Annotated in this window: 35 protein-coding genes and 1 pseudogene; 11 read left to right on the forward strand and 25 right to left on the reverse strand. The window is 66.4% G+C overall.

What is annotated here, in order from left to right; genetic code table 11:
• Positions 1-132: 132 nt before the first annotated feature.
• Entirely contained in the window at positions 133-669 is a 537-nt protein-coding gene (locus D7W79_RS03570) for a hypothetical protein (RefSeq protein WP_120523916.1), read from the forward strand.
• Positions 670-878: 209 nt separating this feature from the next.
• On the forward strand, positions 879-2,033 hold the full coding sequence (locus tag D7W79_RS03575; RefSeq protein ID WP_120523917.1) for a serine/threonine protein kinase: 1,155 nt from the start codon (positions 879-881) through the stop codon (positions 2,031-2,033).
• A gap of 224 nt (positions 2,034-2,257) precedes the next feature.
• Here the strand turns inward: D7W79_RS03575 and D7W79_RS43130 are convergent, their stop codons facing one another.
• Positions 2,258-2,935 carry a hypothetical protein gene (locus D7W79_RS43130; RefSeq protein WP_147441784.1) on the reverse strand — a complete coding sequence of 226 codons (678 nt, stop codon included), beginning with the start codon at positions 2,933-2,935 and terminating at the stop codon, positions 2,258-2,260.
• Between the two features lie 59 nt (positions 2,936-2,994).
• Positions 2,995-3,174, reverse strand: a complete 180-nt coding sequence (locus tag D7W79_RS46060) for a transposase (RefSeq protein ID WP_120523918.1) — start codon at positions 3,172-3,174, stop codon at positions 2,995-2,997.
• A 663-nt stretch (positions 3,175-3,837) separates the two neighbouring features.
• On the opposite strand from D7W79_RS46060, the gene D7W79_RS03590 reads away from it, so the two are divergent.
• The 6 genes and pseudogenes from D7W79_RS03590 (at position 3,838) to D7W79_RS03615 (ending at position 14,528) form a co-directional block, all read left to right on the forward strand.
• Positions 3,838-5,187, forward strand: coding sequence for an AHH domain-containing protein (locus tag D7W79_RS03590; protein WP_120523920.1), 1,350 nt, complete (start codon positions 3,838-3,840; stop codon positions 5,185-5,187).
• 19 nt (positions 5,188-5,206) lie between these two features.
• Positions 5,207-5,776 (forward strand): hypothetical protein, encoded by a 570-nt coding sequence (locus tag D7W79_RS03595; protein WP_120523946.1) that lies wholly within the window; start codon positions 5,207-5,209, stop codon positions 5,774-5,776.
• Between the two features lie 278 nt (positions 5,777-6,054).
• A complete protein-coding gene (locus D7W79_RS03600; protein WP_120523921.1) occupies positions 6,055-8,598 on the forward strand; it encodes a DEAD/DEAH box helicase in 2,544 nt (847 codons plus the stop codon).
• Between the two features lie 767 nt (positions 8,599-9,365).
• Complete coding sequence (locus tag D7W79_RS03605) at positions 9,366-12,503, forward strand: toll/interleukin-1 receptor domain-containing protein (RefSeq protein ID WP_120523922.1); 3,138 nt, start codon at positions 9,366-9,368, stop codon at positions 12,501-12,503.
• A 139-nt stretch (positions 12,504-12,642) separates the two neighbouring features.
• Positions 12,643-13,227 carry a PM1201 family protein gene (locus D7W79_RS03610; RefSeq protein WP_120523923.1) on the forward strand — a complete coding sequence of 195 codons (585 nt, stop codon included), beginning with the start codon at positions 12,643-12,645 and terminating at the stop codon, positions 13,225-13,227.
• A 78-nt stretch (positions 13,228-13,305) separates the two neighbouring features.
• A pseudogene (locus tag D7W79_RS03615) lies at positions 13,306-14,528 on the forward strand (IS701 family transposase).
• A gap of 302 nt (positions 14,529-14,830) precedes the next feature.
• On the opposite strand, the gene D7W79_RS03620 reads toward D7W79_RS03615, so the two are convergent.
• The 5 genes from D7W79_RS03620 to D7W79_RS03640 form a co-directional block, all read right to left on the reverse strand.
• Complete coding sequence (locus D7W79_RS03620; protein WP_120523924.1) at positions 14,831-15,496, reverse strand: Kelch repeat-containing protein; 666 nt, start codon at positions 15,494-15,496, stop codon at positions 14,831-14,833.
• Complete coding sequence (locus tag D7W79_RS03625) at positions 15,487-15,879, reverse strand: Kelch repeat-containing protein (RefSeq protein ID WP_147441785.1); 393 nt, start codon at positions 15,877-15,879, stop codon at positions 15,487-15,489. The genes D7W79_RS03620 and D7W79_RS03625 overlap by 10 nt, the downstream gene beginning before the upstream one ends.
• A 125-nt stretch (positions 15,880-16,004) precedes the next feature.
• Complete coding sequence (locus D7W79_RS03630; protein ID WP_120523926.1) at positions 16,005-17,297, reverse strand: OprO/OprP family phosphate-selective porin; 1,293 nt, start codon at positions 17,295-17,297, stop codon at positions 16,005-16,007.
• 52 nt (positions 17,298-17,349) lie between these two features.
• Positions 17,350-18,813, reverse strand: a complete 1,464-nt coding sequence (locus D7W79_RS03635; RefSeq protein ID WP_120523947.1) for a sigma-54-dependent transcriptional regulator — start codon at positions 18,811-18,813, stop codon at positions 17,350-17,352.
• On the reverse strand, positions 18,803-20,299 hold the full coding sequence (locus D7W79_RS03640) for a HAMP domain-containing sensor histidine kinase (RefSeq protein ID WP_120523927.1): 1,497 nt from the start codon (positions 20,297-20,299) through the stop codon (positions 18,803-18,805). The genes D7W79_RS03635 and D7W79_RS03640 overlap by 11 nt, the downstream gene beginning before the upstream one ends.
• Positions 20,300-20,472: 173 nt before the next feature.
• Here D7W79_RS03640 and D7W79_RS03645 point away from each other — a divergent pair, with 173 nt between their 5' ends.
• On the forward strand, positions 20,473-22,230 hold the full coding sequence (locus D7W79_RS03645) for a SulP family inorganic anion transporter (RefSeq protein WP_120523928.1): 1,758 nt from the start codon (positions 20,473-20,475) through the stop codon (positions 22,228-22,230).
• A 29-nt stretch (positions 22,231-22,259) separates the two neighbouring features.
• Here the strand turns inward: D7W79_RS03645 and D7W79_RS03650 are convergent, their stop codons facing one another.
• From D7W79_RS03650 to D7W79_RS03665, 3 genes are all read right to left on the reverse strand, one after another.
• Positions 22,260-24,494, reverse strand: a complete 2,235-nt coding sequence (locus D7W79_RS03650) for a GNAT family N-acetyltransferase (protein WP_244221572.1) — start codon at positions 24,492-24,494, stop codon at positions 22,260-22,262.
• 158 nt (positions 24,495-24,652) lie between these two features.
• The gene (locus D7W79_RS03660) at positions 24,653-26,179 is read right to left on the reverse strand and encodes an aldo/keto reductase (RefSeq protein ID WP_158616880.1); all 1,527 of its coding nucleotides are present in this window, start codon (positions 26,177-26,179) and stop codon (positions 24,653-24,655) included.
• 195 nt (positions 26,180-26,374) lie between these two features.
• Complete coding sequence (locus D7W79_RS03665) at positions 26,375-27,142, reverse strand: hypothetical protein (protein ID WP_120523930.1); 768 nt, start codon at positions 27,140-27,142, stop codon at positions 26,375-26,377.
• 194 nt (positions 27,143-27,336) lie between these two features.
• On the opposite strand from D7W79_RS03665, the gene D7W79_RS43505 reads away from it, so the two are divergent.
• A complete protein-coding gene (locus tag D7W79_RS43505) occupies positions 27,337-27,573 on the forward strand; it encodes a SelT/SelW/SelH family protein (protein WP_014396254.1) in 237 nt (78 codons plus the stop codon).
• A 130-nt stretch (positions 27,574-27,703) separates the two neighbouring features.
• On the opposite strand, the gene D7W79_RS03670 is transcribed toward D7W79_RS43505, so the two are convergent.
• Positions 27,704-29,362 (reverse strand): amidase, encoded by a 1,659-nt coding sequence (locus D7W79_RS03670; protein WP_244221573.1) that lies wholly within the window; start codon positions 29,360-29,362, stop codon positions 27,704-27,706.
• Positions 29,363-29,579: 217 nt separating this feature from the next.
• Here D7W79_RS03670 and D7W79_RS03675 point away from each other — a divergent pair, with 217 nt between their 5' ends.
• Positions 29,580-30,470, forward strand: a complete 891-nt coding sequence (locus D7W79_RS03675; protein ID WP_147441786.1) for a hypothetical protein — start codon at positions 29,580-29,582, stop codon at positions 30,468-30,470.
• A gap of 16 nt (positions 30,471-30,486) precedes the next feature.
• Here D7W79_RS03675 and D7W79_RS03680 read toward each other — a convergent pair whose 3' ends face one another.
• The 14 genes from D7W79_RS03680 to D7W79_RS03745 form a co-directional block, all read right to left on the reverse strand.
• Positions 30,487-31,596 carry a serine hydrolase domain-containing protein gene (locus D7W79_RS03680; protein WP_120523933.1) on the reverse strand — a complete coding sequence of 370 codons (1,110 nt, stop codon included), beginning with the start codon at positions 31,594-31,596 and terminating at the stop codon, positions 30,487-30,489.
• A 203-nt stretch (positions 31,597-31,799) separates the two neighbouring features.
• The gene (locus tag D7W79_RS03685) at positions 31,800-32,792 is read right to left on the reverse strand and encodes an LLM class flavin-dependent oxidoreductase (RefSeq protein ID WP_120523934.1); all 993 of its coding nucleotides are present in this window, start codon (positions 32,790-32,792) and stop codon (positions 31,800-31,802) included.
• Between the two features lie 50 nt (positions 32,793-32,842).
• Entirely contained in the window at positions 32,843-33,190 is a 348-nt protein-coding gene (locus D7W79_RS03690; RefSeq protein WP_120523935.1) for a DUF3088 domain-containing protein, read from the reverse strand.
• 73 nt (positions 33,191-33,263) lie between these two features.
• Entirely contained in the window at positions 33,264-34,022 is a 759-nt protein-coding gene (locus D7W79_RS03695) for a ferritin-like domain-containing protein (RefSeq protein ID WP_147441787.1), read from the reverse strand.
• Positions 34,023-34,065: 43 nt separating this feature from the next.
• Positions 34,066-34,245, reverse strand: coding sequence for a hypothetical protein (locus D7W79_RS03700; RefSeq protein WP_120523937.1), 180 nt, complete (start codon positions 34,243-34,245; stop codon positions 34,066-34,068).
• Positions 34,246-34,395: 150 nt separating this feature from the next.
• Positions 34,396-35,679, reverse strand: coding sequence for an enterochelin esterase (fes, locus tag D7W79_RS03705; protein ID WP_120523938.1), 1,284 nt, complete (start codon positions 35,677-35,679; stop codon positions 34,396-34,398).
• The gene (locus D7W79_RS03710) at positions 35,676-37,802 is read right to left on the reverse strand and encodes an ATP-binding cassette domain-containing protein (protein WP_120523939.1); all 2,127 of its coding nucleotides are present in this window, start codon (positions 37,800-37,802) and stop codon (positions 35,676-35,678) included. Before D7W79_RS03710 ends, fes begins: the two co-directional genes overlap by 4 nt.
• Positions 37,799-40,489, reverse strand: a complete 2,691-nt coding sequence (locus D7W79_RS03715) for an ATP-binding cassette domain-containing protein (RefSeq protein ID WP_120523940.1) — start codon at positions 40,487-40,489, stop codon at positions 37,799-37,801. The genes D7W79_RS03710 and D7W79_RS03715 overlap by 4 nt, the downstream gene beginning before the upstream one ends.
• 1 nt (position 40,490) lies before the next feature.
• The gene (locus tag D7W79_RS03720; RefSeq protein ID WP_120523941.1) at positions 40,491-41,678 is read right to left on the reverse strand and encodes an HlyD family secretion protein; all 1,188 of its coding nucleotides are present in this window, start codon (positions 41,676-41,678) and stop codon (positions 40,491-40,493) included.
• A gap of 299 nt (positions 41,679-41,977) precedes the next feature.
• Entirely contained in the window at positions 41,978-42,511 is a 534-nt protein-coding gene (locus D7W79_RS03725) for a hypothetical protein (RefSeq protein WP_120523942.1), read from the reverse strand.
• A gap of 40 nt (positions 42,512-42,551) precedes the next feature.
• On the reverse strand, positions 42,552-42,944 hold the full coding sequence (locus D7W79_RS03730) for a hypothetical protein (protein WP_120523943.1): 393 nt from the start codon (positions 42,942-42,944) through the stop codon (positions 42,552-42,554).
• Positions 42,945-43,102: 158 nt separating this feature from the next.
• On the reverse strand, positions 43,103-43,561 hold the full coding sequence (locus tag D7W79_RS03735; protein ID WP_147441788.1) for a hypothetical protein: 459 nt from the start codon (positions 43,559-43,561) through the stop codon (positions 43,103-43,105).
• A 238-nt stretch (positions 43,562-43,799) separates the two neighbouring features.
• Entirely contained in the window at positions 43,800-45,731 is a 1,932-nt protein-coding gene (locus D7W79_RS03740) for a M4 family metallopeptidase (protein WP_120523945.1), read from the reverse strand.
• A complete protein-coding gene (locus D7W79_RS03745; RefSeq protein ID WP_276375040.1) occupies positions 45,731-46,036 on the reverse strand; it encodes a DNA/RNA non-specific endonuclease in 306 nt (101 codons plus the stop codon). Before D7W79_RS03745 ends, D7W79_RS03740 begins: the two co-directional genes overlap by 1 nt.
• Positions 46,037-46,053: the final 17 nt, after the last annotated feature.

Below are 46,053 nucleotides of genomic sequence, written 5' to 3' on the forward strand. Positions count from 1 at the left end.
CTCCCTTCGCCGCCCGCACCGTCCGCCAGTGCAGTACCGTCTCCGTCCGAGGTGCCCCCCGCCGTGAAGGAAAGTCCCTCTGTGCCTGCCCCCAAGAATCCGTCCTCGAATCCGCCCGCTGCGAAGCCGCCCATGAAGTCCGTGCCCGCTTTCAGTCGTGGATTCCTCAAGAAGTGCGCGGAGGCGGGGGCTTTGGCCGCCGCGCTGTTGGGCTGTCCCGCGCAGCAGGTGCAGCCCACGCAGCAGAGTTGCACCACGGAGTCAGTGCGAAGCATGAAGAGGCTCGGCCTAATTGACGGCATGAGTCCCAACATCCTCGTTGATGCGAAGCAGCCCGACTTGGAATCGCCCGACGAATGCGAGGCCGCTGGCCGCGTGTGGCGAGACGGTGAGTGCCTGACCCTGCTGGGCGATGGGAAGATCGAGTCCGAAGTGCGGCGCACAATCGGCAGGTTGCCCGAGGGCTCGCGGCTCTACGGCCGAGTGTGGACGGAAGGGGCGACGGTGGTGGGCCGCTACACCCGGGCCCGTCTGCCCAATGGCGCGGAACACGACGTCTGCGTGTCACTCTCGCTCAATGGAGGCTTGGACAAGCTGCCCGGCTCCAAGCCCGGTGCTGCGCTCGTGCGTCCGGCAGACGGTGCGATCATCCTCGGAGGGGCGCAATAGGCTTTAAGCGCGAGGCTTTGAGCGCGGGGCGTAATGGCGCGTTACAGAAAGTCGCCTGAAAAAATGCCCCCAATGGCTTCAGCCACGGTGTTGCAATAATGCCGAGTCTTCAACCCGTGGCGTCCTTCTCTTTCGGGCCTACCTGCCAGTAATTTCCTTCCTGCGTGGGCGCGGCGTTCGCTCCCGCTCACCCGCAAGGAGATTGCCCTATGCCGTACTCTGGTACTTCCCTGTTTCCCGAAGGACTGGTGCTCTTTTCGCTCAAGGGTGCCACTTACGAAATGCTGGAAGACCTGGGCCCCGGTCATCATGGCGAGCGCGTCCTATCGGCCCTCCAGCGCGTCAAGGACAAGGTGGTCCGCCGAGTCATCCTCAAAGCGCTGCCGCTGTCTGACTCTGCGGCAGTGTGGAAGGAGGCACGCAAGCGACTGGAGGAAGAGATCCAGTTGGCCACCTTCCTCCGACACCCGAACATCGCCTGCGTCCATGGAGCGCACAAAGCCAAGGGCACCCTGTTTGTCATTACGGAAGCTGTCGCCGGCTTCTCGCTGAATACACTCCTTGACGTCTCGGCAGCGCGGGGGAGCTACTTCCCCGAATCCTTCATGCTGTATGTCGGGGCCAGGATTGCGGGGGCCCTGGCGCACGCGCACACCTGCCGGAGTGCGCAAGGGGAGCCACTGAAAATCGTCCACCGGGCGATTGACCCGACACGCATCCGAGTCACCTTCGATGGACAGGTCAAATTGACGGACTTTGGCGTGGCGTCCGCACGACTTCCCGGCCAGCGCACCACGCGTCGTCCCGGCACCCGGGGCGAAGTCTTTTGGGCTTCTCCGGAGGCATTGCTAGGCCAGCCCGAGGACGCGCGTTCGGATTTGTTCATGCTGGGAATGGTGCTGCTGGAGTTCGCCACCGGCAAACACCTGCTCAGTGCCTACAACCTGCTGCCAAAGGATTTATGGGTGTTGGTCCCGGAAGGGGAAACGGAACCGCTGCGCAGTGCCATCGCACGGATGAGGAACGCATGGCGCGGGGTCGATCCGGAGGAGACGATATTGCGTGCGGCCACCTTCACCCCGGCCGATGTAGAAGCGGCAACACAAACGCTTTCAGAGCCCACGCGGGCTGTCTTTCGCAAGCTGCTGCGGCGTAAACCAGCAGAGCGGCACATGTCCGCGCTGACGCTGCAAGACGATTTGGCGAAGGTGCTGCGCGCGCGCGGGAGCTTCACCGCCAGGATGGCTTCGCAGGAGATTCAAGCGGCACTGCGAGGAGCTGGCCAAGCGATGGCCGAGGATGAGGAAGGCCCAAAGAGTTTGAGGCATCAAGACTTCATCACGACGGAACCAAGCCCGGCATGAGCCTGCCTCTCAACGGACAGCGCCATGGGGTGGACGCCACGTCGCTTTGAATTCGTGGAGCCCCCGCCCGGCGCTCAGGAGTGGCAAGCGCTAGGGGCTGTCCCTGATCTCCGGTCCGGAAATTCAACCTGCCGGATCGAACATCGGGGTTGGACCCAGCTTCGGGGTTGGACCCAGCTTCGAGGTGCATCAGGAGCTACCCGTTACGACAAGACAGCGACCTGCTACCTCGGTTTGGGAGTCTCTTTGCGAAAAGGGTGCGGTAATTTCAATGCATTCCGAGCGAAGTTGCACTCTGCGTAATCTTTGCCAATGCGCTTTATCATCGCGGGCTGGTCACCTTCAAAATTCTCTTGTTGGAGAAGATAAAATGCAAACCGATCTCCTTGAGCTAAAAGGCAGTCAGCCTCAGCATAGCCCGACGTTTGTGCCGAGAAACCCCAAGTAGCAACACCGGAAAACTGCTTGCCCTCGGCGTCCTCTAAAATTACCTCTTGAACAGGCACCTTCTTCTCAACAAGAGCGCCGGGCTCTCTCCAATTTCGATACTTGCCATCAGCTCCTTTTTGGAGGACCAACTCGCTTCCCCAACTCCGGGGGGCATTGGCTCCAATCACCGTCAAAAATCGGAAACGAGGCCCGACGCAGATAGCACCAGTTCTGCGGTGGATGAATTTGAGACCTGTGGCATGGAAGTCGGCTTTTCCTAGCTCGTCGTCTTTCTTGACCGTCTGCGTGCAGTTCGAGTCGTCAGGGCCATAACGGAAAAGATGCACGTGGTGCAGCTCTTCGTCCTGATCTCTAAGCGTGACATAAATCGAGCCTTCGCCTCCAGGTTCAATGGCTACAACTACGTAGTCTGTGGTCGATGCTCTGGCATGCCGACGAGTAGTAGTCGTCACTTGGGGGGTGCAAGCCAGGATAAAGATCGCGAGTAAGGAACATGATTTCATCCGCCAGATTAGAGTCTAGTCGCCTGTGCTGACGCAACTGAGAATGGCTGAAGCATCAACCGCCACTGCACGCCCGTCTTCACGCGCCAGATGACGGCGTTGATGAAGTCGCGTTCCCCACGCTTCGAGGGAGGACCGCTGCGCGAGCCCAGCAAGGGCTCGATGCGGCTCCACTCGGCATCGCTCAGTTCATGTCAGCGCACAGCCAGCGTTGAACATGCCTGACGCTGGCTGGCAACCTCCTGATGCCTCTCGAAGCCGGGTCCAACTCCAATGTTCGATCCGGCAGGTTGAATTTTCGGACCGGAGATCAGGGACAGCCCCTAGCTCGCCCGTGGGGCACTTGTCTCCCATCCGGCCCTCCGCCGGATGCGTTGAATGTCTTTGAGAGGTGAAGCCTCCCACTCTCCAGTGCGCCAACGGGCTCGCGCTCTGTCTTCTTCGCCTGACGGTGGTACATCCCCTTGGATACCTCTTCCCATTGGCCGAGTAGCGCCGAAAAACCTCTGCGCATGCGGTGTTCATTGCGAGCTTTGCATTGTTCGGCCTGCCTCATAGGCCGCTTCGGCGCAGCGCTTCGCGTCCGAGGTGGTCCGGGGCTTGGGTCTGGCCACCCTTGCGCACCGGATGGACACCACGGGGGCCGAGGTGACGCTCGGCGCGAGTGTCCACCGCGCACCGGGCAAGCTCCACGGCCCCGAGGTAGTTCTCTACACGGGCCCTGGCCGCCACTGCGCACCGGGCAGGCTCCACGGCGCCCGGGTGGTGCTCGGGGAGGCCCGATCCGCTGGGTTCTGGTCGTGGCCCTGCCTCGCCCTGGAGGATGAAGCTCTTTCCCGCTGGGGGGCTTGATGAGGGTACATCGCGCTATCGCGCTACTCCTGCTGGTTTGGCTGACAGGCTGTGCCTCAGGGCGCGTGGTGCGCTTGGAAACGGGCCAGGGGCCGCCCATCGTCTTCACGCCTCACAGCGGCGATGCCGGGTCGGTGGAGGTGGAGCGGCGCGAGTTCAAAGCGGCCGTGGCGAGGCTGGCGCGGGGCGTGAGGCTCCCGGCCAATCCCGAGCAGGCCGCGCGGCGCCTGATGGGCGTGGACGCCCGAGGCGGCACGTACCTCTTCGATCCGCGCACCCGGCGGATGACGCCATTGGAGGGGGCGGCACTGGCCTCCGACATGCCGCCAGCGGAGGTGGAGCTGACGCGGGCATATCTGCGTTGGTGCGAGCGCACCGGGCGCAAGGGCGACTGTCTGCGCTTGCTGGCGGACAGTCCCACCGTCACCGGAGACGGGCGCTATGCGCTGGCCATGGCCATGGCTCAAGGTGTGGTCCTGGAAGAGATGCTAGATGCCTTCAAAGACATGGCTGACCCGCACGCGGCGCTCTCGGCGGCACTGTGGACCATGACCTTCTATCTAGTCCTCTGGTCGGTGCCCGAGCCCGTGTCCAAGGGCCTGGCTGCCGTGATGACGGCGACAGCCATTGTCTACCTCGGGGTGGACACCTTCTGGACGCTGATCGCGGGCTTCAAACGGCTGGTGGAAGAGGCGGACCGGGCCACCACGTTTGACGAACTCCGCGATGCGGGTGAGGGCTACGGCAAGGTGATGGGCCGGAACGCGGCGCGGGCCTTCGCGCTGCTGGCGACGGTGGCCGTCGGTAACACGGCTGCGGGCTTCGCCTCGAAGGTGCCGACGCTGCCCGGTTCAGCCCAGGCGGCAGCGCTGGCCGGGGGCCGCGCGGGTATCCGCCTTGCCGCCGTGGGCGAAGTGGGAGCGGTGGCGGTGACGGGCGAGGCTGTCACCGTGGCGCTGGCCCCCAACGCGGTGGCCATGACGGCACGGGCCATGGGGGGCGCGGCTGCCGCACCGGTAGACGCGAAGGGCCATGACCACCACATCGCTACGAACAAGTGGTGGAAGTCCACGAACAATGACGGCCCGTGGTCGCCTGAGTTTCAGAAGATTTTCGACAAGGCGGGCATGTCGCTGGACGACCCGGCCAACATCGTCCACGTCAAGGGCCACAAGGGGCCGCACCCGCTGGCGTACCACGAGCGAATTTTCGAGCGGCTGACTGGTGCGACAAGAGGGTGCCGCACCATGCAGCAATGCCGCGAGGCGCTGACAGAGGAACTCCGCAAGTTGGGGCAGGAAATAGCCACTCCAGGCACCAAGCTCAACAGGCTGGTGACGGGCACCTAGTAGGGCCAGAATGGTCAACATGCCGAAGCGGTACTTCAAGCTTGCCGTCGATATGTCCGTCAAGGGCCGTTGGTCGCTCGGAATGCTCGCGGATCTTCAGGGCCGGGAGTTGGACGACCCGTGGGCGTTCACGGATGGAAGGCCCCTTCCCGACCCGGGACGCTTGACGCTTCCCGTTACCAACCCGGGAAGGGCGGTGGACTTCAGTTATGGGGGCATCGCTACCCCGGTGGTACATCCCAGGGTCGCGTCCGTCTTCGCCCAGCTCGCTCCCGAGGACGTACAGCTCTTCCCTGTGTGGATTGAGGGTCAACCTGAGCCGTTCTGCGTCCTCGTAGCCAACAAGTTGATTCGCTGCATTGACAACGAGGCTTGCGAAGAGGTCCAGATATGGACGCCAGAGGATGGGCGACCTGAGAAGGTCGGACAGTACCGGGATATATGGGGCTTGCGCATTGCCCCCTCGAAGGTGGCCGACTTCAAGGTGTTCCGTACCTGGGGATGGCCCATCGTCCTAATCGTCCGCGAGGAAGTCCGCGACGCACTTGAGCGCATGGGCGCCACGGGAACGAAGTTTGAAGAAGTTTGAGGGCAGGTGCCACGGCTCTGAGGTGGTTCTCGGTGCCAGTGCTGGTCGCCGCTGCGCACCGGGTGGGCTCCACGGCCCAGGGAGCGTCGCGTACCCTCCGGGAGAGCAGCCTACCTGTGGCGGACACTCGCGTAGGTGCTAGGATAAAACGTGACTGTGCCGTTCATTCGTCCGAATTACTGCTCGGCTGCATTAAGTTCATCAGCGCAACGGCCCACCAGTCGCCCGAAGCTGCTTTAAGCACGCGAATCAAAACCTGACGGAGGCAAGCCCAAACCATGGTGGACTTCAAGAAGCGGCTAGGCAAGCAACTTGGCGCCAAGAGCACAGACCCATTCAAGATCTACTCCACTCTAGATCGCGCAAGCGATAAGGGCCCTCTTCGGCCTGTCCAAGAGGCGGTCCTCAAGGAGTGGCACGACTCAAGAAGAACCGATCGCAACTTGATTCTCAAGCTACATACAGGGCAAGGGAAAACCCTCATTGGGCTCTTGATGCTTCAATCCAAACTCAATGAGGGAAAAGGCCCCGCGCTCTACCTCTGCCCCAACTACTTTCTTGTCAATCAAACGGTCGAGCAAGCAGCACAATTTGGCATTAAAGTTGTTACATCGCCACGCAAAGGAGGACTGCCCGACGAGTTTCTGCAAGGGCAGGCAATTTACGTCACAGTCCCCCACAAGCTATTCCATGGCGAAACACAGTTTGGACTAGGCCCTAAATCGAGCCCCGTTCCGACTCTCCTGATGGACGATGCACACGCCTGCATCGACACCATAAAAAACCAATGCACAATCAAGCTTGACCGCGAGAAAAACAGCACTGCATACCACGAAATCCAACGACTCTTTGAAGCTGAACTGCGCGACCAAGGCGAAGGGACGTTTGCAGACCTACAAAACAAGGCATACAGCGCTTATTTGCCGGTTCCGTATTGGGACTGGAACGAAAAAGCCAACGAGGTTGCACAGATTCTATCAAAAAGCAAAGATCAGAACGCCATTAGATATCCGTGGCCGCTGCTGCGCGACAATTTGCGGAATTGTCTGTGCCTGATCTCAGGTTCGGAGTTGGTAATTAGTCCTTATCTTGTTCCGCTGGACATGTTCGGCAGCTACTCCAATGCTCAGCATCGCATATTCATGTCCGCCACCGTAACCGATGACTCCTTCCTCATAAAGGGACTCGGCCTCGACCCAGCAACAATTGAGAATCCTCTCGTTGATAAGAACGAGACTTGGTCAGGCGAAAAGATGATTTTGGTACCGTCCCTCATTCACGAGAGACTTGGGCGAACAGAAATAGTTGAAGCCTTTGGCAAACCCGTCGTCAACCGAAAACATGGGGTCGTAGTACTGTCCCCCAGTGCTCGCAAGTGCGCCGACTGGGAAAAATATGGTTCAACCATCACAACCCTTGAGACAATCGAGACGGCGGTTGAATCGCTCAAAAAGAAGAATTACGATAAGGCCCTCGTAATCGTAAACAGATATGACGGAATAGATCTTCCTGATGAGAGTTGCCGAGTTCTCATCATGGATTCAAAGCCGTTCTCAGAAGAACTCCTCGACCGATACGTCGAAGATCGGAGAACTGGCAGCGACCTTGTCGTCAGTCGAACGGCGCGTGTAATCGAGCAAGGACTAGGCAGAGCAGTCAGAGGAGAAAAGGATTACTGCGTAATTGTTTTGACTGGCCCAGATCTTGTCCAAATACTTCGCAGTACCAGTACACGCGGATTCTTCTCAAGGCAGACTCAGACTCAGATAGAAATAGGTCTTGAGATCGCAGACATGGCGCGCGAAGAGATTGAGGGGGGCAAAAAACCGATTGAAGCGTTTTTCGGAATCATCGGCCAATGCCTGAGCCGCGACGAGAACTGGAAAGAGTTCTACATAGAGAAAATGGACAGGGTGCATGAAGCCGCCATTGCACCACGCAAGGCCATTCTCGACGTGTTGCAATCCGAACTCCAAGCAGAACAAGCCTTCCAAGATCGAAACTACGACGAAGCCATACTTGTCATCCAAAGCATCATCGACAAATACGCAAAAGACGATGCCGAGCGTGGATGGTATCTACAGACTATTGCCCGATATTACTACGCGCGAAACAAGATTGAAGCCAACAAGCGTCAGATTGCAGCGCACAAACGAAATCGTTCGCTCCTAAAGCCCAAAGAGGGAATGGAATTCTCCAAACTTGTTCCCCTACCACAGAAACGGGTGGAGAATGTCATCGAATGGATCCGTGCTCTCGGATCAAAAGAAGCTCTCAAGGTAAAGATCGAAGGAATTCTCTCGCGCCTGAGCTTCGGAGTAGAAGCTGACCGGTTTGAAGAAGCGCTTGATGATCTGGCGCGTGCTCTCGGCTTCAATGCAGACAGGCCGGACAAAGACTGGAAGCAGGGCCCAGATAACCTTTGGGTACTGAGAGACAACGAGTACCTTCTGATTGAATGCAAGAATCAAGTAGAGGTTACGCGCGCAGAGATAAACAAGGATGAAACCGAGCAAATGAACCGTTCCATTGCTTGGTTCGAGCGCCACTATTCGGGAGCGAGCGTAAAGCGCATCATGATCCATCCAGCGAAGAAGGGCTCGTCTGCGGCAGCTTTTCTTAGCGAGGTCGAGATCATGCGCGCACAGAAACTCGACAAACTCCTCAAGAACGTAAGATCTTTCTTTCAAGAGTTTGGCAATCTGGACTTGAAAGATATTTCCGATCTCAAGGTGCAACAGCTCTTGGAAGTCCATCACCTCTCAATCGAGGAACTCGCTTCCAATTACTCCGAGAAGCCCTATATGGCACCAAAGACATAGAGAATTTTCTTGGGCCGAAGAAGTACGGAGCGTGGAGCAACTGCTCGATCCCCTCCTCAAGCACCGGTCGCTAGGTGTGGTTCTCACGCTGAGCACGCCCCCCCCGGAGGGAACTTCGAGCACCCTCCGGGAGAGCAGCCTACTTGCCCTTCAAACAAGCTTTGGGTAAGTGCCTGGAATCACGCCGGAACCGTAAGAGTCCAGCCTGTGCTCAGTAGGAGAACCACACCCCGGTCGCGGTGGGCGGGCGGGCCGGTAACCCGGATGCGACGGGGCTAGACCCAGGCTCAAACCGCGCGGCATGCTCGGGTCCTGGCTGTCGTGCGTTGCCGCTACTCTGTCCGAGGTGCCACGGGTGCCGGGCACTCACAGCGCGCAGCAGCGCCCCGCAGCGCTGGTTCTATGCGTAGAGCGGCTATCCCGAGGGACCAAAAAAGAACCAAATCCAATGGACGGTCCTGGACTCGCCCGGACAGGAGGTCGCCCCCATTTTCAGAGGGAGAACCGAGTGGGCGGCCGGATTCCCGAGTAGGGACCAAATCCGCCTACGAGGCTTCGATTCCCTCCGCCTCCACAGTGAGAAGCCTGGCAATCCAGTACGGATTGCCAGGCTTTTTCTTTGCCAGCGGTCGCGGCAGCGCCCTTCCAGCATCGTTAACAGGTCGCCGTCTCTCCTTGTCCGACAAGCACGCACGAGTCGAGCCGCTCCCAGGGCGCGTAGAATTTCACGCGCTTGAAGCCCGGTCCGCCTGGAGGCTGATCTGCACATGGGACGGTATCAACTCGCGCGGTCGCAGGAGCACCAGAGCCTTGGTCAGTTGCCGTTGGACGCCGCAGCGACGGACGCTCTGCCCACGGCTTTCGACTATTTTCTAAGTCACAACAGTCGCGAGAAGCAGGCCATTGAGCAGATCGCCGAGCGACTCCTGGATGATCACAGCCTGCGTGCGTGGATTGATGTTTGGGCCATCCCAGCGGCGTCGGACTGGAATATGGAAATCCAGCGCGCCCTGCACTCCTGCAAAGCTTGCCTCGTGTTCCTTGGCCCGCACGGCTGGGGCCCCTTTCACGAAGCGGAAACCAAGGCGGCACTCGCGCGGCGCCTCGCCGAACCGAGCTACCTCGTCCTTCCCGTGCTGCTGCCCGGCGCGACCGCCGAAGATATCGACAGACTTGATGTGATGGCGGGAGAACTCCACCGTGTGGATATGCGGGCCACCGGATTGGAGGACTCCGAACCCTACCAGCGCATCTCTTCGGCACTGGGCCGCGGTGAGCCGGGAGCCCCGTTCCCTCTGGGACGCCCTCGACTCTCACCTTACATCATCCGCCGGGATGCACGTCGCTGGGCCGCCCCGGGCGGGCGCAAACGCAATGACGACCTGCTCTACCGGGGCCGCGAGCTGGCCGAGGCGCTTGAGTTGTCCCGGGCCTATCCGGGACAGCTGGACGCCCAGGCACTTGAGTTCCTTCAAGCGTCCGAACATGCGGCCTTGATACGGCGCAACACCCTCATTGGGTTGCTGGCGTTGGTCATCCTGTTGCTCGGTGGCGCGAGCGTCTGGGCCGAACTCAACCGACGCGAGGCGCAGCATCAGCTCGCCAACCTCTTCCTTGAGCAAGGACGCCAGGCGCTGACAGGGGGGAGCGAGACGGCGGCGCTGTACCTTACACGAGCCATTGCGCTTGGGGCTGACAGCCCTGTTTCGCGGAGAATGCTGTCGGTGGCGACATCCGAGCTGAAAGGGCGTGAAGCTCTCCTGGTCGCTCACGACAACCGGCTCGTCAGCCTGGACACAGACAAATCTGGAACAAGGCTCGTCACTGCGGGGCACGACGGCAGGATTCAGCTCTGGTCCTTTCCAGAGGGTCGACTTCTCCGCACGTTGGCCGAGGAGCCCGTCCCAATCGGAGTTGTTCAATTCGACCCGGAGGGACGCCGCATCCTCTCTGCCACACATGACGGACGACTGATTCTCTTCGATGCCGCCACGGGAAGAGAGCTGTTCAACATCCAGGCTCACACCTCCGTCATCTCAGGCGCCGCTTGGAGCCCGGATGGAAGCGTCATCGCCACGGCATCATATGACAACGCTGTTGGACTCTGGCGTTCCACGGATGGAAAGTCATTGATGAGCGGGACACATGAGCAATCCGTTGACGCCCTGCGCTTCGCTCCGGATGGCCGCTGGTTCGCGACAGGAGGGGGCGAAGGACAGGTGCTGCTCTGGAAGGTGTCCCAACCCGGGCTGCAGCGTCGACTGGACACCAAGGCAGGAATGGTCTGCGACATCGCCTTCACCCGGGACGGCAATACAGTCGCGGCCGGCACTGGAGAGGGGGCCCTCATCATTTGGGACATCGCGAGCGGCACCGAGCGCTGGCGGTTCAAGACCCGAGATGGCTCGTCCATGGTCTCTGTCGACATTTCGCCAGACAGCAAGTGGGTAGCAGCATCCACTTCGAACGGCAAAACGTACCTGAAGAGGCTGGGCAACCAGAACGACCACGTCGATGAGTTCGAATCCGGAGACTACGCAAGCGTGGTGAGGTTCGACGCTGGCAGCAGGCGTCTGCTCACTGCGGATTGGGGCGGCCATGTCCGAGTCAGGGACCTCGCTAGCGGGAGTACGCTGTTGCTGACAGCAGGGCCGCTCGGTGCCGTTTACTCGGCTGCCTTTGACGTGACGGGGAAATGGATCGTGGCGGGTGGAACGCGAGGGCATGCCGTCATCTGGGACCTGGAACAACGCTTCCAGACGGGCCCCTGGGTGCTCCAATCGCATGCGCTGGAAGTCAATCAAGTGGTCTTCACTTCGGATGGCAAGCACCTCCTTTCGGCCGGAGACGACGGGAGAGCGGTTGATTGGAGAATGAGTGCATTGAATCCTGCGGTCCAGTTGGGGCCTCGGCGGAGCGTGGCGATTCAATCTATTCACAGCTCACCCTTGAAGGACTGGGTCCTGACCACCTCAAAGCAGGGATTGTGGCTTTCACAGCTGTCGAAACCCGAGGCCGCTCCGTTGGCTTTGGAAGGGTGTGCGTTGTCTAGGGATGGCTTCTTCACACCGCATGCGGTGTTTTCTCCAGATGGGCTGCATGTAGCCTCCACTTGCGTGGACGGCAAAGTCGTACTGTGGCGCGTTGGCACGGCGCAACCCACTCGGCGGATACCCACGCAATCGTCCCGACTGATGGACCTGGTATTCGATACAACCGGGGACACACTGGCCACCGCCGGAGAAGAGGCAACGGTACAGCGGTGGTCAGCTCAGGACGGTCGCTTGCTGGGAACGTATACGGGAGCTACTCAGGCTTTTCGCGGTGTGAGGTACTCACCCTCGGGGAAGCGGCTGGTGGCATGCCAGCTTTCTGGTTCTTGCCTGTCCTGGCTATTGGAGGAGCCCCAGAAGCCGACGAGATTTTCAGGACACGGAGGATACATCGAGGCGATGGATATGCATCCCAGCCAGGAACTGCTTGTGACGGCGGGGGATGACCATTCGGTGCGTCTCTGGGACCTGACTCGCGGCACACAGGTGGCCTTGCTTACAGGTCATGGCGCGACGGTCAAGAGTGTCCGGTTCTTCCCTGCTGGAGACCTGCTCGCGAGCGCTGGTGCGGATGGGGCCGTGCAGCTGTGGTCAGTCAATGAGCGGATTCATCTCGCCACTTTCTCCCTGGGAAAGGCCGTTCTCGACTTCGTCGAGCCCTCAACGGACGGCCATTTGCTGGCGGTGGGAAGCGGCCCAGCTGCGGAACTCTGGCTCATTCCTCTGATACCCGAGACGCGCGACCCAGTGGAGCTGACGGCATGGCTCTCGCTGCGCTTGGCCGATACGCTGACGGATTCCAGGCTTGCCCCTCGTCTCAAGCCCGTAGCCACCCAGCCTCCACCGCACTAAAGAGGTTTCCGGCTCGCTGTCCTTGAGTTGCCTGTGCGTCGCCGCCCGGTTGACGAAGCTGAGGCGTGCAGCATGGGGGGGTTAGTGGCACATGCTGTCCCCGTAAACGTCAATGGTGGGATCTGAATTGGAGAGGGTCATGGACGTTCCGCAGCTCCTCGTGGCGTCGCCGCTGGAGGTCTTCGAATGGGTCACTGGGAAAAAGGACGCTGAAGTCGTGCAGCTCGTCCTCAAGGCCTCGCTCTTCATCCCTCCAGGCAAGGTGCGCCGGAAGCCAGTCATGCTCCCCGACTGTGTGCGCACGTCGAATGCGCATCACCCGGGAAAGAGGAAGGGCGACACTTCCGACTGGAAGGGGAGAACGGTCAAGGTCTGCGACAACACGACCGCGCGGAATGCGTTCGGCCGGTACATTGGCCGTTCGATGAACGGAGAAAGTCGCGAGGTTGCGGTGGGTTGGGAGGTGGCACACATCTGGGGCACGGTGCACGACCCTGAATACTTCACCGCTGGATGGAACATGTACCTGATTCCCGGCTTCCTCCGAGTCCTCACGGAGGAGCAGGCCCAGATTCCACTCTTCGCGAGGTGCCTTCACTTCGTCGCGTGGAATTTGTTCTTCAAGGACCCGGTGGCCGTGCCGGCGATACTGCCCCCGCCGCCATCAACGGACGTTCCTGAGTGGCTCCTCACGTTCGAACCGCGCTTCGCGAGCGCAAGCTAACTCCTACAGCTGTAGTTCGGAAGACTCCGCAGTCCTCCCCCTGTTGAAGAAACAAGAGGGGGAGGAGCGAGACTTCCCATGCAGCAGCCATCAGCCACAGAAGAGCAGGCACCGGAAGTCCGGCTGGTTGGCCGTCTCGTGGCGGAGCTGGAGGCGGTAGGCGTCTGGCTGCAGCCGCACTTCCGCAGGCGCGAGGCCCATGCCACTGCGGTCGAGTACGTGAAGGCCCTCCTGGGACGGGCACAGCGCAAGAATCTGTGGGGCCTTTCGGAGGATGCGGGGCATCGAGCGCCCTATGCCTTCCAGCACCTGCTGCTGCGAGCGAAGTGGGATGCGGATGCCGTACGCGACGACGTGCTGGAGTACGCTCGCAGGGCATTGGGCGAAGACGGCATCCTGGCAGTGGACGAGACGGGCTTCCTGAAGAAGGGAGAGAAGTCCGTGGGCGTGGCGCGCCAGTTCACGGGCACCGCGGGAAGGTGGAGAACGCGCAAGTGGGCGTCTTCCTCTCGTACGTGACGCCTCGCGGGCATGCGCTGGTGGATCGGGAGCTGTACCTGCCGGAGCCCTGGACGGAGGACGCAGCCCGCCGCCAGGCGGGAGGCATTCCGGACGAGGTGGGCTTCGAGTCCAAGCCGGCCCTCGCACAGGGAATGCTGCAACGGGCGCTGGGCGCAGGACTGAAGCCGGCGTGGGTGGTGGGGGACGAAGTCTATGGACGCGACAGCACACTGCGCCGCTTCCTCGAAGACTTACGCCAACCCTATGTGCTGGCCGTGGCCTCCAATACGCACGTCTGGCGCGGCTTCTACCAGGTGAAGCCGGGCGACATGGTGCAGGAGGTCCCTCCTGAGGCCTGGGTGCGCCTGTCCGCGGGGGCGGGCACCAAGGGCCCGCGCCTCTATGATTGGGCACGCATGCGTCTCAACCGGCACCTGGGCCTGTCGCGGTGGCTGCTCTTTCGCAGAGGCCTCGCGGACGGGAAGGTCGCCTTCTACGTCGCCCATGCCCGGCGCAATGCCTCACTGGAGTCGATGGTGCGCGCGGCGGGCAGTCGGTGGGCCGTGGAGGAGGACTTCGAATCCGCCAAGAACGAGGTGGGCCTCGCCGACTATGAGGTGCGCACCTGGACGGCCTGGCATCGGCACATGACATTGTGCCTGGTGGCCCACGTCTTTCTCGCCGCCGCGCGTGCCGTGGCCAATCAGCAACTCCAGGAGGGACTGCCCCCAAAAGCGCTCGGCCTGCCGAGGCGCAGCAACCCCATGCGCGCGTTTCTCGCCCGGCGCGGCCTTCACTGACTGCCTTCGTCCGCTACTCCGTACAGGAAGTGCGAGTGCTTCTGGTATCGCTTCTGCGGCTTGTGGTGACTCCGCTTGCGCACGTCCTCGCGTGGAGTCGCTGGCGACGCCACCACCAAGCCGTGGCCATGCAGTGCCACTATCGGACCCGAAAGGCGCGGTTCAAACTGCAGCTGTAGGAGTAACGGAGAAGGAGCTGAAGAAGGGGCGCAAGCTTCAGCTGGACTTTCGCAGAGGTGCACCGCCAGGTCGGAATGCCCGGGACGGGCTTGCGTGGAGTCCCGGGCGCTCCTGCCCCCGGACTACATCGGGGTCACACATCCCGGCTGGGCAATGGCACACCACTGGCTGGCTTCATTGACACAGACGCTGTCCCAGGCCGTGGTGCAGCAATACGAATCCCGCGTGCACACGGTGTTGACGCAGCTGCTGCACGTCTTGACCAGCGCGGTGCCCGCAGTGCACACGTTGTGCGAACAGGCCGGAGCGTTCGGCGTGCAGACGTTGTTGCTGCCGCAGGTCTGTCCTGAACCACAGGTGCCGCAGCTCAGCGTTCCACCACAGCCGTCGGAGAGGGTGCCGCAGTTCTTGCCCTGGGCCGTGCAGGTCGTGGGCGCGCAGGTGGCCGTCGGATCGAAGACCTCCACGCTGGAGAGCGCCTGCATGGTGCCCTGGGCGTTGTAGGTGGTCCCGGCGATGAACAGGACGCGCCCGTCCGCCAGCGCGATGGTGGGGTGGTTGGTGCGCCCCTGGGTGATGGACCCCACCGTGATCCAGCTCCCGGTGGAGGGCGTGTAGAGTTCCACGCCGTAGGTGTTGAACGAGCCTCCCGCCATCAGGATGCTGCCGTCAGGGCGCGTCACCGACGGCGCCGACGAGTGCGTGACGGTCGTGCTTCCCGTGTTCGTCCAGGTGTTGGTCGCCGGGTCGTACAGCTCCGCCACCGCCGTGTAGCCCGCTACGAGCACCTTCCCGTTGGCGAGCAGGTGATGCCGGCCACGACGAGCACGCTGCCATCCTGGAGCTGCGTGGCCGTATGGGAGCGGCGCGCGGTGGCCATCGAGGGGCCACTGCTGGAAGTCAGGGTGGCCGGATCGTACAGCTCCGTGGAGGCCATCTCCCCGGAGGGCGTCCCGCCTCCCGCCACCAGCACCTTCCCGTTGCCGAGCAGCGTGGCCGTGTGCTGGTAGCGCACGGACAAGAGGGACCCTCCACCGACGACGACAGCCGACGACTGGGAGGCTTCGAGCCGGTCGTCCGGCAGCTCCTCGGTGGCAGGAATTGAGGGTCCGCACGCGAAACAACACAACAGCGGAACGACCACCAACGACTTCCAATACGACAGGGACATGCAGTGCTCCTGCGGGGGTGAGGCCAGGAGCATCGCACGCGGATTCTCAGAGGAGAGGCACCCGGCAGGTGTGCCTGCGCACGGCGCACCCGCCAGGTGTCGCACCCGAAAAACCGTGCCGTGTCTCAAAACGCGACCTGGAAGCGAGACATCACGACGTTCTCCGCTTCCCTGTCACCGTCCAGGGCCCCGCCCACGAAGTCCGTGCGGTGGTAGTTCAACGCGAAGCGCACGCGCCGGTTGAAGGCAAACAGCGTGGCGACTCCGAAGGCCCGGGCCTGGCTCACGGATCGCGTGGGGTCCGCGAAGACGGGGAACGCGTCGTCGTCCATGTCCAGGCCCTGGTAGCGCACGGAGATCTCCAGCGCCCCTCCCCTGCCCGTCTTCGGGTCGAAGGGGCGGCGGGGCTTGGGCCCTGTGAAGGACGCGTCCCCGCCCAGCACATACGACGCATACGCCTGCCACGCCTGGTGGCGCAGTCGCGCACGCTGATCACCGATGCGCACCTCCTGTGACGACAGGACGTATTCCGCGAGGAGCCCCACCGGGCCCCAGTAGAAGTGGCCCTGGGGCGAGAGGCGCACGTGCTCTCCGTCCGCGACGGTGGTCGGCCCGGTGGTCCCGCTGTTCAGGAAGCTGAAGATGATCTCCTGGCCGGTGCTCCGCTGTGGCACCAGGCCGGTCGTGGAGGTCGTGGTGGAGGGCGTGCCGAACTGGAGCCCTCGGGAGACGGCGACGCCCAGGCCCAGGCCCTGGAGCGCGGAGGCCGTATCGCCCTTGAAGGGCTGGGCGAAGACGCGGGCCACCAGGTCGAAGCTGTCGTCGGTGTTGACGTCGATGCTGGCGCCGTCCGGATCGCCGTTGACCACCGCGAACGCATAGTGGAGGCGCCCCCCGGCGATGTCGCCGTGCAACTGCACGCCCGCGTCGCGGACGGGGACCAGATCGAAGGTGAGCGAGCGTTCGATGAAGGGGACGTCCGTGTTGGCCTGGAGCAGCTCCAGCCCAAAGGGCGTCTTGAAGCGGCCGGCGCGCAGGCGGAGCCAGTCGACGGGATGCAGGTCGACATACGCGTCCTGGACGAGCGGCTGATTGACGCCGAAGTCCGGCATGAGCCGGAAGTCCACGAAGCCGAACAGCGTCCCGTCCAGGAAGGGGCGCAGGCGCCGGATGAGGAACGTGTTGGTGCCGCTCCGGTCCGAGTCCGCCACGTAGAAGCGGCCGTCCCCCTGGAGCTGTCCGCGCACCTTCAGCACGAAGGCCTTGTCGGCGGTGGAGAACGTGTAGCCCTCCTCGGAGAGCTGGACGCTGGGGGGCTCCGGGGGCTTCTCGGGCTCGGTCGTCTGGGCGCGGGCCGGGGACGCGGCGAACAGCAGCGCCCCCACGGTGACGAGGTGGGCGGCGGAGATGACGGACACGCGGGACCTTTCACATGAGGGGCGCGCACGTTCCCCACGTGAAGTGATGCTGTCAAGGCTCGCGCGGTGTCGGGCGCGTGGGCCCGCCCTCGGGCGTTCCCTTGAAGTCCGCGGCGGACAGTCCGTGCCGCTTGAGCAGGTCGTAGAAGTCGCTCCGGTTGCGCCCGGCCATCCGGGCCGCGGCACTGACACTGCCGCTGCTGCGGCGCATGGCCTCCGCGAGGTAGGCGCGCTCGAAAGCGTCGCGGGCCTCGCGCAGCGAGGGCAAGGCCTCTGTCCCGCCGGGAACGCCGGGCAGCTGCGCGCTCCCGGCCGGGGGCCGCTCCAGCGCCTGACCGAGGCGAGGCACATGTCGCGGTTGAAGCTCGTCCGCGCCGGCCAGGAGCACCGCGGCCTCCATCTCGTGGATGAGCTCCCGGACGTTGCCGGGCCAGCCATAACGCTGCAGCAGCTCCACCGTCGCGGGCGCGAGGCGCGGCGGACGCAGGCCATAGCGGTTCGCCGTGCGCTCCAGGAAGAGCTGCGCGAGCAAGGGGATGTCCTCGAGCCGCTCGCGCAAGGGGGGCAGCTCGATGGGCACCACGTGCAGCCGGAAGTAGAGGTCCTGGCGAAAGCGCTTCGCGGCCACCTCCTCCGCGAGGTCCCGGTTGGTGGCGGCGACCACCCGCACGTCCACGGACTCCTCCACGTCCGCGCCCACGCGCGTGAGCCGCTGCTCCTGCAGCACGCGCAAGAGCTTCACCTGCACGGACGGAGACGCCTCGCCAATCTCATCCAGGAACAGCGTGCCGCCGTTGGCCGCGCCGAACAGGCCTTCGCGCTCGCGCACTGCCCCAGAGAACGCACCCTTCACGTGTCCGAACAGCTCGCTCTCCAGCAGCTCCGGCGGAAGCGCTCCGCAGTTGACGGCGACGAAGCGCTCCGTGTTGCGGCGCGAGAGCACGTGGAGCATCCGCGCCGCCAGCTCCTTGCCGGTGCCACTCTCGCCGGTGAGCAGGACCGTGGCATCGGTGGGGGCAATGCGGGCAATCACCTCGCGCACGCGCGAGATGGCCTCGCTGATGCCCAGGAGCAGGGGCTCGCCGCTCTCCCCCATGCGCAGCCGCAGCTCGGCCACCTCCCGGCGCAGCCGCGAGCGCTCGAGTGCGTGCGTGAGCTTCTGCATGAGCTCGTGGTCGTGAAACGGCTTGGTGAGAAAGCCGTAGGCCCCTTCCTGCATGGCCTGCACCGCGGTTTCGATGGAGCCGTGCGCGGTGAGCATGATGACGGACAGCTCGGGAGCGCACTGTCGCGCGGCCCGGAGCACGTCCATGCCATCCATGTCCTCCAGGCGCAGGTCGAGCACCATCGCGTCCACGCGCTCCTGCGCGAGCCTGCGCAGGGCGCCCCTGCCCTCGCTCTCAACGGTCACGTGGTAGCCGCGTGAGGTCATCCGCATGGACATGAGCTCCGCGAGCTGGAGGTCATCGTCCACCAGGAGCACGTGGGGCTGCTGGACGGGGGGCTCAGGCGTCAAGGCGGCCTCCAGGGGCTGCGGGGTCTTCAAGGGGAATCCAGAAGGTGAAGGTGGCTCCGGGCCCAGCCGTGTCCGCGAGCGACAGCTCCCCTCCGTGCGCGGTGATCATCTCGCGCGCGATGGCCAGGCCCAGCCCCGTGCTGCGGCGTCCGCCCACCTCGAGGCTGGCGAAGGGCCGGAAGATCCACTCGCGCGCGTGCGCGGGCACGCCCGGGCCCTGGTCCGCGACGGACAGCTGGACCGCGGACACCGGGCTGACGGCGCCAGGGCGCTTGCGGCTCACCAGCTCACACGTGATGCGCACCGTCTGGCCCGCGCGGGAGACAGCGATGGCGTTGCTCACCAGGTTGGACAGGGCGCGTTCGACAAGAGGGTCATCGATGGGCGCACGCACGGGCTTCGCGGCTGCGTCGTACACCAGCTGGACCTTGCGCTCATCCGCTTCGAAGGCGAGGTCCTGAAGGACGTTCTGGACAATCTGGTCCACCGAGGCCCCGGCGTTGCGCTGCAGCGGCTGGCCGGACTGCACGCGCGACAGGTCCAGGACGGAGGTCACCATGCGAATCTCACGCTCGCACGCCGCCTGCGCCAGCTTCACCACGCGGGCCTGCTGCGGCGTCAGGGAGCCGATGCTGCCATCACCCAGGAGCGAGAGGGCCTCGCGCACCCGGGCCAGCGGCGTGCGCAGGTCGTGGGACACCGAGGCCACGAACGCGCTCTTGAGCTGATCCAGCTCCGCCAGACGCCCACGCATGCGGTCCAGGTCCAGCGAGAGCGCGCGCAGCTCCTCGGGCCCGCGCAAGGGAGGCAGGGGGCTGAAGTCACCCTGGCCAATGCGGCGCGCATGCGTGGAGAGCAGCGCCACCGAGTTCGACACCGCGCGCGCCTGCGCGAAGGCGAGCGCTCCCGCCGCGAGGATGCCCAGAAGGCCGAAGAGTCCGCCTGAGCTCAGCGCCGCCGAGCCGATGGCACGCGCGTGGTCCTCCTTCGCCTGGATGGCCAGGCGCATGTCCCGCGTGCGCTCGGACCACACCGTGGTGAGGACCTCATCCAGCTGCAGCCGCCGCTCCCGCAGGGGAAACGACAGCATCGACTCACAGGTGCCGGCCTGCTCCAATTGCAGGGCGTATTGCACGTAGTCCTGGGCGCTCGCGCGGAAGCCCGCATCGAGCTGCTCCGTGCCGGCGCCAAGCGCGGTCTGGAGGTCCTGGCGTGCGCTGGCGACAGCGCGGTGCACGGTGGCCGCGCTGCTGTCGTGCTGCTCGCAGGCCACCACTCCGCGCCGCACCGACAGTTCGAGCGCCCAGGCCGCGACGTATACGCGCTGCTCTCGCTCGAAGGCCGCCAGCTCCTCCTGGCCCACGCTCGCCACCACTTCGTGGGTGCGCAGGAGGCCCACGGCCATCTGTGAGAACGCCGCCACCAGCAGCGCGGTGACCACCGCGTAGGACAACAGGAGCCGGGCGCGCAGTCGAAGCACCAACATGGCGCGCAATCTAACGCGCATCCGTGCATGCGCCCCGACACTTCGCACGGCCGTCTGTCGGTCCCGACAGTGTCGGTCCGAGCCGACAGGGACTCCGTGCGGAGGGACCGACAGCGGGGAGCGCTTCCCTCGGAGACGGCGCCTGGCACGACACCTGAAAGACGCCGTCGTCCATGCGTTCGACGACCGTTCTCTCGAAGCGACCTTTCTGGGCCCAGCGTGCGGGCGAGCTCATCCACAGCTGGCGCGAGATGGTGCGCCCAGGCAGCCTGCCAGCCGATGCGGCCGCCGGCCTGAGCGTGGCGTGCGTGGCACTTCCTCTCAACGTCGCGCTCGCCACCGCGGCGGGACTGCCCGCGAGCGTGGGGCTCGTCTCTGGCGTCGTGGCTGGCATCGTGGGCGGACTGCTCAGTGGCAGCCGCTTCCAGGTCACGGGCCCCGAGGCGGCGCTGCTGCCCCTGGCCGCGGCCATCGTGGCGGCGCATGGGGCCGCGGGCCTCGTCATCGCCACGGTGCTCGCGGGCGCCATGCAGGTGGCGTTGGGGCTCCTGCGCGCCGGGCGGTTCGCGCGGCTCATCCCCCGGCCGGTGGTGATGGGCTTCACGGTGGGCATCGGACTCCTGCTGCTCAACACGCAGCTGCCGCGCCTGTTCGCGGTGGAGGACACGCACTCGGATGCCGTGGCGCTCGTGCTTCAGCGCACCTGGGGCGGGCACGTGGGCTGGCTCGGGGTCGCCGCCGGAGCCCTGACGGCGCTGGCCATGGTGGCCCTGCCCCGGCTGCACAAGCGCATCCCCGCGGTGCTCGTGGGGCTGACGCTCGGCACCGGGCTGATGGTCTGGCTCGGGGCGGGCTACGACGCGGTGGGCGCCCTGCCCCGCTCGCTGCCCACGCCGACGCTGCCGTCCTTCGAGGGCGTGCACCTCGCGACACTCCTGCCGGCGGCCCTGGGCCTCGCGCTGCTCGCGTCGCTCGGCTCGCTGCTCGCGACGAGCTCGCTGGATGCGCTCACGGGGGCGCGCCCGCAGAGTGACTTGAACCAGGACCTGGTCGCGCAAGGGCTGGCCAACATCGCGGCCGGACTGTGCGGTGGCTTCCCGGTGATGGGCGCCATCGTGCGCGCCAGCGCGTCCATCCAGGCGGGCGCGCGCACCCGCGCCGCCTCCGTCATGCATGCCCTGTGGCTCTTCGTGGCCATGGCGCTGCTCGCGCCGCTGGTGGCGCGCATCCCCATCGCCGCACTCACCGCCATCCTGCTGGTCGTGGGGGTGCGGCTTCTCAACCTGGAGGGCCTTGTTGCCATGTGGAATCAGTCCAAGTCGACGTTGGGCGTGGTGCTCGTCACCGCGCTGGGCATTGCCGTGTTCAATGTGTTCGCCGGCATCGGGGCCGGGCTCGCGCTGGCGAGCATCCTCTACGTGCGGCGCCATGGCGCCCTGCGGCTGGAGGTGCAGCGGGTGGCGGAGGTGTCGCAGCTGCAGCGCGGCCTGCACGTGCAAGCCCCGGAAGCGCCCGACGCCCCCGAGGCGCTGGACCTCCTGGTCGCGCGCGTGGACGGGCCCATCCTGTTCATCAACCACATCAAGCTCTACGCGCTCATCGACGGCCCCCCCTGGGCGAAGCTCGTGGTCATCGACCTGTCGCGAGTGCCGCTCGTGGACGCCGCCGGCGCGGCGACGCTCCAGTACCTGGCGGAGTTCCTCGCCGTGCGCAGCGCGCACCTGGCCCTGGTGAAGGTGCCGCCCCAGCTGGAGGCCGCGCTCGAGCCGATCGCGCAATACCTGCTCGAAGCGCGGATCCACGACTCACTCGAGGGTGCGCTCCTGGGGGCAGGCTTTGTGCACCCCGCGCCCACGGAGCCTGTCACCCGCCCCGTGCACGCGGCACACCCAGCTCCCCCCGCGCCCACCACGCACTCCGCGCACCTGTAGAGCGCTGCGTGCTGAGTGCCCCCCACGGCCTACGGCTTCGCGGGCGTGGCGTCCGGGGGGCCCGCCAGGGGCAGCTCGACGAAGAAGCGGGCGCCGTCGCCCACGGCGCTCCGCACGTGGATGCGCCCCCCGTGCGCCTCGGCGATGTGCCGGGCGATGTGGAGGCCCAGCCCCAGGCCGCTCACCTCGCTCGCGGTGACGAGCCGCTCGAAGCGCTCGAAGATGCGGTGTTGATCTCCCGGGGCGATGCCGGGCCCGCGGTCCTCCACCTCCAGCACGGCGTGGTCGTCCCGGGCCTGGAGGCTGACCGTGAGCGGCGTCCCGGGCGCGTACTTGAGGGCGTTGGTCAGCAGGTTCGCGAGCACCTGCTCCAGCCGGACCCGGTCCCATCTCCCCACGAGCCCCGGCGCAAGCCGCAGCGTGAGCGTGTGGCCGGCCTCGGTGAGCTGCTGCTCGAAGCGGTCCACCACGTCGCGCGCGAGTTCACCCAGGTCCACCCGCTCCAGGTGCAGCTGCAGCCGGCCCGCGGCGATGCGCGAGATGTCCAGCATGTCATCCACCAGCCGGGCGAGCCGGTCGATGGAGCGCTCCGTCTGCTCCACCATCCGGGTGACGCGCTCGCGGGTGAAGGTCGTCGGGTCGTTGGCGTCGATGCGCTTGCGCATGTGCTGCGACATCAGCTTCATGGACGTGATGGGCGTGCGCAGTTCGTGCGAGGCGATGGACAGGAACGTGTCTCGCGACGTGACGGCCTCCTGGACCCGCTGGAAGAGCCGGGCGTTGTCCATGGCCACGGCGACCTGCGCGGCCAGTCCCGCCACCAGCCGCTCCTCGCGCGCGGTGAAGACGCCGGGCGTCGGGTGGCCGAAGAACAGCCCGCCAATCACCTCACCCGAGCGCGAGCTCACGGGCACCGCGAGGTAGCTGCGCACCGGGAGGTGGCCTTCGGGCATCCCGCGGCGGGGCGCGTTGTGGCCGTAGCGCGGATCCTTCGTGATGTCGTCGCTGCGGATGATGCCCTCGCCCTTGAAGGTGGGCTCGAAGACGCGGGTGGAGCGCGGCATGGGGAACTTCGCGAAGGCCTCCCGGGGCACGCCGCTGAGCGTGTAGAGCATGTATGCGTTTCCCCGCTCATCCAGCACGTTGTAGAAGAACGCGCCGAAGGCGGCCCGGGTGAGCTGGGTGGCGGCGTCCGTCACGCCCTGCACCAGCTTCTCCAGTTGCAGCTCCGCGCCCAGCGCCTGGCCCGTGCTGTTGATGAGCTCCAGGTTCTGCAGCGAGTCGTTCTTCTCGATGAGCGTCTGGCGCAGGGACTCCTCCAGCTGCCGCTCGGTCGTGATGTCCTGCGAGATGCCGTCGAAGTGCCGCGCGCGCCCCGCCGCGTCGTGGAAGACGGAGCCCGTGACGTGCAGCCAGCGGGAGGGGGCCTCCGCGCTCGGGCGGGTCCGGAAGCGCAGCTCGAAGGGCGCCCGCTCCTCCAGCGCGCGCCGTCCCGCGTCCCTCACCCGCTCCAGGTCCTCCGGGTGGATGCGCTCCTGGACCCGGGCGGGTTCCACCGGGCCGTCCGCGGGCAGCCCGCAGTGCACGCGGCAGATGGCGTCGCAGACGATGTAGGGCTGGGACAGGTCCAGGGACCAGCGGCCGATTCCCGCCGCGGCGAGCACCTTCTCGGAGCGCTCGAACTCCTCCATCCGCCGCGGGGGCGGGGTCCAATCCCAGCGCACCACGGCCCAGGTGTCCGTGGCGTCCGAGTAGGTGTGGAGGGTGCGGAAGCCCAGCCGCTCATGTGCGCGCAGGGAGCGGCGGTTGTGCACGGAGACCTCCGTGACGACGCAGTCGAAGGCGCCCCGGAGCTGCTCGCGGTGCTGGTGGTAGAGCGCCTCGAACAGGCCCTTGCCCCGGTGGGCCTTGTCGATGCAGATCTGCCCCATCACGTAGAAGCGCTGGTCCCGGAGGGGACGGCCCTCGTCCTTGAGCTGCTCGACGAGCGCGAACATCGGCTCCAGCACGGGGACGAACTCCCGGCACTCGCGGGGCATCACCAGGGCGTACGCCACGAGTTCGGAGCCCTGGAGGGCGATGATGCTGGGGGCCACCGCGTGCATGCGCTCCAGCGTGGGCAGGTCATGCGCCACGGTCACGAAGCCCTGCGTGCGTCGTTCCTCCTCGGACAGGTGCTGCTTCAGGTTCCTGCGTTGCAGCGCCAGGACCTGTTCGAGCTCCGCGCGGGATTCGACGGCCCTGATGACGTAGGGACTGGGCATGGCGCGGGAGCATAGAGCCTCCGCTCCGGGTGCCCAGCGCTTGGGAGAGGAGTCCGGCGGGGCCGGGGGCGGCTTGTCAGGAAGGTCGCTTTGCGGCTTCTCAGGGGAGCCTCGGGAGGGCCAACCCCGAACCGACGTCCGACCCGACCGCCCCAGGCTCACTCCTCGGGTTCGATGACCCTCGCCGTGGGCCGGGAGCCCGTCGTCAGGATCCGGACCGTGATGGGCTGCTGCCCGCAGTAGTTCACGTCGTAGACCTGGTGCTGGGCCAGGTTGGCGAACAACACGGGGTCGTAGCCCTTCATGAAGGTGGAGTGGTCAGACTCCTTGAGGGTGAGCAGGGTGCCCACCGGGGGCGGCTTTTCGACGAGCCGGGCAGACCGCCCGTTCGCGAGCCGCCCCGAGGCCGTCACCGGGTGATCCGGCACGTATTCGCCGCGGCGGATCTCCGCCGGCCGCTCCGGCGCCTCCTTCACCCCGCCACCCGCCATCGAGTCCTTCATCATCCACTCGTAGCAGAGCTCGAAGAGGCGCCGCTTCGCGTCCGCGTCGGCCGTCGCCCGGTAGGCCGTGTCGAGCTGCCGGAACTCCTCTCGCAGCGTGTCCAACCAGGGCATGTCATTGGACTGGAGGTCTCCGACGAAGCGGATGAGGTTGTAGACCATGTTCCGCAGGGCCACGGTGGAGCCTGGACCGGCGCGCTCGGCCAGCGCCGTCAGCAGCGGCCCCGCGACACGGAACACCTCATCCAGGAGCCACCACGCCGTGGGGTCTCGCAGCGACAGGTAGAGCGCGCGAACCGGCGGGTTGCGCGTCAGGGTCGCGCGGACACCGTCCATCCGGGGCTCGCTGAACAGCAGCTCCATGGCCCGCAGCGTGGTGACGGCGCTGAGCTGGCTCGCGTTCAGGTTGTACCGGACCCGCTCGTTGTGGGTGGAGAAGGCCACGGGGATGATGCCCTGGGCCGACGCCCAGTACAGCAGCAGCTCGCCCGTCGAGGCCTGCCGGAGCCGGTCCTCGTCCTGGAACTGGAGCCGCCGGGCCAGGGCCTCCAGCCGCGGGTCCTGGGTGGGCAGCAGGTACAGCGTGGGCAAGCCGTGGCCCTCACCATGACAGGCCCCCTGCTGCCGGCTGCCCATCAGCCCGTACGCCAGGTACACGATGCCGTGCTCGCGGCAGTACCGGCGGATCTCGGTGTCCTGGTAGTACGGGCTGCATCGGTTCTGGACGCACGACACCGGGACACGGAAGCGCTGGGCGGCTTCGCAAAGCGTTTGCAGTTCCTCCACGGTGGTGACGTTGCTGAGCCCCAGATAGCGCGCGTTCCCGCTGCGGACCCGGTCTGCCAGCTCCCCCATCGCATTCACCGTCTGGCGGGTGGTCGCGGCCATCTCATGCAGCATCAGGAGGTCCGGGCCCCGCCCCAGCGGCCGGAAGACCCCTTTCAGCTCGGAGACCTCATCGGGCTTCACCTTGAAGATGATGAACGTGTCCTCGTCGAGGTCTCGCTCCTTCAGGACAGCACAGACGCTTCGGAACGAACCGTAGAGGAGCGCGCAGTCGAGCAGCCGGTAGCCCGCGTCCAGGGCCTGGCCGACGATGCGCCGCGTCTCCACCTCCGGCCGGGTCAGCCCCACGTCCGTGCCGAAGGCCTGGGTGAGGCCGCGCTCGGCGAACTCCGTCATGAGCGCGGACCGCTCTTCACGGCGGGGGCGTGCGAGCCCCATCGGAAGCTGGCCGCTCGGGCCCGCGATGGAGCCGCGCTCGACCGGGCGAAGCTGCGGACCCGAACGGCAGAGGCATTGATTCGCGCGTTTGTGACAGCGTCGGCAGAACATGAAGGGCCCCCTCGATTCGTGGACGTGACAAGGCCGCCGCGGCTACGGGACCGGATAGACGCAGACGGCGAGCGCGCCGCAGCCGAACTCGACCGCGAGCTTGTTGCAGCCCGGCTTGAAGTCCGACCGGTACATGGATTGGGTTTGGGTCCGGCTGTAGGGCCCATCAATGCCCACGCCGCTGTAGCTGATGGACACGGTGAGGTTGCCGTTGCTCCCGGTGCCAGGAGGGATGAGCGTCGTGACGCTGCACGCGGCCTCCGTGCTCGCCTTCACCGGGATTCCCTCGCCGCCAATCTTCACGCTGGTGATCTTCGTCTCCCCGCTGTTGTCGTAGACCACGTAGGCGGTGGACGAGTTGTCGATGAGCTTGCCGTCCTTCAGCGTGAAGTCGCAGGCCCCGGGCGTCCAGGTGCCCTGCCGGTACTGGCCCAGGAACGTGTTGGTGCCGTTCTGGGGCTTGAAGCGCATGGTGGTGCCCTCGAACACGACCTCGTAGTCGGGCAGGTTGTGGTTCGCGTCCCAGCGGATCATCCGCGGGCTGATGAGCCGGCCCTTGTAGAGGCCCGCGGAGGGGGAGCCGGGCAGCTCACACATGTACACCCGGTCCGACGGCTGGCCCACGATGCCGCCGTACGCGATGTCGGTCTGATAGCCGTACTCGCTGCCGTAGCGGTTCCAGATGCCGGTCACGACCATGTTGTCGCCGCCGGTGTCCGTGTCGTCATCGCCAGCAACGCTGGTGTCACAGGCGCTCAGGGAGGCGGACAGGACACAGCCGAGGAGGAGACGCGCGAGGGAGAGCTTCACGGGAGTGCCTTCAGTGGGGTGTGAGGGTTCGCAGCACACTCCATCCCGCCCGGGGCGACAAGGAGGGGGTGAAGTCATCCAGGAGACGTGTCCCTGTAACACCTGGAACGTCGCGGGCTCCGCGAGCATCATCATGGGAGCGCTCTCCACCCCGATGCTTCATGCCCTCTTCAGCGCCCGTTAGGAGGAACACCATGGCCGACGCGAAGGTCTCCATCACCTACTGTACCGCTTGAGGCTACCTGCCCAGGGCCACCCGTGCGGCGGCCGTGCTGAAGGACGAACTGGAGGTGGATGCGGAGCTGAAGAAGGGAGGGTCGGGGGTTTTTGAAGTGGCGGTGGACGGGAAGGTCGTCATCAAGAAGACCGGCCTGGCGTTCCCCACCGAGCAGGAAGTGGTGGACGCGGTGTTCCGCGCCCTGAAGCCCTGACGTTGTTGTTCCCCCGGCCCCGGACGGGCCGCTCCATCGTCCGTCTGGGGCCCGTCCGCTTCGCACGGGACAGTCATGCTGCTGCAACCGCCGCAGCCCGACCTACGAGTAGCAGGTCCCCTCCCCTCCCCTACGCGCCGCGCAGGTCCACGCTCCGAAGGAATGTGGGCTTGCGCCGCGCGTGCGAGGCCTGCTCGTAGGCGAAGGCGAGCTTGAGCAACACGGGCTCGCTCCAGGCGCGGCCGATGAAGGACACCCCTACCGGCAGCCCGTACACGTCGCCCGCGGGCATCGTGATGGTGGGATAGCCGGACACGGCGGCGGGCGTGGAGCTGCTGCCCAGCCAGTGGTCGCCCAGCACCAGGTCGATGGGGCCCGCCGGTGCCTGGGTCGGAGCCACGAGCACATCCAGCTTGTGCTTGTTCATCACCGCGTCCAGGCCCTCCGCGCGCGAGTACCGGCGGCACGCCGCGAGCGCCTTCTTGTAGGCGACGTCGGTGAGCGGGCCCTTCTTCTGCGCCTGGAGCAGCAGCTCCTGGCCGAAGTACGGCATCTCGCGCTCGCGGTTCTTCTCGTTGAAGGCGATGAGGTCCGCGAGCGTCCGCACGGGAGCGCCCTCGCCGAGCTGCGCGAGCCAGGCCTCCAGGCCCGCCTTGAACTCATACAGCATCACTTCCAGCTCCGGCTCGTCGAGCTTCGCCACGTTGGGCAGCGTCACGGGGTCCACCAGCACGGCCCCTTGCGCCTTCATCACTTCGAGCGCGCGCTCCACGATCGCGTCCGTGGCCGGGTGGTAGCCGAAGAACCGCTCGCGCGGCACACCGATGCGCGCACCCGCGAGCCCCTTGGGGTCGAGGAACTTCGTGTAGTCCGGGTGGGCCCGGCCCTTGCCCGCGGCGGTGGCCGTGTCACGGGGGTCCTCGCCCGCGAGTACGCTCAGCAGCGCCGCGGCGTCCGCCACGGTGCGCGTCATGGGGCCCGCGGTGTCCTGGGTCGAGGAGATGGGGATGATGCCCGCGCGGCTGACGAGCCCCACCGTGGGCTTCAAGCCCACCAGCGCACACGCGGACGCGGGCGAGACGATGGAGCCGTCCGTCTCCGTGCCCACCGACACGGCGCAGAAGCTGGCCGCGGTGGCCGCGCCCGAGCCGGAGCTGGAACCCGAAGGGGTCCGGTCGAGCGCGTAGGGATTGCGGCACAGGCCGCCACGTCCGCTCCAGCCGCTGGTCGAGTGCGTGGAGCGGAAGTTGGCCCACTCGCTGAGGTTCGTCTTGCCCAGGAGGACGGCGCCGGCGGCGCGCAGCCGCTCCACGATGAAGGCGTCACGCGGGGGGACGGCGCCCACCAGCGCGAGCGAGCCCGCGGTGGTCTGCATCTTGTCGGCCGTGGCGATGTTGTCCTTGATGAGCACGGGGATGCCGTGCAGCGGCCCGCGCGCGCCCTTCGCCTTGCGCTCGGCGTCCAGCGCGTCGGCCAGCGTGAGCGCGTCGGGGTTCAGTTCAATGACCGAGCACAGCGGCAGGTCCCCGGTGCGGTCGAGCGCACGGATGCGCGCGAGGTAGGCCTCCGTCAGCCCCCGCGCGGTGTGCTTGCCGGACTCCAGGCCCGCGCGCAGCTCCGCGACCGTCGCCTCCTCGAGCTCGAAGGCCCCGGGCGCGGCGGCGGCCGGCGCGGCGGCGCGCGCATCCCGGGCGGCCAGCGCCCCTGTCACTGCCGCCGCGGCCCCAAGGAGCGTGCGGCGGGAGAGGCCCATCGGGTTCACATTGGAAGCAGCCGTCTTCTTCGTCATGGCGCAGGCACCCGTTCGTGGAGGGGCGCCAAGTGGACCCGATTCCTCCACCGGGAGGAAGAGCCGTGACGAGCATGCCGCCTCACTCCCTGGCGAGCACCTCCAGCCGCCTCCCGGCGACACGCTTGGGGCGCCCCGTGACAGGGCTGGCACAATCCCAGCCAGGGGCGGTGTCACTGGCGTGTGATACATGGAATTCCTCACCTGGAGACTCCCCATGCGTCTACGTGCCCTTGCCTTGACCTGCTTCGCCGCGCTCGCGGCCTGTGACAACACCCCCATCGAATCCGAGTCCCCGGAGGCGCTGGGCGTCAGCACCGCCGCGGAGACGGCGACCCGCCTCTACGCCACGGTGGGCGACAACGAGCTGAGCTTCGAGACGCTCGGCACCTTCGAGCAGCGTGACGGCGTCCGCGCGCTCATCATCCGCGCCACCGCGAACCGCTACCTCGCGGACGTCCTCAGCTTCGTTCCGGACGACGCCTTCGGGGACGCGCACGTCATCAGCGAGCGCCGGTTCGAGATCGTCCTCCACGAGGGGCACGAGCTGAACACGGTGCTCTCCGGGCTGCCGCTCTTCGTGAAGGTCACCACGAACACGGGCACGCCGCGCTCGTACACCGCGCGCATCGTGGTGGCCCCGCGCTTCTTCGACTTCCGCGGCGACTCGGGCATCTGGATCGACGAGGCGGTCACGCCCCGCTACGTCGTCCAGGGCAACGACACCCTCCTCTACCGGGGCCACGCCTCGGTCTCCGGATACGTCGACTGGCTCTCCGTAACGGCGCCGGACGGCATCCCGTCCGTCTACGGCCGGCCCAACTACAAGCTCGACTGGACGTACACGAAGCTGCACGAGGCCATCGACCCGCACACGGTCCCGCTCGCCTTCAGTGCTGGCGGCGACAACGGCGCGACGATGCAGAAGACCGCCCGGCTGGTGGCGCGCGTGACGGAGTTCGCGCTCACCGACGGCGACGCGTACGACGTCTGGCCCAGCCCGCCTTGCGACCCCGTCGTCTCCGCCTGCTACCACTCGCAGCCGGCGGGCACGACGGACTTCAGCCAGTGCGGCACCTACCGCCAGGTCCTGCGCTGCACGTACTGAGCCTGAGCCTCCCGCGTCACTCGCTGGCGAGCACCTCCAGCAGCCTCCCGGTGACACGCGACACGTCGGCCCCCTCGCGGTTGGTCAGCACCGCGAGGGAGGCCTTGCGCTCGGGCAGGTAGAAGGCCAGCGCGGAGAACCCGGGGATCTCGCCGTCATGGCCGTGGCCGGGCCCCACGGGAGTGAGGGCCTGGACCATGCCCAGGCCATACCCGGGCATGGTGGGGATGGGCGTCGCCACCCAGTCGGTCATCTCCGCGAGCTGCGCCGGGGCGAGCAGGGAGCGTTCGAAGAGGGCCTGGTAGAAGGCGCTGACGTCGTCGGCGCTGGAGACCAGGGCCCCGGCCGCGCCGGCCGCGGACGGATGGAGGACGTCCGTGAGGTCCCTCCAGGCGTTGTTGCCCGGGTCCCGCGAATAGCCCCGCACGGCCAGGGCTGGCAGCGGCTCGGCGCCGTCCAGCCCCGTGCTGTCCAGGTCCAGGGGCTCGAGGATGCGCGTGCGAAGCAGCTGCGCCAGCGGCGTCCCCGTCACCGACTCCAGGATGTGGCCGAGGAGGATGTAGTGGGTGTTGGAGTACTCCCAGCGCGCCCCTGGATCGAAGGACGGCGACTTCGCGGCGCCGTAGGCAATGAGTTCCTCGGGGGTCCACGTCCTGCCGGGGCTCGCCTCGACCTGGGCGAGGAAGTCCTGGCTCTGGGTGTAGTTGAAGGCACCGCTCGTGTGGTTGAGAAGCTGGCGCACGGTGATGCGGTCCGCGCGGGGGAAGTCCGGCACCCAGGTGGCCAGCGGCGCGTCCAGGGACAGCCTCCCCTCGGCCTGGAGCTGCAGTGCCACCACGGCGACGAAGCTCTTGGTGATGCTGCCCACGCGCAACCGGTCCTCGACCTTCAGCCTGGTGGCGAGCTCCACCCTGGAGACGCCCGCCGAGCCCCGCCACGTACAGTCCTGGAGACGCAGCGAGGCCGTGACCCCGGGGAGATCCCCGGCCGAGGCGGCCTCCTCGAGCGCGTCCTGCAGCCGGGGCGCGAGCCGGTCACAGAGCGGGCCGTCATCCTTCTCGCAACCCGAGACCCACAGCAACAGCGTTGCGCCAAGCAAACGTAGACCCGACCGATGGGTGAACATCCGAAGTCCTCCAGGAAGATACGCGGTGTGCGTATCAAGCACCGGAGCCCCGCGTTTCTGTTACCCGGTGGGTGACGCGGCAGCTGCCAGGGCGCACAGGACTCGAAAAGGACCGGGCCGCGCCGTCTCTGCTTCGAGGATACTGCCGCAAGCCTCCTGTTCACCGGGCTGCGCCTGTAGACACGCGCCCCGCCTGCCGGCCCTCAAGCGCCGAGGCGGCGCAGGATACTGGCCGCGATCTCGAAGGACCGCAGCCGCGCGGAGTGGTCGTGGATTTGGGACGTGATCAGCAACTCGTCCGGATGCCCCAGTTCGAGAAACTCTTCAATCTGGCTGCGCACCGTATCGGGTGCACCGACCGCGGAGCAGCAGAAGGCCTGCTCCGCGACCTTCTTTTCGTCTTGCGACCAGAACGCATCGATGTTGTCGATGGGTGAAGGGAACGGAGCATCCGCATTGCGTCGCTGGTTGATGAACTGCTGCTGCAGCGTGGTGAAGAGCCGCTCCGCCTCCGCGTCCTCTTCCGCGGCATAGACGTTGAAGCCCAGCATGACGTAGGGCTTGCCAAGCTGAGACGAGGGCTGAAATTCATTGCGGTACACCGCAAGCGCTTCAGTCATCTGTCCAGGCGCATAGTGAGTGGCGAAGGCATACGGCAGGCCCAGCCGTGCGGCCAGCTGCGCGCTGAACAGACTGGTTCCCAGAATCCACATGGGGACTTCCAATCCTGCCCCCGGGACGGCCCTGACCGCCTGGCCCGGCTGCGGCGGCTGGAAATAGCCACGAAGCTCGGCCACATCATCCGCGAAGTGGTGTGCACTGTCGTTATAGCGCCGGAGCGCCTGGGTTGTAGCCTTGTCCGTCCCAGGGGCACGCCCCAACCCCAGGTCAATACGCCCCGGATAAAGCGAAGCCAGCGTGCCGAACTGTTCCGCGACAACCAGCGGGGGATGGTTGGGCAGCATGACCCCTCCCGCACCCACGCGAATCCTGCTGGTGCCTCCCGCGACGTAGGAAATGACAACCGCAGTGGCCGCGCAGGCAATGCCCAGGGTGTTGTGGTGCTCTGCCAACCAGAACCGATTGTATCCCCATCGCTCGGCATGCCGGGCCAGATCCAGCGTGAGGCGTAACGCGTCCGCCGGGGTGTTGCCCTGCATGATGGGAGAGAGGTCGAGGACTGAAAACGGGATCATGCCATCTCCGGACCCGGCCAGCCCTGCCCTGCTGGCTGGGCGGGTCGGTGTTAGTGGGGGAATCCCGTGCCATGGCGCTGCGCCAGGTAGCGGCTGATCGCGACCTTGTCGGTGATGAACCGGTACGCACCATGCTCGCGCACGCCTTCCAGTCCATCTGTCTTGACCAGAGGCGCCAACACCAGAACGGGACACCCCTGATTGCCTTCCCCCAGCAACGCGACGATGCTGGGGCGGGGCCGTTCGTAGTCCACGTAGGTGACCTGCAAGACATCCCGAAGTCGAGGGTAGAAGCCAAGCACCCCCTCAAGGTAGGCGCAGGACGGGCAGAAGTACCGCGTGTCGTCCCCAGGATCCTGGAAGCCAGGCTTCAACAAGAACAGGATGTCTTTTTTCATGGGCGGGTTCGGAGTGGCGGACCGCCACCCCACGCTGGCAAGGCACACGCCCAGCAGGCGGAGCCTGTGAACATCAGGCGGACATGCCGCCCGCCTCACTAGGAGGACGCCCTACCTCGGCCAGGGTCAGTTCATTGAACTGCATGAGCCGGGTGTTGACGATGTCCCAGACGAACTCGCCGTGCTTGCCGGCCAGGGCGTCGTCCATCAGCTTCGCGGTGTAGCCCACGTGGCTGACCTCGTCGCTCATCAGGGTGTCCAGCAGCTTGCCCACATGCTCACGGGAAGCGTCGACGCAGAACGTCTGGGCCACGGGCCGTGTGAGCATCTGATTCACGAGCGTACGGATTTCCGCCACGTTCATCTGAAGGAGGTTGTCCACCAGTTCCTGCTCGCTGAAGGCAGGCAGGGTCGTGGGCTCCAGGGTCTTCAGGTCCGGCGAGTACTTGTTCATCGTCTCGCGAACGTCTGGTGACACCGAACCGCGGAAGACCAGGTTCACCATGCCCGAATACATGTGGGAGTGACGGGCCTCGTCCGCGGCGTGCGAGCGGATCATCCCGGCGATCTCCTCGTTCACCGAGGCACGCGTGGCGAGTTCCCAGAGCTTCCCCGCGCCCCAGCCCTCCGTGGCCGCATTGTCGACGAGGCAGTTGGCCAACCACTGCGGGTCATGCGCGTGTTCGCGGAATCGCTTGCCGTACCACGCCTGGGAGTAAGGAGGGGGATGTGCCCCGAATGCAGACCGGAGGCATCGACTGTAATGCTCAAGCGGACCGAACTGACCCCGCTCGTGTAGTCGCTGGATGATGAGTTCTGCAAGCATGTTCATGGGCACATCCCCTTTCAATCAGGAACTTCTGGACGTGCTGTGACTAGGCTGCGAACGGCGCGTTGCGGGCGAAGAAGATGCAGCCCTCGTCGACCGGGCCAGCGCGAACGCCCGTCTGCATCCGGGTGCCGCCGGTCACGGTGATCTTCTTGCTCTTGTTGGCGTTGATGGCCTTCTGCTCTTCGGAGGACAGCTCGAACGAGATCTCAGTCTTCTGGTCCATTGTGTGTTCCCCTGTTTGGCTCATCCCGGATGAAAGGAGAGGGAATGAGCCGTGTTGATCATTATCTTCACATTCCGTGAAAAGCAACTCATGCGGCAAATCAGGAAGAGAGAGGCTTTGCGGCCACAGGTGATCTTCCACTCAGACGGGTCATGTCAGCCCTTGGCCTTGCTCGCAGGGCTGTGGTTTTCCAATCAGGGTGATGAGTCCTTGAGCAATTCCTCCGCGCCAACACACCGAGTCATGCGCGCCGGTGAACTCGTGATAGGCGACGTCGTATTGCTTGGCACGCAAAACGTCTCGGAGATGTCTATTGGAGAGAATGACGCTGGGGCCATGGCCCGGCGTGGAACATGAGTCCAGCCGTCCCGCCTCCAGATAGAAGCGCAGGGCGGAGGAAGGGCGGTGGACGACCTGTCGCGTCAACCACTCATGCTCCACCTCGCCGTCAGGCTTCCACCAGAACGAGCCGGATTGAGAGAGCACCTGGCCGAAGATGTCCGGGTGGCCGAGCCCGCAGAAGACAGCGGCCAGCCCCCCGTAGCTGGAGCCCGCGATGACGGTCGCTTCGGGGGATTTCGACAGGCCCAATTCCTCGCGGAACCAGGGGACCAGTTCCCGGGCGAGGAAATGGCTGAAGCGAGCGTTGCAGGGGAGCTCCAGGTTCCGGTCCAACTGCTCCACCATGACGCACACCACGGGAGGGATGCGCTGCTCCGCGATGAGGTTGTCCAACGTCGTCGCCAGGCCCAGGCGGAGGTAGGCATTGCCGTCCAGGAGGACCAGCAGCCCGGGGCGCCCTGACGCCGCCTGGGACACGGGAGGGCGGTAGACCCAGAGCGTCCGCTCGTTGTCCAACACCTCACTGGTGAAGGCGTAGGCTTCTACGTCGCCCCGGGCTGTTCCTTCACGGGGCTGGAGCCAGGGTTGGGCCGGCGCGTCGGGGAGCTCGATGACGGACACCGGGGGCTGGTTCTCGGAGACCTGGATGCTGAGCGGGTTGAGTGGATCAAGCCTCCAGGCGGCGAACCGCTCCTGGAAGTAGGCCCTCTCCTCCTCCCTGGAGAGACCGGCCACATCGAGCAGCGGGTCATCCGGGGACAGGCAGTATGTCGTTCGCAGGTCCCTGGGAACGCGGTAGGTGCGATACCAGAGGTCGGTCCCCGCCATCCGCTCCATCTGGTTCTCGTGCGGCTGCCAGCCGTGCAGCAAGCCCGGCACGATGGTGAGGTTGCGGACCTCATGTTCCTGTCTCCAGACGAGCGTGAGCAGGACCTCGTCCGAGCCGTCATCGAGCGGCTCGATCAAGGGGCTCCCCTTCGCCCGCAGGTGCTCCCAGAAGGTGGGGAGCGCCTGGACGTCGCCTTGTGACAGTCGCCGCTCCAACTCCGCGATGCATGGGCTTGTTGGACGGGAAGCGCGGGAGTTCGTCATGGATGGGCGACGACGAGCAGGGCGCGGGCGTGGCGGCGCACGCACTCCATCACCTGCTCCAGCGTGGTGGGATCGAGTGCCGCGAAGCTTTCGTCCAGGATGACCAGCGCCGCGCGCTGCAGGAGGGCTCGCGCGATGAACACCCGACTGCGCTCCCCATGCGACAGCTGCCACCCTGTCTCACCGACGATCTGGTGCAGCCCTCCCGGCATGCGCTCCAGCAGGTCTCCCAGGCCCAGCTCCCGGCAGAGCGCCTCCGCCCGCTTCAGGTCCTCGGGATGCGCGGGCCACTCGCCCCCCATCAGCAGGTTGAAGGCCAGGGTGCCGGTGAACACGTGGTTCTCGTGGAATTGGGGCGCGGCCACCACCCGGGCCCTCCAGCCCCGTGCTCCCAGCGTCTTCCAGTCACGGCCCTCGACCAGCAGCAGTCCCGTTGTCTGGTGTCTCAGGCCCGCGAGCAGGGACGCCAGCGTGGACTTGCCTCCGCCCGAAGCGCCTTCCAGCAGGACGCGGTCGCCCGTCTGGAGTTTGAGGCTGACGTCATGCAGGACGCTGTGCTCCCGGCCCTCGTATCGATACAGCAGGTGGCTGGCGTCAATGAGCGTGCGGGACGAGGACTCCTCCGCCACGGGTGCGACGACATGTTGCGGGGCGGCCCCGGTCGCGAGGCGGCGGTTGGCCGCGAGGACGTGATGGACCTCTCGCCAGGAGCTGGCCGCCGTCGACAGGTCCAGCATCGCGAAGGTGAGCTTGCGCAGCGCGGGATAGGCCAGCAGCAGCCCTCCCAGGCCCGTGGCCAGTTCCAGGGGCGCCGCGCTGGAGATGAAAGGGCCTGTGAGCCCGGCGATGCTCAGGCACAGCCAGACGGGGGGCAGAAGCGAAGTCAGCCGCACCTCGCTCCGCTCCTGCGCGGCGCTGGCGCCCACGTAGCGCGACAGCAGCTGGTCCTCGCCCTGATGCCACTTCTCCCGATGCTCCTGGATCAAGCGGGTGCGGTGGCCCAGCATTCGCTCGATGAGTCCGTGGGTCAGCGACAGGCGCTCGCGCGTCCAGCGGGTGCGTACGCGGTAGAAGCGGAAACCCAGCACGGCCGCGACGCAGATCGCCAGGAACAGGAAGCCGCTTTGAAGCGGCCCTCCAGCCCCCGCGGTCAGGAGCACCGCCGCCACGAGCAGCTCCAGCAGCGCGGAGGAGGCCTGGATCGTCCCGTTCAGGAGGAAGACCTCCAGGTTCTCCGTCTCGAACGTGATGCCCATCAGGTGGCCGACGCCCTGACGCCGCACGTCCTCGGGCGCCATGTTCATCGCCCCCGCCAGCAGGTGCCGCCGCATCAGGGAGCCCGCCAGCAGGGTCAGGGTCCCGCTGCACCACACGGACAACAAGCGCAAGGGGACCATGCTGCCCAGCGCCAGCGCCCACGCGAACAGCCAGCCCGTGCCCCCGTCGCTCTGCCCCAGGATGTTCCCCAGGAACCACCACGAGGCGACCGCGAGGGCCCCCTGCGCGGCGTAGAGGCAGAGCAGTGCCCCCAGATAGCGGTACAGGCCGGCCTGCCGGGCCTGGCGCGCGAGCGGCGCGGAGGCGGGGCTCCGGAGGAGCCAACAGCGCTCGACACGAAAGGAGCGCAACAACTCCATGCGCAGCTGCTGGCGGACCTGCTCGCGCCGGTCCTCAGGGATGGGGTCCTGCGCAAGGATGCGCTCGACCCGCTCGGCGGGCATCTGCTCGATGTCGCCGCACACGAGCGAGCGGACCTCCTCCAGGGAGCGCAGATGGATGGAGCGGTCCAGTGCCAGCAGCCGCAGCTGGCGGCCCTTGCGCCCCACCAGGGCCAGCAGCCGCACCTGGGGCCCCGGCAGCTTGAGCAAGGCGGGCCCCGCGCTCAGCAGAAGCTGTTCGAACTCGTCGTAGTGGGCGCCCAGCCGCTCGACGTCGATGCCGAACCACTCCGCGCTGGAGACGAGCCAGTCGTGGAGGGTATTGGGACCGCAGGTATCCAGCCACGCGGGCTCCGCGGGCGCCTCCGCGGCGCGCAGGTCGAGCCGCGCCATCCGGGCAAGGACCTGGAGCGCCTCTGCGGAACGACTGGCGGGCCATGCGAGCGCGCCCAGGGCGTCGCTCATGGTTCCGCTCCGCCGCGCCCCTCGAGGCGCCCACCCACCATCCGCCACCGGCGCCAGTCGGTGGCGTTCCAGAGCGTCTCGCGGGAGCGCGCCTCTCCCTCAAGCAATTCGCGGTACACGGAGCCCGTGCGCGCCAACAGCGCGTCCGGGGGACCGTCCTCGACCAGTCGCCCCTGCTGGATGACGAGCACTCGGGGGAACTCCCGGGTCTCCTCGATGTCGTGGGTGATGCACAGCAGCGTGCTGTCCTTCCACAGGGCCCGGGCCTTGCCGAGGAGGGCCTTGCGGCGTTCGCGGTCCAGTCCCCGGAAGGGCTCATCCAGCACGACCAACCGCGCCCCGGCCCGGTGCATCGCCCGGCCCAGTCGCACGCGCTGGCCCTCGCCCCCAGAAACCAGCGCGCCGCCTTCGCCCAGGTGGGTCTGCAGGCCTTCGGGCAGGTGCTCCAGGACGGAGAGCAGCTCCGCCTGCTGAAGCAGCTCCCCCAGGGCAGGTGGGGTGTGGGAGGAAGCCCCGTAGGCGAGGTTCTCCAGCAAGGAGCGGTTCCAGAGCTGGGTAGCGGGGTCCACCCAGGCCACGTGGGAGAGGAGTTGCTCGAGGTGGGCTCCCTCCAGGGGCTGCCCGTCCACATGAAGCGTCCCGGCGGCGGGCTGCTGGAGTCCCAACAGCAGATGCGCCAGCGTGGACTTGCCCGCGCCGGAAGGACCGACCACCGCCACGTGCGCGCCCGCGGGCAGGTGCAGGGTGAGATCCGACAGCAGCGTGTGGCCCAGGGCGCGCACCTCCACCTGCTTCAGCTGGATGTCGGCGCCCGTGGAGGGCGTGGGGACGGCCTGCGCGGGCGGGCCCATGTTGGATGGGCTGGGGGACGCGGAGCCCAGGGTCTCCAGCGCCCGCAGCATCACGTTGCGCTGGACGGGGTACTCCCGGAGCGAGGCCGCGATGGACTGCCCGAGCATGGGCACCCGCAGGGCCCAGAACGCCACCAGCAGGGCGTTGGCGTTCGTGGTGCTCGCCTGGTTGCGGTAGCTCACGAACAGCCACACCGCGACCGTCACCGCCACCAGTGCCTGGAGGGCTTCGGTGAGCAACGACGCCGACAAGACGGACTGGGAGGCCCGGGACCAGCCCACGAGCAGCCGCTCCTGCTCACGCAGCATGGAGCGCTCTGCGCCGTGCGTGCGGATGGGCATCAGGCCCAGGAAGGCGTCCAGATAGAAGCGGCCGAGCGCCCCCGAGTGGGTGCGTACGCGCAGGTCCGACTGCCGGATGAGGGGCTGGAGCAGCAGCGGCGCCGCGATGGCCAGGGCCGCCGCCGTCATCACGGGCAGGGCCAGTGCCGGGGCAAGCCAGACGAGCCCGCTGGCGATGAGGGTGAACTCAAGCACGTCGCGGGCCGTGCGCCCCACGAGCTCCGGCAGGTTGCGGACCATGTGCAGCTGGTGGCTGCGATGCCCCATGTCGGAGCTGAGGCGGCTGGAGAAATACCGGTCGCTCAGCCGGGGGAGCACCTTGAACAGTTCGACACGAAGGCGGATCTCCAGCCCCCGCCCCACGCGTTTGAGCGCCGTGGCCACGGGCCACTCCAGCAGGACCATGGTCATCAGCAAGACCACCACCGCGAGGATTGCGCCCGCCCGCTCCCAGGGGGTCCCCAGCAGTGACGCAAGGTCGATGAGGCCCCGGAACACGAGCGCCTGGACCACCGTGGTCACGGTGGCCAGGGCCAGGCCGAACCCCAGCGCCAGCAATGCGCCGCTGCCCTCCGTTCGGAGTTGATCCCAGAGGAGGCGTCCAGGACGTCCGGGGGGCTCGGAGAGGGCATCGGCCAGCCCTGGCGGCAGCGAAGCGCTGTCCGGGCCCGCGACAGGGGCCGCCGCGTCCCCCTCGGCGGAGGCCGGGCGCACCTTCAGCAGCACCGCCCCTGAGAGGAGCACGGCCTCGTCCTCACCCTCCTCGACCGGCATGGGCCGCGCCGACCAATACATGGAGGGAATCACCTCCGAGGCGTTCACACCGGGCGCGCGTGCCAGCGCCCACAGGGCCTCGACGCGCTCGGAAGTTCCACCCAGCGACGTCACCATGCGCGTGGCGGCGTCCAGCGAGGCCATGGGGTACCACGAGGCGTCGTCGACAGCACGGGCGAGGAGACGGTCCGCTTCCTGAGGGGTGGCGCCCAGCCGGCGCAGCCTCCCCCGCGTCGCGGCTTCAAAGCCTGCCGCCAGGGCCAGGGTCTTCCAGTCCATCGCGCCGACCGCCAGCGTATGCAAATAGGCATCCTCGGCGAGTTGGCGTGCATGGACCCAACGCCGTCCCGAGCCGGGATCCATGACCTGAAGAAAGCCGCCCACCCGATTCCAGACCACGATGAAGTGAGGCGCTCCGCTTGGCAGGCGCGTCACCAGGAGGGCGGGAAAATGGTCCACGTCCCGTTGGAAGAGATGATCCAGGGGGACGACGTGCTGGCTGGCCTGGAGGCCCAGGTGCAGGCAGATGGTCTCGAGCGTGTCGATGGAAGTCCCGTCGACCGTCGTCTGACAGACCTCTCGCAGGTGGCCGTAATGGAGGAAGACGCCCAGTCCGCCCAGCAATGACTTGAGCGCGGCAGGGCCGCAATCCATGGCGGAGGTCTGGATGACCTCGGGTACGAACCAGGCACGTTGCCTGGCGGCGCGGGGCGTATGCATGTCAATGGGCCTCGGGGGCCTGGAGGGAGCTTCCCCCCATCGCGTCCAACCGCTGTCCCAGCGCTTGCAGGGTCAGGACGGCGGGCGACGCCTGCGTCAGCTCCACGTCGACAAAGCCGCTCATCCCATGTTGGAGCACGAGCGGACCGGGTGGGACGGCGGGAATGGACAGCTCCACGCGGACCCGTCCCTCGCGCAGCTCGCTGGCCACGTGGGAGACCGTGACGGGCAGCTTGCCGAAGTGGAGCCAGGGGAAGCCATCGAAGCGGACGAAAGCGCGTTGGCCGGAATGGATGCGTGCGATGGCCGCGCTCGGTGAGAAGGCCGCCACCACCCGGAGATTTCCGGGCGGGAGGATGGACGCCAGGCTCTCGCCCTCGTGAACGTAGCGATCCAACTGGAGCGGTACGCGCTCCGCGAGCTGCCCCTCCACCGGGGCCCGGATGCGGCGCCGCTCGATCTCGTGGGTCAGGCGCTCGATGAGCCATCGGTCGCTGTCAATCTCTCCATCGAGCAGGGAGAGGTCTCGCTTGAGCCGCTCGAGCGTGACCTGGCGAGCGCCTTCGGAGAGGCGGGAGTCCCGCGCGGTGCGCGCCATCGCGATCCGGAACACCTCCGACTGGGCCTGTTGCTGCTGGGCGCGTGCCACGGCCAGCTCTCGCTCCGCCTCTGATGCGAAGCCCTGCGACAGGAGCGTGCCCACCCGCGCGGCCTCGCTGTGGGCCTGCGCGGTCAACGTCCCGGACTGCTCCTGACGGAGCCGCGCCTCTTCCAGCAGCAGGCGTGCGTTTTCCGTGACGTCCTGCTGCAAGGACAACTCAATCCGGTATTCTTTATCCAGGAGCGCTCGCTGGACGATACGCGCATCGCGGCGCGCCTTGGCCTCCTCCAACTCGAGGCGCTGGGATTCGGCGTCGAGTTCGAAGAGCAGCTCACCCTTGGACACCGCCCGGTTCAGCTCGGAGACATGGATTCGCGCGATGCGTCCCGACACCGGGGCTTCGATGGGATAGGCCGTCTGGCTGACCTCCACCCGTGCGGGAGCGGACTCCGAGACGAGGACCCTGGCGGAGAAGAACCACACCGTCCACAGCCCTATCACCAGCACCCCTGTCAGCATCCAACCCAGGATTCGCCAGAGCGAGTCCGCGCGAAGCGATTCGAGCGTGTTCGAGAAGTCCGATGCCATGGTCCTGGGTCCGCCCCTACCGGATGACGCGAAGTGGTCCGGACTAAAGCACGAAAGGCAGGCCAGGCTCGAATCGGAGGGAATCCTTCTCTGTCAATGGGTTTGGGCCGAGTGAGTCATTGTTTGGGCCCGCATGGATCCGCGCGCGTCTCGGCGTTGAGGGCGAGGGCTGGAGCGGAGGGGCCGCTTGAGCCCATTGGGTATGCGCCGACCCTGAATCGCGCGCACCCCCGCACCTGCATGGAGGCCAGAACAGGCGACCTCGGCATGGACTGAAGCGCCGACGTGCGAGTCCTGGCTCAGAACGGAGCGCCGACGACGTCAACCTTCACCTTGCCACTGTTGATGCTGACGACGAGCGTGCGGATGATCTCCTGCCGCTGCTCCGGGGTGAGCTGGGACAGCAGCGGGCGCAGCTCCTGCCGCTGCGCCTCGCTCCATCGCCCGGTGGCCACCGCGTTCTCCACCAACCCTCGCCCCTGGTTGAACGCGGCCACGCTCTGCGGGGTTGGCTCGGGGGGCCGAGGCTCCGGCGCGGAGGACGTTGGCGCGGAGGTGGCGGCGCGCAGCTCCTCCTTGAGGATCTGACGGATCTCCTCGCGCAGCCCGGCGGTGTCCACCGCCACTGTCGTGCGCAGGGACGGCGCCTCCGCGGTGGGCTGGCAGGCCTCGAGCTTTCGCAGGGCCTCCTCCAGCCGGGCCTCCTGCCGCTCCAGTGCTTCGGACCGCACGGCGCGCCCCTCCGCGGGCCCGAGCCAGGCAGCGGCGGCGAAGCCCGCGGCTCCGGAGAGGATGGCGACGCCCACGAAGGGCCACAGGCGGGAGGTGCTCATGGGCGCGTTTCCACTCCGGGACGCGGGGGACTCGAAGGGATTACGGCGTCTTCGGGTCGTACTTCGACACGGTCTCGATGGTGATGTCCGTGCACTCGCCGAACGCATCCCACGTGAAGTAGAGGAACGAGTCGCTGGCCAGCGCGCGCGCCGCCGCGACGAAGGCGGGCCGGTAGGAGTAGCAGCTGACGTAGGTGCCGGAAGCGTCCTGCGCGAAGACGGTGACGGCGTCGCCGCCCGCATAGGTCGTCGTCGCGACGCCGATGTACTGCTTGGTGTCAGCCGAGGCACGGGCCGCGCCGAGGCTGCCCATCGCGGTCCGGGTCGAGAGGGTGATGGACACGAGCACAGGGGTCTTCGCACCGGCCCAGGCCGTGCCGCCAAGCCCCAACGCCGCAACCGCCAGCCCCGCGATGAGTGTCTGCTTCTTCATGGTGTTTTCCCTCTGGAATGACGTAGCCGAAGAGCCACGGGAGAGCGGCCTGCGTAGCGGACCGTTTCACCCTCCGTCAAGCAAGGAAAACACTGAATTCGAGAACGCCCTCCACGGTCGACCGTGGAGGGCGTTCCTCACGCGGGTTGCGTCAGCGTCTACCAGCTCCCGTCGTAGCCAGTGCCCGTCCTGAGGGTCAGGTAGGTCTCATCGCAGCGATGGTCGATGTTGCCATTCGCATCGTAGTCGCACTCATAGGTGCCACTTCCGATGTAATAGCTGTGACCGCCCGCCTGCAGGGTGGTGCTGAGATTGCTGTTCATCGACTGGTTGTATTTGTAGTCGTAGTACGTGGACTTGTAGTTCAGCTGGAGGGCCGAGCTCAGGTTGACGGGGATGGTGCGCGCGCGGTCGGCCCAGAAGGTGGCGTAGTAGGCCGTCTCCACGTGGACGTAATACGTGTCCTGGTAGCGCGCGGTTTCGATCGCCTCCAGGGTGACGAAGGGCACCCCGGCCAGCGCATCGCGGTTCTCGGCGGTGGGGGTGCCGCTCCTCGGCTCCGCCACCTCCGGCTGCTGCGCACCGGGGACATCGGTCTCCGGCTGGCAGGCAAACATCAGGGGGAGCAGCGCGAGGGTTGCGGCAAGGAAGGTTCGGTTCATGGGGTCGAGGTGAGGCTCTGGGTGGACAGTCATTGGGCCGGGATGGCCGGCTTGAATGGAATGAGTCCGCAGGGGGAAAAACAATGCGGGAAATCCGCGAAATCAGACTTTAAGAATCCCAGACGCGCGTGGATGAAATCTCGCGCTCTGACTGTAAAGCCTGTCCTCGAACCCAATGACAGCGCCCCTGGCTTCAGTGCCCCCAGGTCCCCGAGTTCCAGAGCGGGGTGACGCCGTCCTTGTCGTAGAGGACGAGGTTGCCGTCGTTCTGGAGGATCAGATAGGCGCCCGGGTGCCCCCAGGTCATGCTGGACCAGACATCCGCGCCCACTGTCGGGCTGCTGGTGCGGTAGACCACGAAGTTGCCATCGTCCTGCATGTGGGCGGACAGCGCTCCCCTGCCCCCGGTATTCGCCGTCCACAGGGCGCTCGTCGCGTCCCAGAGCACCAGGTTCCCGTCACCCTGCAGGACGAGCGAGAACCGGCGGTCGTTCGACCACAACGCCTGCCCCAGCGAGAGGCTCTGGCCGGCGACGAGGATGTTCGTCCCCACACCCACGGCCTGCCAGGCGGCGGTCACGGAGGCGATGTCCGCCGGGCCGTACCCGAGCTGCGCGGCGGCCTGCTCCGTGGCCAGCTTCGCGTCGGCGAACGTGGCCATCGTCTTGCCGAGCAGCAGCACCGTGTTGGCCCGGTGGAAGATCTGGGCCGCCTTGGCGATGCCAATCCCTCGCACGACGAGGGTGGAGCGGCCCCGTGGATGCTGGCCGCCCTGGGACAGCAGGTAGAACGCCAGGTTGGGGATGCCCGAGCTGTAGTGGACGTCCGTGAACGGGCTGAAGGTCTGGTCGTAGTAGTCCAACGACTGACCGTCGAGCCGCGGGTCGTTCATGTAGCGGAGGGCATCGCCAGGCGTGAAGGGGGTGTAGATTTCCTCCGCGCACTTCCAGGTGTTGGCGTTCACCACCTGGCCGTTCCGGTACCACTCGCACACGCTGCCCATGATGTCTGACATTGACTCGTTCAGGGCACCGGGCTCGGCGAAGTACAACAGGTTGGAGGTGGAGATGGTGAGCCCATGGGTCACCTCATGCGCTGTCACGTCCAGCGCGTTGACCATGTTGCCGAACGTCACGCCGTCGCCGTCCCCGTACAGCATCTGCTTCTTGGAGCCGCTCCACGCCGCGTTGGCGTAGCCGCTTCCGTAGTGGACCGAGCTGACGAGCTTGGACCCGGCGCCGTCGTAGGAGTCGCGGTTGAAGAGGCTCCTGTAGCAGTCGTAGGTCGTCCCGAGCAGGTCGTAATTGGTATTGACCGTGGAGTCCGCGACCGCCGCGCCGCCCTCCGCCCGGACGAGGGTTCCCGGGAGGTTCGCGGAGCCGCCGTGGTTGACGTCGTACACCTCCCGGCTCTTGAGCGTGTAGATGTTCGGCAGCCGCTGCACGACCGCCCCACTCACGGCGTTGATGACGACATCCTCATCCACCGCCCTCCCGTCCTTGCCCGGTCCCGTCACGTTCACCCGGTACACGAGTTCGAGCTTGTCACCCGCCGGCCAGTAGGCCATCCGCGGATGCGGCTCGACCTCCACCCGGTCGAGCCGCGCGGAGTCCCGCCGGGCCACCGCGATGGCGTCCTCGGGGCTGAGCCGCGCGTCTCGCGGCGCGTCGAGATCGGCGCGAGCGTTGCCGTGGACCGCGTAGACGGCGTCATTCCTCGTGTGGAGGACGAGCGCGGCGCCCAGGACCTCGCGACCATTCTTGCGCTGCGCATAGACGAAGTGCCGGTCGCCAATGCCATCCGTGACGACCCGCTGGAAGGCGAGCTCCGCGGGGTCCGCGTGGAACACCTTGCTCACCGCCAGGAGCGAGGGACGCAGCGCGCGGACCTCAGCCTCCTCGGTCCTCTCCTGTCCGCCAAGCCGGAGCTGGCCGAAGTTCCCATTCGCGAACGTGGGCACCTGGCCCGGGTCGGCACCCAACACCTGGAGTTCGGAAATCCGGACGCCAGGGGAGGCTTCCGGCTGGGCGTCGTTGCGCGGCTCGTGTTCTTCCGTCCCCTGGCAGGCCGAAAGGCCGACCAGGAGGCCCAGGGTCGCGAGGCTGCGAAATCGATAAGCGGTCATCAGTTGCACCCCTGGCTCGACAGCCAGTTCACGCCCCGGGTCCTATCGGTCGTGCCGTTCGGCCCGCCGCCGTCCACGTTCGAGAAGGACATGGACACGGCGCTCCCCGTGGACTGGTTGGTGATCTCCATCGTCAGGTTGTTGGGGATGAGCGCGGTGGAGTTCGGATAGTTCGCACCGATGGAGTAGCGCAGCCGGCCGATGGGAAGGCTCGCGCAGCCGGCCATCTTGTTTTCGAGCTGCAGCCAGTTGCCACGGTTGAAGTTGGCGTCCTGGGGCACCAGGTTCGCCCGCCCTCCTGTCACTTATACACATCTCCGAG

The organism is Corallococcus exercitus, from assembly GCF_003611585.1.
Taxonomy (GTDB): domain Bacteria; phylum Myxococcota; class Myxococcia; order Myxococcales; family Myxococcaceae; genus Corallococcus; species Corallococcus exercitus.

Excerpts from the sequence above, each read along its gene's own strand:
- D7W79_RS03570 (WP_120523916.1), top strand. The coding sequence starts at position 133 with ATGAAGTCCGTGCCCGCTTTCAGTCGTGGATTCCTCAAGAAGTGCGCG.
- D7W79_RS03575 (WP_120523917.1), top strand. The coding sequence starts at position 879 with ATGCCGTACTCTGGTACTTCCCTGTTTCCCGAAGGACTGGTGCTCTTT.
- D7W79_RS03590 (WP_120523920.1), top strand. The coding sequence starts at position 3,838 with ATGAGGGTACATCGCGCTATCGCGCTACTCCTGCTGGTTTGGCTGACA.
- D7W79_RS03595 (WP_120523946.1), top strand. The coding sequence starts at position 5,207 with ATGCCGAAGCGGTACTTCAAGCTTGCCGTCGATATGTCCGTCAAGGGC.
- D7W79_RS03600 (WP_120523921.1), top strand. The coding sequence starts at position 6,055 with ATGGTGGACTTCAAGAAGCGGCTAGGCAAGCAACTTGGCGCCAAGAGC.
- D7W79_RS03605 (WP_120523922.1), top strand. The coding sequence starts at position 9,366 with ATGGGACGGTATCAACTCGCGCGGTCGCAGGAGCACCAGAGCCTTGGT.
- D7W79_RS03610 (WP_120523923.1), top strand. The coding sequence starts at position 12,643 with ATGGACGTTCCGCAGCTCCTCGTGGCGTCGCCGCTGGAGGTCTTCGAA.
- D7W79_RS03625 (WP_147441785.1), bottom strand. The coding sequence starts at position 15,879 with ATGTCCCTGTCGTATTGGAAGTCGTTGGTGGTCGTTCCGCTGTTGTGT.
- D7W79_RS03640 (WP_120523927.1), bottom strand. The coding sequence starts at position 20,299 with ATGTTGGTGCTTCGACTGCGCGCCCGGCTCCTGTTGTCCTACGCGGTG.
- D7W79_RS03645 (WP_120523928.1), top strand. The coding sequence starts at position 20,473 with ATGCGTTCGACGACCGTTCTCTCGAAGCGACCTTTCTGGGCCCAGCGT.
- D7W79_RS03650 (WP_244221572.1), bottom strand. The coding sequence starts at position 24,494 with ATGCCCAGTCCCTACGTCATCAGGGCCGTCGAATCCCGCGCGGAGCTC.
- D7W79_RS03660 (WP_158616880.1), bottom strand. The coding sequence starts at position 26,179 with ATGACGGAGTTCGCCGAGCGCGGCCTCACCCAGGCCTTCGGCACGGAC.
- D7W79_RS03670 (WP_244221573.1), bottom strand. The coding sequence starts at position 29,362 with ATGACGAAGAAGACGGCTGCTTCCAATGTGAACCCGATGGGCCTCTCC.
- D7W79_RS03675 (WP_147441786.1), top strand. The coding sequence starts at position 29,580 with ATGCGTCTACGTGCCCTTGCCTTGACCTGCTTCGCCGCGCTCGCGGCC.
- D7W79_RS03680 (WP_120523933.1), bottom strand. The coding sequence starts at position 31,596 with ATGTTCACCCATCGGTCGGGTCTACGTTTGCTTGGCGCAACGCTGTTG.
- D7W79_RS03685 (WP_120523934.1), bottom strand. The coding sequence starts at position 32,792 with ATGATCCCGTTTTCAGTCCTCGACCTCTCTCCCATCATGCAGGGCAAC.
- D7W79_RS03690 (WP_120523935.1), bottom strand. The coding sequence starts at position 33,190 with ATGAAAAAAGACATCCTGTTCTTGTTGAAGCCTGGCTTCCAGGATCCT.
- D7W79_RS03695 (WP_147441787.1), bottom strand. The coding sequence starts at position 34,022 with ATGAACATGCTTGCAGAACTCATCATCCAGCGACTACACGAGCGGGGT.
- D7W79_RS03700 (WP_120523937.1), bottom strand. The coding sequence starts at position 34,245 with ATGGACCAGAAGACTGAGATCTCGTTCGAGCTGTCCTCCGAAGAGCAG.
- fes (WP_120523938.1), bottom strand. The coding sequence starts at position 35,679 with ATGACGAACTCCCGCGCTTCCCGTCCAACAAGCCCATGCATCGCGGAG.
- D7W79_RS03710 (WP_120523939.1), bottom strand. The coding sequence starts at position 37,802 with ATGAGCGACGCCCTGGGCGCGCTCGCATGGCCCGCCAGTCGTTCCGCA.
- D7W79_RS03715 (WP_120523940.1), bottom strand. The coding sequence starts at position 40,489 with ATGCATACGCCCCGCGCCGCCAGGCAACGTGCCTGGTTCGTACCCGAG.
- D7W79_RS03720 (WP_120523941.1), bottom strand. The coding sequence starts at position 41,678 with ATGGCATCGGACTTCTCGAACACGCTCGAATCGCTTCGCGCGGACTCG.
- D7W79_RS03725 (WP_120523942.1), bottom strand. The coding sequence starts at position 42,511 with ATGAGCACCTCCCGCCTGTGGCCCTTCGTGGGCGTCGCCATCCTCTCC.
- D7W79_RS03730 (WP_120523943.1), bottom strand. The coding sequence starts at position 42,944 with ATGAAGAAGCAGACACTCATCGCGGGGCTGGCGGTTGCGGCGTTGGGG.
- D7W79_RS03735 (WP_147441788.1), bottom strand. The coding sequence starts at position 43,561 with ATGTTTGCCTGCCAGCCGGAGACCGATGTCCCCGGTGCGCAGCAGCCG.
- D7W79_RS03740 (WP_120523945.1), bottom strand. The coding sequence starts at position 45,731 with ATGACCGCTTATCGATTTCGCAGCCTCGCGACCCTGGGCCTCCTGGTC.